Origin of the sequence: Micromonospora sp. NPDC049240, assembly GCF_040647835.1 — a bacterium.
Taxonomy (GTDB): domain Bacteria; phylum Actinomycetota; class Actinomycetes; order Mycobacteriales; family Micromonosporaceae; genus Micromonospora.
The window spans coordinates 169,784-225,889 of the sequence record NZ_JBEZCX010000007.1 but is presented as its reverse complement, the minus strand read 5'-3'; the positions used below and the strand labels follow the sequence as shown (position 1 = coordinate 225,889).

53 protein-coding genes and 1 tRNA gene (1 of these 54 running past the window's edge) are annotated in these 56,106 nt (G+C 73.0%); 19 read left to right on the top strand and 35 right to left on the bottom strand.

What is annotated here, in order from left to right:
• Positions 1-311 precede the first annotated feature (311 nt).
• A complete protein-coding gene (locus AB0B02_RS12930; protein WP_357299959.1) occupies positions 312-500 on the top strand; it encodes a DNA-binding protein in 189 nt (62 codons plus the stop codon).
• 8 nt (positions 501-508) lie between these two features.
• On the opposite strand, the gene AB0B02_RS12925 is transcribed toward AB0B02_RS12930, so the two are convergent.
• The 3 genes from AB0B02_RS12925 to AB0B02_RS12915 all read right to left on the bottom strand — a co-directional run bounded on the left by AB0B02_RS12925 (position 509) and on the right by AB0B02_RS12915 (position 3,029).
• Entirely contained in the window at positions 509-724 is a 216-nt protein-coding gene (locus tag AB0B02_RS12925) for a hypothetical protein (RefSeq protein WP_357299956.1), read from the bottom strand.
• 237 nt (positions 725-961) lie between these two features.
• Positions 962-1,249, bottom strand: coding sequence for a hypothetical protein (locus AB0B02_RS12920; RefSeq protein WP_357299953.1), 288 nt, complete (start codon positions 1,247-1,249; stop codon positions 962-964).
• A 4-nt stretch (positions 1,250-1,253) separates the two neighbouring features.
• A complete protein-coding gene (locus AB0B02_RS12915; RefSeq protein ID WP_281934562.1) occupies positions 1,254-3,029 on the bottom strand; it encodes an NAD-binding protein in 1,776 nt (591 codons plus the stop codon).
• 88 nt (positions 3,030-3,117) lie between these two features.
• Between AB0B02_RS12915 and AB0B02_RS12910 the strand changes: the two genes are divergently transcribed.
• From AB0B02_RS12910 to AB0B02_RS12895, 4 genes are all read left to right on the top strand, one after another.
• Positions 3,118-3,600 (top strand): MSMEG_6728 family protein, encoded by a 483-nt coding sequence (locus tag AB0B02_RS12910; RefSeq protein WP_357299949.1) that lies wholly within the window; start codon positions 3,118-3,120, stop codon positions 3,598-3,600.
• 187 nt (positions 3,601-3,787) lie between these two features.
• Positions 3,788-5,320, top strand: a complete 1,533-nt coding sequence (locus tag AB0B02_RS12905; RefSeq protein ID WP_357300195.1) for an FAD-dependent oxidoreductase — start codon at positions 3,788-3,790, stop codon at positions 5,318-5,320.
• 40 nt (positions 5,321-5,360) lie between these two features.
• Positions 5,361-6,479, top strand: a complete 1,119-nt coding sequence (locus AB0B02_RS12900) for a hypothetical protein (RefSeq protein WP_357299946.1) — start codon at positions 5,361-5,363, stop codon at positions 6,477-6,479.
• A 211-nt stretch (positions 6,480-6,690) separates the two neighbouring features.
• Positions 6,691-7,131, top strand: a complete 441-nt coding sequence (locus tag AB0B02_RS12895; protein WP_281934552.1) for an HNH endonuclease — start codon at positions 6,691-6,693, stop codon at positions 7,129-7,131.
• A gap of 94 nt (positions 7,132-7,225) precedes the next feature.
• Here AB0B02_RS12895 and AB0B02_RS12890 read toward each other — a convergent pair whose 3' ends face one another.
• The 4 genes from AB0B02_RS12890 to AB0B02_RS12875 form a co-directional block, all read right to left on the bottom strand.
• The gene (locus AB0B02_RS12890; RefSeq protein WP_281934551.1) at positions 7,226-7,453 is read right to left on the bottom strand and encodes a TetR/AcrR family transcriptional regulator C-terminal domain-containing protein; all 228 of its coding nucleotides are present in this window, start codon (positions 7,451-7,453) and stop codon (positions 7,226-7,228) included.
• A 29-nt stretch (positions 7,454-7,482) separates the two neighbouring features.
• Positions 7,483-7,689: a helix-turn-helix domain-containing protein gene (locus AB0B02_RS12885; protein WP_281934549.1), complete on the bottom strand. Its 207-nt coding sequence runs from the start codon at positions 7,687-7,689 to the stop codon at positions 7,483-7,485.
• A 588-nt stretch (positions 7,690-8,277) separates the two neighbouring features.
• Complete coding sequence (locus AB0B02_RS12880) at positions 8,278-9,045, bottom strand: enoyl-CoA hydratase/isomerase family protein (RefSeq protein ID WP_357299944.1); 768 nt, start codon at positions 9,043-9,045, stop codon at positions 8,278-8,280.
• 76 nt (positions 9,046-9,121) lie between these two features.
• Positions 9,122-11,515, bottom strand: a complete 2,394-nt coding sequence (locus AB0B02_RS12875) for a M4 family metallopeptidase (RefSeq protein WP_281934545.1) — start codon at positions 11,513-11,515, stop codon at positions 9,122-9,124.
• 169 nt (positions 11,516-11,684) lie between these two features.
• Between AB0B02_RS12875 and AB0B02_RS12870 the strand changes: the two genes are divergently transcribed.
• Positions 11,685-12,140, top strand: a complete 456-nt coding sequence (locus tag AB0B02_RS12870) for a hypothetical protein (protein ID WP_357299941.1) — start codon at positions 11,685-11,687, stop codon at positions 12,138-12,140.
• Positions 12,141-12,149: 9 nt separating this feature from the next.
• Here the strand turns inward: AB0B02_RS12870 and AB0B02_RS12865 are convergent, their stop codons facing one another.
• Positions 12,150-13,034, bottom strand: a complete 885-nt coding sequence (locus tag AB0B02_RS12865; protein ID WP_281934541.1) for a LysR family transcriptional regulator — start codon at positions 13,032-13,034, stop codon at positions 12,150-12,152.
• A gap of 72 nt (positions 13,035-13,106) precedes the next feature.
• Here AB0B02_RS12865 and AB0B02_RS12860 point away from each other — a divergent pair, with 72 nt between their 5' ends.
• Positions 13,107-13,763 (top strand): type 1 glutamine amidotransferase domain-containing protein, encoded by a 657-nt coding sequence (locus AB0B02_RS12860; RefSeq protein WP_281934539.1) that lies wholly within the window; start codon positions 13,107-13,109, stop codon positions 13,761-13,763.
• Positions 13,764-13,896: 133 nt separating this feature from the next.
• On the opposite strand, the gene AB0B02_RS12855 is transcribed toward AB0B02_RS12860, so the two are convergent.
• The 3 genes from AB0B02_RS12855 to AB0B02_RS12845 form a co-directional block, all read right to left on the bottom strand.
• Positions 13,897-14,511: a histidine phosphatase family protein gene (locus AB0B02_RS12855; RefSeq protein WP_357299936.1), complete on the bottom strand. Its 615-nt coding sequence runs from the start codon at positions 14,509-14,511 to the stop codon at positions 13,897-13,899.
• Positions 14,512-14,578: 67 nt separating this feature from the next.
• Positions 14,579-15,013 (bottom strand): VOC family protein, encoded by a 435-nt coding sequence (locus AB0B02_RS12850; protein ID WP_281934536.1) that lies wholly within the window; start codon positions 15,011-15,013, stop codon positions 14,579-14,581.
• Between the two features lie 10 nt (positions 15,014-15,023).
• Positions 15,024-15,479, bottom strand: a complete 456-nt coding sequence (locus AB0B02_RS12845; RefSeq protein WP_281934535.1) for an AraC family transcriptional regulator — start codon at positions 15,477-15,479, stop codon at positions 15,024-15,026.
• 197 nt (positions 15,480-15,676) lie between these two features.
• On the opposite strand from AB0B02_RS12845, the gene AB0B02_RS12840 reads away from it, so the two are divergent.
• The gene (locus tag AB0B02_RS12840) at positions 15,677-16,357 is read left to right on the top strand and encodes a DUF4386 domain-containing protein (protein WP_357299933.1); all 681 of its coding nucleotides are present in this window, start codon (positions 15,677-15,679) and stop codon (positions 16,355-16,357) included.
• A 41-nt stretch (positions 16,358-16,398) separates the two neighbouring features.
• Here the strand turns inward: AB0B02_RS12840 and AB0B02_RS12835 are convergent.
• A tRNA-Thr gene (locus AB0B02_RS12835) sits at positions 16,399-16,475 on the bottom strand.
• Positions 16,476-16,839: 364 nt separating this feature from the next.
• Here AB0B02_RS12835 and ugpC point away from each other — a divergent pair.
• A complete protein-coding gene (gene ugpC, locus AB0B02_RS12830) occupies positions 16,840-17,931 on the top strand; it encodes a sn-glycerol-3-phosphate ABC transporter ATP-binding protein UgpC (RefSeq protein WP_281934499.1) in 1,092 nt (363 codons plus the stop codon).
• A gap of 61 nt (positions 17,932-17,992) precedes the next feature.
• On the opposite strand, the gene rlmB is transcribed toward ugpC, so the two are convergent.
• The gene (rlmB, locus tag AB0B02_RS12825; RefSeq protein WP_281934497.1) at positions 17,993-19,117 is read right to left on the bottom strand and encodes a 23S rRNA (guanosine(2251)-2'-O)-methyltransferase RlmB; all 1,125 of its coding nucleotides are present in this window, start codon (positions 19,115-19,117) and stop codon (positions 17,993-17,995) included.
• A complete protein-coding gene (gene cysS / locus AB0B02_RS12820; protein ID WP_357299928.1) occupies positions 19,117-20,532 on the bottom strand; it encodes a cysteine--tRNA ligase in 1,416 nt (471 codons plus the stop codon). Before cysS ends, rlmB begins: the two co-directional genes overlap by 1 nt.
• A 63-nt stretch (positions 20,533-20,595) precedes the next feature.
• On the opposite strand from cysS, the gene AB0B02_RS12815 reads away from it, so the two are divergent.
• Together AB0B02_RS12815 and AB0B02_RS12810 are read left to right on the top strand one after the other, a co-directional pair.
• Entirely contained in the window at positions 20,596-21,243 is a 648-nt protein-coding gene (locus tag AB0B02_RS12815; RefSeq protein WP_281934493.1) for a helix-turn-helix domain-containing protein, read from the top strand.
• A 309-nt stretch (positions 21,244-21,552) separates the two neighbouring features.
• Positions 21,553-22,821 (top strand): hypothetical protein, encoded by a 1,269-nt coding sequence (locus AB0B02_RS12810; protein ID WP_281934492.1) that lies wholly within the window; start codon positions 21,553-21,555, stop codon positions 22,819-22,821.
• A gap of 124 nt (positions 22,822-22,945) precedes the next feature.
• Here the strand turns inward: AB0B02_RS12810 and AB0B02_RS12805 are convergent, their stop codons facing one another.
• From AB0B02_RS12805 to AB0B02_RS12790, 4 genes are all read right to left on the bottom strand, one after another.
• Positions 22,946-26,494: a hypothetical protein gene (locus AB0B02_RS12805; RefSeq protein WP_281934490.1), complete on the bottom strand. Its 3,549-nt coding sequence runs from the start codon at positions 26,492-26,494 to the stop codon at positions 22,946-22,948.
• A gap of 251 nt (positions 26,495-26,745) precedes the next feature.
• The gene (locus tag AB0B02_RS12800) at positions 26,746-28,437 is read right to left on the bottom strand and encodes a S8 family serine peptidase (protein ID WP_281934488.1); all 1,692 of its coding nucleotides are present in this window, start codon (positions 28,435-28,437) and stop codon (positions 26,746-26,748) included.
• Positions 28,438-28,526: 89 nt separating this feature from the next.
• Positions 28,527-29,225: an HAD family hydrolase gene (locus AB0B02_RS12795; protein ID WP_357299922.1), complete on the bottom strand. Its 699-nt coding sequence runs from the start codon at positions 29,223-29,225 to the stop codon at positions 28,527-28,529.
• A complete protein-coding gene (locus AB0B02_RS12790; RefSeq protein WP_357299919.1) occupies positions 29,222-30,184 on the bottom strand; it encodes an EamA family transporter in 963 nt (320 codons plus the stop codon). Before AB0B02_RS12790 ends, AB0B02_RS12795 begins: the two co-directional genes overlap by 4 nt.
• Positions 30,185-30,257: 73 nt before the next feature.
• Here AB0B02_RS12790 and AB0B02_RS12785 point away from each other — a divergent pair, with 73 nt between their 5' ends.
• Entirely contained in the window at positions 30,258-30,803 is a 546-nt protein-coding gene (locus tag AB0B02_RS12785; protein ID WP_281934482.1) for a CGNR zinc finger domain-containing protein, read from the top strand.
• On the opposite strand, the gene AB0B02_RS12780 is transcribed toward AB0B02_RS12785, so the two are convergent.
• Positions 30,770-31,366, bottom strand: coding sequence for a GNAT family N-acetyltransferase (locus AB0B02_RS12780; RefSeq protein WP_357299917.1), 597 nt, complete (start codon positions 31,364-31,366; stop codon positions 30,770-30,772). The two genes, AB0B02_RS12785 and AB0B02_RS12780, sit on opposite strands and share 34 nt — an antisense overlap.
• 154 nt (positions 31,367-31,520) lie before the next feature.
• Positions 31,521-31,751 (bottom strand): winged helix-turn-helix domain-containing protein, encoded by a 231-nt coding sequence (locus AB0B02_RS12775; RefSeq protein ID WP_357299913.1) that lies wholly within the window; start codon positions 31,749-31,751, stop codon positions 31,521-31,523.
• A 282-nt stretch (positions 31,752-32,033) separates the two neighbouring features.
• Here AB0B02_RS12775 and AB0B02_RS12770 point away from each other — a divergent pair, with 282 nt between their 5' ends.
• Positions 32,034-32,294 carry a hypothetical protein gene (locus AB0B02_RS12770; RefSeq protein ID WP_357299911.1) on the top strand — a complete coding sequence of 87 codons (261 nt, stop codon included), beginning with the start codon at positions 32,034-32,036 and terminating at the stop codon, positions 32,292-32,294.
• A 2-nt stretch (positions 32,295-32,296) separates the two neighbouring features.
• On the opposite strand, the gene AB0B02_RS12765 is transcribed toward AB0B02_RS12770, so the two are convergent.
• The 5 genes from AB0B02_RS12765 to AB0B02_RS12745 all read right to left on the bottom strand — a co-directional run bounded on the left by AB0B02_RS12765 (position 32,297) and on the right by AB0B02_RS12745 (position 40,743).
• Positions 32,297-33,706 (bottom strand): class II fumarate hydratase, encoded by a 1,410-nt coding sequence (locus AB0B02_RS12765; protein ID WP_199199940.1) that lies wholly within the window; start codon positions 33,704-33,706, stop codon positions 32,297-32,299.
• Positions 33,707-33,750: 44 nt separating this feature from the next.
• Positions 33,751-36,732 carry a BTAD domain-containing putative transcriptional regulator gene (locus tag AB0B02_RS12760; RefSeq protein WP_357299906.1) on the bottom strand — a complete coding sequence of 994 codons (2,982 nt, stop codon included), beginning with the start codon at positions 36,730-36,732 and terminating at the stop codon, positions 33,751-33,753.
• 224 nt (positions 36,733-36,956) lie between these two features.
• Complete coding sequence (locus AB0B02_RS12755) at positions 36,957-38,624, bottom strand: fumarate hydratase (RefSeq protein WP_281934474.1); 1,668 nt, start codon at positions 38,622-38,624, stop codon at positions 36,957-36,959.
• A 77-nt stretch (positions 38,625-38,701) separates the two neighbouring features.
• Positions 38,702-40,099, bottom strand: a complete 1,398-nt coding sequence (locus AB0B02_RS12750) for a PQQ-binding-like beta-propeller repeat protein (protein ID WP_281934675.1) — start codon at positions 40,097-40,099, stop codon at positions 38,702-38,704.
• A 137-nt stretch (positions 40,100-40,236) separates the two neighbouring features.
• Positions 40,237-40,743, bottom strand: a complete 507-nt coding sequence (locus AB0B02_RS12745; protein WP_181570690.1) for an Lrp/AsnC ligand binding domain-containing protein — start codon at positions 40,741-40,743, stop codon at positions 40,237-40,239.
• 138 nt (positions 40,744-40,881) lie between these two features.
• Between AB0B02_RS12745 and hppD the strand changes: the two genes are divergently transcribed.
• The 4 genes from hppD to hisC all read left to right on the top strand — a co-directional run bounded on the left by hppD (position 40,882) and on the right by hisC (position 45,064).
• The gene (hppD, locus tag AB0B02_RS12740; protein WP_107161699.1) at positions 40,882-42,087 is read left to right on the top strand and encodes a 4-hydroxyphenylpyruvate dioxygenase; all 1,206 of its coding nucleotides are present in this window, start codon (positions 40,882-40,884) and stop codon (positions 42,085-42,087) included.
• A 10-nt stretch (positions 42,088-42,097) separates the two neighbouring features.
• On the top strand, positions 42,098-42,811 hold the full coding sequence (locus tag AB0B02_RS12735; RefSeq protein ID WP_357299900.1) for an RDD family protein: 714 nt from the start codon (positions 42,098-42,100) through the stop codon (positions 42,809-42,811).
• 88 nt (positions 42,812-42,899) lie between these two features.
• Complete coding sequence (locus AB0B02_RS12730) at positions 42,900-43,964, top strand: RDD family protein (RefSeq protein WP_357299895.1); 1,065 nt, start codon at positions 42,900-42,902, stop codon at positions 43,962-43,964.
• Positions 43,961-45,064 (top strand): histidinol-phosphate transaminase, encoded by a 1,104-nt coding sequence (hisC, locus tag AB0B02_RS12725; RefSeq protein WP_357299891.1) that lies wholly within the window; start codon positions 43,961-43,963, stop codon positions 45,062-45,064. The genes AB0B02_RS12730 and hisC overlap by 4 nt, the downstream gene beginning before the upstream one ends.
• 73 nt (positions 45,065-45,137) lie before the next feature.
• On the opposite strand, the gene AB0B02_RS12720 is transcribed toward hisC, so the two are convergent.
• From AB0B02_RS12720 to AB0B02_RS12700, 5 genes are all read right to left on the bottom strand, one after another.
• Positions 45,138-46,382: a PQQ-binding-like beta-propeller repeat protein gene (locus AB0B02_RS12720; RefSeq protein WP_357299888.1), complete on the bottom strand. Its 1,245-nt coding sequence runs from the start codon at positions 46,380-46,382 to the stop codon at positions 45,138-45,140.
• A 135-nt stretch (positions 46,383-46,517) separates the two neighbouring features.
• The gene (locus tag AB0B02_RS12715) at positions 46,518-47,000 is read right to left on the bottom strand and encodes an SRPBCC family protein (protein ID WP_281934465.1); all 483 of its coding nucleotides are present in this window, start codon (positions 46,998-47,000) and stop codon (positions 46,518-46,520) included.
• A 110-nt stretch (positions 47,001-47,110) separates the two neighbouring features.
• Positions 47,111-47,320 (bottom strand): DUF397 domain-containing protein, encoded by a 210-nt coding sequence (locus tag AB0B02_RS12710; protein ID WP_281934463.1) that lies wholly within the window; start codon positions 47,318-47,320, stop codon positions 47,111-47,113.
• 145 nt (positions 47,321-47,465) lie between these two features.
• The gene (fahA, locus tag AB0B02_RS12705) at positions 47,466-48,665 is read right to left on the bottom strand and encodes a fumarylacetoacetase (RefSeq protein WP_357299883.1); all 1,200 of its coding nucleotides are present in this window, start codon (positions 48,663-48,665) and stop codon (positions 47,466-47,468) included.
• Positions 48,662-49,528 carry a hypothetical protein gene (locus AB0B02_RS12700; RefSeq protein ID WP_357299880.1) on the bottom strand — a complete coding sequence of 289 codons (867 nt, stop codon included), beginning with the start codon at positions 49,526-49,528 and terminating at the stop codon, positions 48,662-48,664. The genes fahA and AB0B02_RS12700 overlap by 4 nt, the downstream gene beginning before the upstream one ends.
• A gap of 93 nt (positions 49,529-49,621) precedes the next feature.
• Here AB0B02_RS12700 and AB0B02_RS12695 point away from each other — a divergent pair, with 93 nt between their 5' ends.
• Positions 49,622-50,788 (top strand): homogentisate 1,2-dioxygenase, encoded by a 1,167-nt coding sequence (locus tag AB0B02_RS12695; RefSeq protein ID WP_357299877.1) that lies wholly within the window; start codon positions 49,622-49,624, stop codon positions 50,786-50,788.
• Between the two features lie 52 nt (positions 50,789-50,840).
• Here the strand turns inward: AB0B02_RS12695 and AB0B02_RS12690 are convergent, their stop codons facing one another.
• The 3 genes from AB0B02_RS12690 to AB0B02_RS12680 are packed head-to-tail and all read right to left on the bottom strand — an operon-like array spanning position 50,841 to position 54,291.
• Positions 50,841-51,881, bottom strand: coding sequence for an NAD(P)-dependent alcohol dehydrogenase (locus AB0B02_RS12690; RefSeq protein WP_281934457.1), 1,041 nt, complete (start codon positions 51,879-51,881; stop codon positions 50,841-50,843).
• A 9-nt stretch (positions 51,882-51,890) separates the two neighbouring features.
• Entirely contained in the window at positions 51,891-52,889 is a 999-nt protein-coding gene (locus AB0B02_RS12685) for a tetratricopeptide repeat protein (protein WP_357299873.1), read from the bottom strand.
• A 49-nt stretch (positions 52,890-52,938) separates the two neighbouring features.
• On the bottom strand, positions 52,939-54,291 hold the full coding sequence (locus AB0B02_RS12680; RefSeq protein WP_357299871.1) for a BTAD domain-containing putative transcriptional regulator: 1,353 nt from the start codon (positions 54,289-54,291) through the stop codon (positions 52,939-52,941).
• A 187-nt stretch (positions 54,292-54,478) separates the two neighbouring features.
• On the opposite strand from AB0B02_RS12680, the gene AB0B02_RS12675 reads away from it, so the two are divergent.
• Entirely contained in the window at positions 54,479-55,000 is a 522-nt protein-coding gene (locus tag AB0B02_RS12675) for a hypothetical protein (RefSeq protein WP_357299867.1), read from the top strand.
• Between the two features lie 36 nt (positions 55,001-55,036).
• Here the strand turns inward: AB0B02_RS12675 and ispF are convergent, their stop codons facing one another.
• Positions 55,037-55,519, bottom strand: a complete 483-nt coding sequence (gene ispF / locus AB0B02_RS12670; protein ID WP_357299864.1) for a 2-C-methyl-D-erythritol 2,4-cyclodiphosphate synthase — start codon at positions 55,517-55,519, stop codon at positions 55,037-55,039.
• A 97-nt stretch (positions 55,520-55,616) separates the two neighbouring features.
• Positions 55,617-56,106, bottom strand: partial view of a 2-C-methyl-D-erythritol 4-phosphate cytidylyltransferase gene (gene ispD / locus AB0B02_RS12665; RefSeq protein ID WP_357300192.1) — the 3' portion only. It continues 206 nt past the right edge of the window; 490 of the gene's 696 nt are visible here — the last part of the coding sequence; the start codon falls outside the window, past its right edge; its stop codon occupies positions 55,617-55,619.

Below are 56,106 nucleotides of genomic sequence, written 5' to 3'. Positions count from 1 at the left end.
AGGGGCGCTGCGGGCTGTGAAGGGTCACCAGTACCAGCCCTCATCGCCCGGTCTGGGCTCGGCCGGTGGCGGCATCCGGCGACGGTCCGGGCACGCGCGCCAGCGCAGCCCGCAGATGCAGCGCAACGACCAGCGCCGACGATGGTGGATGAGATCGAGAAGTGGCGGCTTCCTCACGGATCGTGAACGCATATCTCAGCGTGACGCGGTTCCGGTCGTGCATCAAGTACTTCCGTCAGGTACTACTGACGGGCTTGACGCGAGACTGGTACCCGTGTGCCTAGCGTCGAGTTGTGGCAAAGCTTCGACTGATGGGTACGCATGAGATTCGCGTACGCCTGGGCGGCATCAGTCGCCAACGCGTCTACGAGCTGACCCTGCGGCGCACCTTTCCCGAAGCCGTCGCCGACCTGGCGCAGGGCAAGGTATGGCTCGCTGACGACGTCGAGCGCTGGATCGCGGTGCACCGCCCCGACCTCGCCGAGGAGAGCGAGGGCTAGAAACCTCCTCAGCCGAGATGCGGCGAGGCCGGGCCGAAGTCTCCGCTGGGTGCCCGGCCGACGTGATCGAGCAGGACGGGATCAGCGTGGACCTCGGCGGTGTTCCGCCATTGGGTGAGCAGGACCGCGATGTGCGTCAGATCCTCCAACGAGGTGCCATCCTGCGCCACAGTGATCAGCTCGGCGAGCAACTGGTCCACGTCCTCGTCGGGCAGGACGGCCACCCACGGCAGGGTCTCGCCCAAGGCCCGGCGTACGGCCGTCTGCCGCTCGGTGAGAACGATGCCAGTGTCCGGTCCCGATCCAGATGACATGTCGACGCCTCCTGCCACCTCATCGGGCCGTCCACCCGGCTGTTGTTGGTCCTGCCCAGCCGTTCAGACTAAGCCGTTGCCTTCCGTAGTTCGCTTAGCCACTCGATGCCGAGCCGGCGACCGTCGGGAAACTGGTCGTCGCGATCCCTAGTAGGTCCAGAAAGTGACCACGTGGTCGCCACGGACGAAGACCTCGGGCGATTCCAGCGCGGCCACCGGGCTCCCAACCTCGCCCAGCCTCCGAGCAACATCCACTTCGAGCTGGGCGCACTGGTGCATGGCCGGTGCCACCCGGGCGAGCACGTCGCAGGGCCGCAGACGCAGGGTGAGCGTGTTCGCGTTCTGCAGGACGGCGGTGTCGTCAACGGTCAGACCGAGCCATGAAGCGCTCGACACGGCTGCCTGTGTCGCCCGCTGAATCTCATCTGCCCGCATCGGTTCAGTCTTCCGGCTGGCGCGGGACCGGCGCCCCGCCCGGTGGCACGGGCGTCGTCTCGCGCAGCAGGGCGGTCAGCCCGGCCCGCCGGGCCACCACCGTCAACCGGTCGCCGGCGTGCACCACCACGCGCGGATCGACCGACCAGTCGCCCTTCTGCCCGGCCCGGGTGTGCGCCAGCAGGCGCACCTCGCCGGGGCGGGCCACCGCGCCGAGCGGACGCCCGTCCAGCGGCGAGCCGGCCACCACCGGCACCTCGGTGACCAGCAACGCGTGCCGGTCGACCGGGATGGTGGCGATCACCGCGCGGTCCAGCAGGGCCGCCGCGAACGACGGGGCGGCCAGGTAGGAGACGCTGCGCGAGATGCCGATGCCGAACGCCTGCTGGATCCGCTCGGCGAAGTCGCCGTCGAACAGCCGCAGTACCACCCGCAGGTCGGGGTCGAGGGAACGGGCGATCAGCGCGGCGCGCAGGTTCGCCCCGTCGTCGGTGGAGAGCACCACCAGCGCCTGGCTGGTGTCGACCGAGGCGGAGCGGAGCGTCTCCTCCCGGCCGGCGTCACCGACGATCACCGGTACCCCCAGCCGGTGCGCCAGCGCCGCGCCGCGCGCGTCCGGGTTCTTGTCGATGGCCACCACCTCGACGCCGAAGTCGTGCAACTGGGCCATCACCCGGGTGCCGATGTTGCCCAGCCCGACCACCACCACGTGCCCGGAGCGGTCCGGCTGGATCCGGCCGGTGTGCAGGGCCAGCCGGGCGTTGACGATGCCGTCGACCACGGCGGCCGTGATCAGCGGGATCAGCGCCAGCCCGGCCAGGTTCAGCACCACCTGCATGACCTGGGCGGCGACCGGCTTGTTGACGTCCGGGTCCTGGCCGCTGAGCGTGGTGACCAGGGTGAGGTAGAGCGCCTCGCCCCAGGTGACCGCCGCCGCGCGGGCGTTCAGCCAGCCCAGCACCGCGATCACCCCGAGCAGCACCAGCACCGCGATGCCGATCTTGCGGGTGGCGAAACTGCGGATCGCGCGGAGCAGCACCTCCACCGGCTGCCGGCGTCGCCGGGCCCGAACCAGTCGGCGGGCGGCCAGCTCGGTGCCGGGCGGCCGGCCGGTCGCCTCGGCCAGCACCACGTCGGCCGTGGCCTCGTCGGCGGGCAGCACCCGGACCAGCTCCGGGTCGGTCGTGACGGCCAGGCCGCAGACCACGTCCTGCGGGCGTACGTCGGCGCGGCGGGCCACGTAGAGCGTACGGCCTGCGTGCCGGAAGTGGGTCGGAGCCAGCTCGCCCAACGCGGCGGCGACGAAGGCGGGCGCGGCCATCGACGCGTCGGAGAGCACCGCCGAGCCGGGGAAGAGCTGCCGCAGCCCGTCCGCCAGGTTGGTGTTGAACATCCGCGCCACCAGGCGCAGCCGGGGCTCGACCTCCTGGGCGCAGAGCGCGGCGTGCATGTTGCCCACGTCGTCCTGGTGCAGCAGGGCCAGGCCGTCCGCGTCGGCCAGCCCGGCCCGGCGGAACGTGGCCTCGTCGAGCCGGTCGGCCCGGATGACGCGTACCCCGGGCACGTCCCGCCCGTCCGGGCCGTCGGAGCGGCGGCGCTCCGGCACCACGAGCGTGACCCGCACCTGGCCGGCGGTCGGGCCGGCGCCGAGCAGCGCCCGGACCACCCAGTAGGCCAGCGGGTCGGAGCCGCAGACCACGAAGTGGGGGCGCTCGTCGCCGTTCGAGCGGAGCCGCCACCCGGTCGCGCGGCGCGCACGGTCGCGCAGGGGGTCGGCCATGCCCGGATCGTAGTCAGCCGCTCGCGAGGCGCACAGCCCCCTGCGATCTTGAAGGCATGGTGCCGCCGGGTCCGGGTAGAGCACCGCCATGCAGACGTTCCTGCCGTATCCGGACTTTCTGGCCAGCGCCCGGGCCCTGGACCAGAAGCGGCTGGGCAAGCAGCGCGTGGAGGCCATCCAGGTGCTGCGCGGGCTGACCCGCCCGGACTACGGCTGGCGCAACCACCCGGCGGTGAAGATGTGGGCCGGGTACGAGGAGGCGCTGACCCGCTACGGGCTGGACATGTGCGCGGTGTGGTGCGAGCCCGGCCGGGCGGACACCTGCGCCGCCACACTCGCCACCGACCTCGCCACCGCCTGCGGCATCACCACGATCCGGACCCAGGACGCGCTTGCCGCCACCGGCGACCTGCCGCCCTGGCTGGGCCGCGACGACCTGCACCGCAGCCATCGTTCGTCGCTGCTGCGCAAGGACCCCGCCCACTACGCGCCGCTCTTCCCCGCCGACACCCCGCTCGACCTGGACTACGTCTGGCCCCCCTCGGACCGCCCCCGTCACTGCCTGCCGTGAAAGGCCGGGCCCCCTGTTAACGCCTCCGGTAGAGGAACGCGCCCCGCTTAACGCGAGCGCGCGAGCATCCCAGCGCGCGAGCGCCCGCCGCGTTAGGAGGGGGCCCGGCACATCCGTATGCGTTAACAGGGGGCCCCTCCTTCGGCTCGGGCAAGATGGGGGAGCACTGTTGAGCGGAGGGTGGGGCGTGGGGCTGTCGCAGAAGGTTGGTCGGCTCATCGGCGTACGTGAGCACGTGGTGGACCCGGGCGGTGGTGGCGCGCCGCGCGTGCCGCGCCCGGCGTCGGCGCTGGTGGTGGGTGGTGGCATCGCCGGGATGTCGGCGGCGGTGGTGCTGGCCGAGCGGGGCGTGTCGGTGACCGTGCTGGAGGCCGCGCCGCACCTCGGCGGCCGGCTCGGCGCCTGGCCGGAGGCGCTGGCGGACGGCCCGCAGCAGAACGAGCACGGGTTCCACGCGTTCTTCCGGCAGTACTGGAACTGGCGATCGATCCTGCGCCGCGTCGACCCGACGCTGGGTTTCCTCAAGCCGATCCCCGGCTATCCGATCCTGTCCGCGCAGTGGCCGACCGAGGAGTTCGGCAAGTTGCCGCCGGCCCCGCCGGCCAACCTGCTGGCGCTGCTGCTGCGCAGCCCGAGCCTGCGCCTGACGGACCTGCGGGCGATGGACCGGGACGCCGCGTTGCCGCTGCTCACCTACGACCCGGTGCGCACCTACACGGAGTTCGACGAGCGGACCGCGGACGAGCTGCTCACCTCGCTGCGGCTGCCGGACCGCGCCCGCGCCATGCTGTTCGAGGTCTTCTCACACTCGTTCTTCAACCACGAGGCGGAGATGTCGGCCGCCGAGATGATCGCCCAGTTCCACTTCTACCTGCTCGGCAACCCGGAAGGGCTGGCCTTCGACTGCCCGGACGAGGACTACGCGACGGCGATCTGGGAGCCGCTGACCCGGTACGTGGAGAAGCACGGCGGTCGGGTGCTGACCGGCACGCCGGCGGCCCGGCTGGACCGTACGCCGGAGGGTTGGCGGGTGACCGGCGCCGACGGCGAGGGCTGGGAGGCCGGGCATGTCGTGCTCGCCGTCGACCCGCCGGCGCTGGCCGCGCTGGTCGACGCCTCGCCCGGCCTGGTCGCGACCGCGCCCGAGCTGGTGGCGCGGATGCCCGCGTTCGGCCGGCCCGGCCCGCCGTACGCGGTGGCGCGCTACTGGATGGACGGGGACGTCCGCCGGGACCGGGCGGTGTTCAGCGGCGTCTCCCGCCAGCCCACGCTGGACTCGGTGACGCTGTACCACCGGCTGGAGGCCGAGCCGCGCCGCTGGGCGGAGCGCACCGGCGGTTCGGTGGTGGAGCTGCACGCGTACGCCTGCGAGCCGGACGTGCCCGCCGACGAGTTGGCCGCCCGCATGCTGCGGGAGCTGACCGCGCTCTGGCCGGAGGTGGCCGACCTGCGGGTGCGTGAGCTGCGTGCCCGGGTCGAGGCGCAGGCCCCGGCGTTCACCCCGGGCAGCCATGCCGGCCGGCCGGGGGTACGCACCGACGCCGAGGGTCTCTATCTGGCCGGGGACGGGATCCGGACCGAGTTCCCGAGCGCGTTGATGGAGCGGTCGGCGGCCACCGGGATCATCGCGGCGAACCACATCCTGCGGGCGGAGGGCGCGGCGGCCGAGCCGGTCCGGTCGATCCGTCCGCGCGGCCTGCTGGCCGGCCGGCCACGATGATCCGCCGATAAACGGTCAAACAACGCATTATGGTCGAGCGGTGAGCACCGCGACGCGGACGGAGGAGCGGCGGGACGAACGTTCGGTCGTGGTCACCGCGCTGCGGCTCGGCTGGTCCATGGCGGACGCCTACCACCACGCGCAGACCGCCGACCTGACCGGCGACGGGGACCGGCCGGCGACCGCCCCCGCGAAGCTGTCCAACCTGACCGAGATGTCGGGGCGGCACCGGCTCGGCATGTACCTGGACGGCGTGGACGTGGCGCTGGCCCGGATCGCCGCGCTGACCCCGGCCGGCCGGGTGCTGCCGGCGACCGCCGCCGCCCGGCGGGCCGCCGGGGTGGACCGCGAGCCGCTGCTGTTCGCGCTCGACGAGCTGAACGTCGACGTGCTGCGCTGGACGATGGCCACCGACCACCGGGTCGGGGTGGCGTACCGGCTCGGCCGTTCGCTCGCCGACACGGTCCGGCGCGGTGACGGCACCGAGCTGGTCCGGCGGTTCGGCGGGCGGCAGATCCAGCTCAGCCGGTGGCTGGACGAGCTGGCCAGCGTGCTGCCGCCGTACTCGGCGGCGGTGGTGCGCCGCTCGCTGGCCGCCTGGACCACCGCCGTCGGTCGCGCGTCGGTCGGCGACCCGACCGAGGCCGGGCTCGCCGAGCTGGCCCGCGAGCTGCGCGACCAGGGCGACCTGTGGCGGGACGTGCTGACCGGCGGCCTGCATCCGCGGGACCTACTGGACGAGGAGAACTGGGCGGTGGTGGCCCGGAACCTGATCATCCGGGACCGGAAGCTGGTGGTGCAGGCGGCCCGGGGCATCTTCTGGCCGGTGCTGGCGCCGCTGTTGGTGGTGCTGCTGGCGGTGGTCGGCGTCAGCGCCGCGGCGGCGGTCGGCTCCCCCACCACCCGGGCGGCGGTGGCGCTCGTCGGCCTCGGGGCCGGGCTCACCGCGATCTGGCGGTCGATCTCCACCCCGACGCTGTCGGTGGCCGCCGAGGTGAACCGGCCGCTGCTGGAGAGCGAGCTGGTGGCGCAGATGAGCGCCCGGATCGACCGCCCGCTCACCGCCGCCCGCCGGGCCGGACGTGCCGGCCGGCAGCGGCCACCCTCCGACGGGAGATCGAAATACGTTGCCCGGGTCTCCGGCGTGGACCTACCGTGAACGCGCAAGGTCAACCACCGCTCCGGGAGCCGTCCATGTCGCTGCGATCCGCCACCACGAAGACGTCGTGGCTGCTCGGCGACGGCTGCCCAGGGTCCGGACGGCCCGACTGACGCGCACGTCGCGCGCCCACGTCGTCGCCGCCCGGTCCCCGTGGACCGGGCGGCTTTTTCGTCGCCGCACCACCGACCGATCGTGAAGGGAGAGCCCGGTGGACGCCGTCCTCGTCATCAACGCCGACCTCGGCCCGCTGCACCGGGTCACCGTCCAGCACGCGATCCGGATGCTCTGCCGCCGGGTCGCGGAGATCCACGAGTCCGAGCCGGACCGGCTCATCGGCGTCTTCCCGATGCCGCGGGTGGTCCGCCTCGTCCGGTACGTGGTGACGCGCTGGCGGTTCAGCGCCGGCCCGGCCTGGTCCCGGGCCGGGGTGCTGGCCCGCGACGGCCGGCGGTGCGCCTACTGCGACCGCCCGGCCAGCACGGTCGACCACATCGTGCCCCGCTCGCGCGGCGGCCGTAACACCTGGGGGAACACCACCGCCGCCTGCTACGCGTGCAACCAGCGCAAAGGTGACCGGACCCCGGCCGAGGCGGGCATGCCGCTGCGGCGGGAGCCGGCGACGCCGAGCTGGGTCGCGCTGGCGCGGTGACGGACGGCCGGCGGGCACAGGGGGCGGCGCCGGGGGTACGCCTCCGGCGCGGCGCCCGCCGGCCCCACCGTCACCGGTCCCCGGGACTCGACCGTCACCGGTCGAGGTGGCGGGCGAGTCCGCCGAGCAGGAGGTCGAGTCCGCCGTCGAACTCGTCGTCCGGGCCGACCGCACCGGCCGCGCGCGCGGTCTCGGCCAGCAGGGGGAAGTCCTCCCGGGGCAGCGCCGCGATGACCGCCGTACCGGGGTCGGCCAGTGCGCCGAGGTGCTCCATCTGGATCGCGCCGACCACGTAGCCGAGCAGGGCGCGGAACGCGACCACCCGGCGGGTGCCGACGAGACCGGCCCGGGTTAAGAAGGGCCTACCGGCGGACGCGTGTCGACCCGGTCGAGAACCCGCTCGACGACCAACGACTCCAGTTCGTCGCGGTCGGCGACGTAGCGGTAGAGGCCCATCGTGCTGGTGCCAAGCTGCGCACCGACCGCCCGCATGGTGAGGCCGGCGAGGCCGTCCCGGTCGAGCACCGCGAGCGCCGCGTCGGCGAGCTGCTCGCACACGTCGGCGCGAGCCGATCCGCGCGCTGATCCGCAGGTCCCGGCGGCGTCCCGGTCGGGAGGGGTGGTGGTCCAGGCCTTGGTCGCTTATCGGCTCTGACCAGTGTCGCTCCGCGTAAGGACGCCTTGCGCCGCCGAGTTCACCTCGCGCCGCCTTTGCTCTGCAGCCACGGAAGCACCATGCACGTACCGTGACAACGACAGGTCGATCGCCGCCGCGCCGCGTGGATCGAAAACCCTGTTCAGCGCCATGATGCGCCGGTGGTTGCAGAGCAAAGGGGGCGGAGGACCACGCCCGCCCTCCGTGCTCACCGGCACGCTGAGTGACGATCGCGCGAAGTCACGCACAGTAACAAGTGGATGCGGGCGGCGAGGGGCTACGACGGCGGTGCCGGTCAGAGCGGACGGACCCGCAAAAACGCCTCGCCCGGCGTGCGTCGCGGGGGATCTGCCAGCAGACGATGCCAGACATCGCCGCCATGATGCCGATCAGGACCAGCCCGATCGGAGCGAGACCGAGCAGCGCCTGACCGATGGTCAACGTCAGCGGGAACCGGCCAACGGGACGGGCAAGCGCCGGCCACAAGACGGTCAGCGAGGGGCCGGCGGCGTCCAGCCGAAGCGCGGCGGTCGGCGGTCGTTGGCCGCCGCCACCCCCTCGCGGGCCTCGCCGCTGTCCCGCACCTGCGCGTGCCACCAGGCGATCCGGTCGGCGTCGGCGCGCCCGTCGATGATCTCCTTGGCGGCCGTCACGGTGAGCCGGGAACGCCCGGCGATCGTGGCGGTCAGCGCCGCCACCCGGTCGGCGAGCGCGGCGGCCGGCAGCACCTCGTCGACCAGGCCGATCCGCAGCGCCCGCTCGGCGTCGACGAGGTCGCCGGTGAACAGCAGGTGCTTGGCGGCGGACGGCCCGACCAGGCCGGCCAGCCGGCGGGTGGTCGGCGCGGGATAGACCAGGCCGAGCCGCGCCGGCGGTACGCCGAAGCGGGCGTCCGCCGTGGCCAGCCGCAGGTCGCAGGCGACGGCGAGCTGGCAGCCGCCGCCGACGCAGGCGCCCTCGATGGCGGCGACGGTGGGGCGGCCGAACGCGGCGAGCCGTTCCTCGGCGGCCACCGCGATGCTGTGGTCGCCGGCGGCCAGCAGTTCGTCGAGGTCGCCGAGGTCGGCGCCGGCGCAGAACGTGCCGGCCGCGCCGGTGAGCACCAGCACCCGGACCGCCGGGTCCGCCTCCAGGCCGTCGAGCAGCACCGGGAGCTGCCGCCACATGGCCGGGGTCATGGCGTTGCGCCGGGCCGGGTTCCGGATCACCACGGTCGCCACCGGGCCGTCCACCGTGACGGTCAACTCCGCGTCGGACATGGTGCGACCGTAACGGGCGGGGCCCGGCGACCACCCGCGTGGGGTGGCCGCCGGGCCCCGGGGTCGGGCGGTCAGGTCAGGAGACGTCGACCGCGGTGTCGTCGATGACGAACGACGTCTGGAGAGACGCGTCCTCGGTGCCGGTGAACTTCAGCGTCACGGTCTGCCCGGCGTACGCGGCCAGGGAGAACGACTTCTGGCTGTAGCCGGTGGCCTTGTTCAGGTTCGAGTAGGTCGCCAGCGTCGCCAGCACGGTGCCGGACGAGTTGAGCACCTGCACGTTCAGCTTGTCGTACTGCACGCTGGTGGTGGACTCGGCCGAGTCGATGTGCAGCCAGAAGCTGAAGTTGTAGGTCGAGCAGCCGCTCGGCAGCGCCACCGACTGCGCGATGTTCTCGTTGCTGCTGTAGCCGTAGCCGTTCAGCCAGGCGAACCGGGTGCCGCCGTGCGCCGACTGGCCGCTGAAGGCGCCGATCGCGCCGGTGGTGCCGGTCCACGGGCTGGTGCCGGTCTCGAAGCCCGCGTTGCCGAGCTTCTGGCCGGCGCCGGTGCAGCCGCCGCCGGTGCCGGTGACGGTCAGCGAGTACGTGGCGGACTTCGCGCCCGACGTGGCGCTGCCGGTGACCGTCACCGAGTAGGTGCCGGTCGGCGTGCTCGCGCTGGTGGCGATGGTGAGCGTGGACGAGCCGCCCGAGGTCACCGAGGCGGGGCTGAACGACGCGGTGGCGCCGGTCGGCAGGCCGGACGCGGAGAACGTCACGGTCTGCGCGGTCCCGCTGGTGGTGGCGGTGGCGACGGTGGCGGTGGCGGAACCGCCCTGGGTGACCGAGCCGGCGGTCGGGGAGAGCGACACGGAGAAGTCGTTCCCGGTGGAGCTGCACGGCGCGTCGCTGCCGGCCACGTTCACCGCGGTCCACGCCGCCTGGACGGCCTTGTACTCGGTGGAGCAGTTGCCGTACAGGTCGGTCGCCGCCCGCAGGCTGTACGCGCGGGCCGTGTTCGACGGGGTGGTGGTGTTCACGTACGAGGTGTTCGAGGTGAAGTACACGTCGAGCGCCCGGTACCAGATCTTCTCCGCCTTGGCGCGACCGATGCCGGTCACCGCCGGGGCCGAGCCGCAGACCGGCGAGGTGCCGTACGCGGTGGCGCCGGTGCCCTCGGCCAGGTTGAAGTAGAAGTGGTTGCCGACGCCGGAGGAGTAGTGCACGTCCTTGTTCTTCGTGCTGGTGGACCAGCACGAGTCGGACGAGCCGTCCAGCGACGGGTTGTACATGTAGCGCAGCGGCGTGCCGTTGCCGTTGATGTTGATCTTCTCGCCGACCTGGTAGTCACCCGGGTCGCTGGGCGCGGCGGCGTAGAACTCCATCATGTTGCCGAAGATGTCGCTGGTGGCCTCGTTGAGGCCGCCGGACTCACCGGAGTAGACCAGGCCGGACAGCGCCTCGGTGACGCCGTGGCTCATCTCGTGGCCGGCCACGTCCAGCGAGACCAGCGGACGGGAGTTGCTCGACCCGTCGCCGTAGGTCATCTGGGACCCGTCCCAGAACGCGTTGACGTAGTTGTTGCCGTAGTGCACCCGGCTCGGCACACCCTGGCCGTTGCCGAAGATGCCGTTGCGGCCGTGCACGTTCAGGAAGTAGTCGAACGTCTTCGCGGCGCCGAAGTGGGCGTCCACGGCGGCCGACTGCCGGTTGGAGTTGGCGCCGTTGCCCCACGCGTTGTCGGCGTCGGTGAACGTGGTGCAGGTGGAGGTGCCGTTGTTCATGTCGCAGGTACGGCCGTTGCCGTGCGACGGGTCGATCATCGAGTAGGTGCTGCCGGAGAGCGTGGTGTCGATGCTGACCGAACCGGTGTAGATGCCCTGGCCGCTGCCGACCACCGACTCGATCTCGTCGTACGAGCCGATCACCTTGCCGGTGGTGGCGTCCGTGATGACGTGCAGCTTCGACGGCGTCTGCTTGTCCGCCTTCCAGCCGGAGGCGACCGTCTCCCAGGCCAGCCGGCCCTTGCCGCTGCTGGCGTCCACGAACAGCTCGGGCGCGCCGACCGAGGTGAGGCTGCCGGAGAACGCCTTGCGCGCGCTGGCCTTGGCGGCGTCCGCGCCGACCTTGGCGCTGGTGCCGAGCGTCAGCGGGGCGGACAGGCCGACCGAGGTGCCGCTCATGGTGCCGTTCGGGGCGGTGTGCACGACGAAGTCGCCGCCGTAGACCCGCAGGCCCTGGTAGGTCCGGGTGTAGCGGGTGTGTGCCGCCCCGGAGGGGTCGACCTTGGTGCGGACGGCCTGGTACGCCTCCCCGCCGGCACCCTGCACGGCGCCGGGGTTGGCGCGGAGCAGGCTGTCGGCGCGCGCCGCGGCGGCACGCTCGGGGCTGGGGGCGCTGGGCGCTGCCGCTTGCGCCGTGCTGGTGACGCAGGCCAGCACGCCGCTGGTGAGCAGCGCTGCGCTGACGGCGGCGACGGTTCTTTTCACATGCCCTCCTGGAAGGAAGTTGTGACGGGGGTAGTCACTGGTGTAGATATAGCTGAGACATCGACAGACGTGAAAGAGGGCGACGGTTTCCCGCCTCAGACACTGACCGAACGGATGAGGGGGGCGCGGTGGTCCGGAACCGGGTGGCCCCGTCGTGCGTCCGATCGGTATGAGAGCAGCCCCCGCCGCGGCGATCGCCCTCGCCGCCGTCCTCACCCCGCTCGCCGGCTGCGCCCGCGCCGACACGCCGGCCCCGACCGGACCGGCCGTCACCGGACTGCCCGGCGTCGAGGTGGTGCTGGTGCGTTCCGGCGGCATCGCCGGGCTGACCGACACCATCACCGTGCGGCCGGACGGCCGCTGGACGAAGACCGACCGGGCCGGCGCCGCCCGCGACGGCCGGCTCACCGACGCCGACCTCGACCGGCTGCGGCAGCTCACCGTCGACCCCCGGCTGACCGCCGAGGCCGCCGTCACCGTGCCGGCGACCATGTGCGCCGACGCGTTCAGCTACCGGCTCACCATCGGCCCGACCACCAGCTCCTACGTGGACTGCCCGCCGCAGGCGACCCCGCCGGCCGCCACCGCCGAGGTGGTCGGCCTGCTCACCCGCGCCACCGGCTGACCGGCCCGCTCACCAGCCGGGCGCCGCCGCGAGCAGCGCCCGCCGCACGGCCTGCGTCTCGCGCCGGCCGGCCGCCGCCGGCCGGGCCGCGAGGAAAATCGTGTTGAGCGGGGGCACCGGCGGCGTGAGCAGCGCGCGCACCGCACCCGAGGCCAGCTCACCCCGGCAGAGGTACGCCGGCAGCACGCTCGCCCCGGCGCCCGCCACCACGGCCGACCGGACCGCCCGCAGGTCGGCCACGACCAGGCTGGGCGTACGGGTGAGCCGGGTGTCGAAGACGGTGCGCCAGTAGCGGCGCAGGATCGGCGCCTCCTCGCCGTAGGCGACCAGCGGCATGTCGCGCAGCGCCGCCGGGGTCACCGGGCCGGCCAGCCGCTCCGCCCAGACCGGTGCCGCCACCAGCACGAACTCCTCGTCGTAGAGCGGCTCGACGACCAGGCCGCGCCGGCGTGGCCGCACGCTCGTCACCGCCAGGTCGAGCCGGCCGGCGACCAGGTCGTCCAGCAGCCGCTCCGGCATCCCGGCGACCACCCGCAGCTCCAGGCCGTCGGCCACCAGGCCGGCAAGTGCCGGCAGCACCCGCTCGCCGAGCAGCTCGGCCGGCCCACCGAGGAAGACCGTCCGGGCGTACGCCGCGTCCGGCTCCTCGGCCAGCACGGCGGCGAGCCGGTCCAGTGGCTCGGCCACCCGGCGGGCCAACTCGTCCCCGGCGGCGGTCGGGGTGACGCCCCGGGGCAGCCGCTCGAACAGCGGTCGCCCGACCGCCTCCTCCAGCGCCCGGAGCTGCGCGGTCACCGTGGGCTGCGCCACACCGAGCAGTTCGGCCGCGCCGGTGACCGACCCGGCCCGGTGCACGGCGAGGAAGCTGCGGAGCAGGTCCAGCGACGCCTTCACATCAGCAAACCTATCGCCGACGTGACTCTCGCCTATTGGTCAGCTATGGCTCGGCGCGTCAGCATGGTGGACATGACTCGTGCACTCATCGCGCTGACCAGCCATTCCGACCTCGGCACCACGGGCCGCAAGACCGGCTACTACGTGGGCGAGGCCGCCGAACCGTGGGAGGTCTTCCGGGCCGCCGGGTACGACGTCGACCTGGTGTCGGTGGCCGGCGGCGAGCCGCCGACCGACGGCCGGGACAGCGACGACAAGACCCAGAACGACTTCCTCGCCACCGCCGGCGTGACGGACACCCCGAAGGCGGCGGACGTCGACCCGTCCGGTTACGACGTGATCGTCTTCGCCGGCGGCCACGGCACGATGTGGGACTTCCCCGACGACCCGGACCTGGCCCGGATCGCCCGCTCCGTCTACGAGGGCGGCGGCGTGGTCGCCGCCGTCTGTCACGGTCCCTCCGCGCTGGTGAACCTCACCCTCTCCGACGGCTCGCGGCTGGTCGCCGGCAAGCGGGTGGCCGGCTTCACCAACGACGAGGAGGCCGCCGTCGGCCTCACCGACGAGGTGCCGTTCCTGCTCGCCGACAAGCTCGCCGAGGCCGGCGCGCAGCACGTGCCGGCACCGAACTTCACCGAGCACGTTGTGGTCGACGGTCGCCTGGTCACCGGCCAGAACCCGCAGTCCGCCCGCGCCCTGGCCGAGGCCGTGGTGAAGCTGCGCGGCTGAGCGACGGCCCGGTGCCGGCTGCCCGTGCCCGGCGCGGTGCCGATGTGCGGGTGGCGGCGCGCAGGTGCCACTCCGGCTCCCCGCCGGCCGGGCCGGCCCGCCGGGACGCCGGCTGCCCGGCGCGGTGCGCGCGTCAGAAGCGGTAGTCGTCCGGCAGGCCCGTGGCGCGCAGCTCGGGCGGCAGGTGGGCGGCGTCGTTCAGGGCGACCACCGTCGGCGGGCCGGCCGAGCTGTAGCGGATCACGGTCAACGCGCAGTTGGCGTGGTTGAGCCCGATCCACCGGCGTTCCGGCGCCTCCAGGGCGTGCCGCACCAGCCAGGCGACCAGGAAGTTGTGGGTCACCACCAGCTCACGGACGTCGCCGGAGGCGGGGGCGGTGGCGAACCGGGCCACCGCCTCCGCCGTCACGCGCGGCCCGTCCCGCCGGTCCCGCTCGGAGAACTGGGTGAGGAACGCCACGTGCCGCTCCGGCAGGCCGGCCGGGTCGGTGTCGTGTGGCATGTGGTCACCCGCCCGGTCGTCCACCGTGACCGGGACGCCCGGCAGCTCCGCCGCCACCAGCGCGGCCGTCTCCGCGGCCCGGGCCAGCGGCCCGTGGTGCACGGCGTCGATCCGGGCGCCGCGCAGCCGCTCGCCGAGCAGCGTCGCCTGGCGCCGACCCCGCGCGGAGAGGCCGATCTCCGGAGCCTCCGTCCCGGCATCCGCCTGCTCACCGTGCCGGGCCAAGAACAACAGTCGGCTCGACATCGGTCGTCCTCCAAGATCGGAAGAGTCCGACCCTAGTCGGCCGCTCCCCGATCCCGCAGCCCCGTGGTCAGCCGTTCGCCCACTGCTCCCGCGGGTGCATCTGGCCGATCCGGATCCGGTTGCCGAACGGGTCGCGGATGCCGAAGTCGATCCCGTACGGCCGGTCGGTCGGCTCGTCGGTGACCTCCACGCCCTTGGCCACCAGGTCCGCGTACGTCTGGTGCGCGTCGTCGGTGGTGAGGAACAGGAAACCGCCGGTGGCGCCCTTGGTGAGCAACTCCCGGACCTGCTCGGCGGTCTTCGGGTCCAGCGCCGGCGGGCCGGGCTTCTCCAGCAGGATCTCCCGGTCGGGGTCGCCCGGCACGTTGACCGTGAGCCACCGCATGAAGCCGAGATCCTGGTCGGTGTTCACCTCCATGCCCAGCTTGCCGACATAGAAGTCGAGGGCCTCGTCCTGGTCGAGCACGTAGATCTGGGAGCGGGAGATCGAAGTCATCGTCATGACGAGGACGCTAGAGCAGGCCCCCGGCCTGCTGCTTATCCAAAACTGCACGTTTCCCGTCGGGACCTGCGGCGGAGCTCGGGCGCATCCACGCCCGGGTGAAGCAGCTCGGCACGTCGGCCGGGGCGGCCTTGCGACGCCGGTAGGCCGAGGGGGACTCGCCGACGATGTCGTGGAACGTCCGGCTGAACGTGCCGAGGCTGCCGAACCCGACCAGGTGGCAGATCTCGGTGACCGGCTCGGCGGTGCGTACCAGCAGGTACATGGCCCGCTCGATCCGGCGGCGTTGCAGGTAGCGGTGCGGCGTCTCGCCGAACGTGGCCCGGAACGTGCGGATGAAGTGCGCCTCGGAGACGTACGCGATCCGGGCCAACGCGGGAATGTCCAGCGGCTGCGCGTACGCCCGGTCCATCGCGTCCCGGGCGCGCAGCATCGCCCGGTTCGACTCCTCCACCGCCCGACTCATCCCACCTCCCGCTGTGCAAGGAAGGGCACCCTGTTAACGCATTCTGCATAGGAAGGGGCCCCCGTTAACACCACTCATCGTTCCATCCGACGACGCGGCGAGGACTGCCCGAGCGGCCGATCCGCCGACGCGCCGATCCGCAGCAGGGTGGAAGCGTGACATCCATCGATTGACCGATCGCGCCGGAAGGAGCCGCCGTGGACGCACTGCGGAAGACCTCGCTCGTCGCGGGCGGATGCTACGTGCTCACCTTCGCCTCGATCCCGACCCTCACCCTGTACGCCCCGGTGCGCGAGTCGGACTACCTCGTGGGCACCACGTCGGAGACCCCGGTCGTGGTCGGCGGCGTCCTCGAGGTGATCGTCGCGCTCGCCTGCATCGGCACGGCCGTCGCGCTGTTCCCCGTGCTCCGGCGACAGGGCGAGGCGCGGGCGTTGGGTTTCGTCGCGGCCCGGGTCCTCGAAGCCGGCGGCATCTTCGTCGGCGTCGCCAGCCTGCTGACGATCGTGGCCCTGCGCCGGGCCGGCGCCGGAGCGGACGCGCTGGTCACCGGCCAGGCGCTTGTCGCTCTCTACGACTCGATGTTCCTGCTCAGCCAGAGCCTCATCCCGGCCGTGAACGCGCTGTTGCTGGGGTCCCTGCTGTACCAGTCCCGCCTCGTCCCCCGCGTTCTGCCGCTGCTCGGGCTCGCCGGGGCGCCCCTGCTCGTCGCCGCCGACATCGGCGTGCTCTTCGACCTCTGGGACCGGCTGTCCCCGGTGACCGCGGTCGCGGCCCTCCCGATCGCGGTGTGGGAGTTCTCGCTGGGCGTCTACCTGATCGTCAGGGGCTTCCGGCCCACGCCGATCACCACCGGCGCCCGGGACGCCACCGGCTGACCGTCGCGCGAGGGCTGTCGGCCGGGAACGCCTTGTGGAATTGGAGCCCCCGGCCGGGATCGAACCGGCGACATCTCGCTTACAAGGCGAGTGCTCTGGCCAGCTGAGCTACAGGGGCGCGTGTGACGGGCTCAGCATAGCGACTGGGCTCGGGAAATCCCGCCTGGCAGGGCTCCCGAGCACGGAAAACGTCAGTTACCTCACCGGGTCGCCCGGCCGATCGTCCGCTGATAGCGCTCACAGCGGGGAGATTGATGCCTCTCAGTGCCCGACTGACCGAAATGTGTATGCCGTCCGTCCCACCCGCTGCGTCTCGTCTTGGCACGAACGCGAAAGCCGTTTACGGTGCAGTGACACGGACGACACTCCGGCCGGCCTCGGCTGCCCGGGCGACGCTCCCGTTGGCCGGCACCCTGGGTGCCGGTCGCTCCTTCACTCGGATCGTCCGGCACGTTCCTGCCGGTGAAAGGAAGCGCTTCATCATGGCTACGGTCACCTACGCGAAGGCGTCCCGGATCTATCCGGGCACCGAGCGCCCCGCCGTCAACCAGCTCGACCTCCAGATCGGTGACGGGGAGTTCCTCGTCCTGGTTGGCCCGTCCGGCTGCGGAAAGTCCACCAGCCTGCGGATGCTCGCCGGCCTGGAGGACGTCGACGACGGCGCCATCTACATCGACGACCGGGACGTCACCCACCTCCCGCCGAAGGCCCGCGACATCGCGATGGTCTTCCAGAACTACGCGCTCTACCCGCACATGACGGTGTACGAGAACATGGCGTTCGCGCTCAAGCTGCGCAAGACCTCGAAGTCGGAGATCGACCGGCGGGTCAAGGAGGCGGCCGGGCTGCTCCAGCTTGAGGAGTTCCTCAGCCGCAAGCCGAAGGCGCTCTCCGGCGGTCAGCGCCAGCGGGTCGCCATGGGCCGCGCGATCGTCCGCGAGCCGCAGGTCTTCCTCATGGACGAGCCGCTGTCGAACCTCGACGCCAAGCTGCGCGTGCAGACCCGTACCCAGATCGCCTCGCTCCAGGCGAAGCTCGGCGTCACCACCGTCTACGTCACCCACGACCAGGTCGAGGCCATGACCATGGGTCACCGGGTGGCGGTCATGCTGGACGGCGTGCTCCAGCAGGTGGACACGCCGCGGGCGCTCTACGACACCCCGGCCAACGTCTTCGTCGCCGGCTTCATGGGCTCCCCGGCCATGAACATCAAGACGGTGAAGCTGACCGACCAGGGCGGCGTGTTCGCCGAGATGATCATGCCGCTGACCCGCGAGCAGATCGAGGCGGCCCGCGGCGAGGGCGGCGACGGCAAGGTCACCGTCGGCTTCCGCCCGGAGGACTGCGACCTGGTGAGCCCGTCCGAGGGCGGCATGCCGGTCGTGGTCGAGCTGGTCGAGGACCTGGGCTCCGACGCCAACATCTACGGCCACGCCGCGCTGGAGGGCCACAACGAGCGGTTCGTGGTCCGCACCGACCGGCGCAGCATGCCGAACATGGGCGACACCGTGTTCGTCAAGCCGCGCCCCGGCCGCAGCCACGCCTTCCACGCCACCACCGGCCAGCGGATCTGACGTACGCGAAGCAGAAGGGGCGGCCCGCCACGGCGGACCGCCCCTTCTTCGTGCTTGCGGGTCAGCCCTCGACCGCGCGGCGGCGGGCGACCTCGGCGAGCGTGACCGCGGCGGCGACGCTCGCGTTGAGCGACTCCACCTCGGAGATCATCGGAATGCTGACGGTCAGGTCGCAGGTCTCGCCGACCAGGCGGGACAGCCCGCGCCCCTCCGAGCCGACCACCACGACCAGCGGGCCGACCGCGGCCTCCAGGTCGTACAGGTCGGTCTGCCCGTCGGCGTCCAGGCCGACCACGATGAAGCCGGCCTCCTTGCACGCCTTCAGCGACCGGGTCAGGTTGGTGACCTGGGCGACCGGAACGCGCGCGGCCGCGCCGGCGCTGGTCCGCCAGGCGGTCGCGGTGATCCCGGCGGCCCGCCGCTCGGGCACGAAGACACCCTGCGCGCCGAACGCGGCGGCCGACCGGATCACCGCGCCGAGGTTACGCGGGTCGGTGACCCCGTCCAGCGCGACCAGCAGCGGGGCGGCCTGCTCCAGCGCGGCGGTGACCAGGTCGTCGAACGGCTCGTAGGCGAACGGCGGCACCTGGAGGCCGACGCCCTGGTGCAGCACCCCCCCGGTCATCCGGTCCAGCTCGGCGCGGCTCACGTCGAGGATCGCGATGCCCCGGTCGGCGGCGGTGCGGACGATCTCCTTGACCCGGTCGTCCATGTCGATGCCCTGCGCGGTGTAGAGCGCGGTCGCCGGCACCTGGGCGCGCAGCGACTCCAGCACCGGGTTCCGGCCGACGAGCAGCTCGGGGCTGTCCTTCGCCGGGTTCGACTTGCGCCCCGGGGAGACCCGGGGCCCGCCGGACCGGCCGGCCGGCTTGCCGCCGCCGCGGCCCTTGGCGGTGGGTACGCCCCGACCGCCGCCCCTGCCCCAGGTGGTGTCCTTGCTGCCGGGCTGACCGATCTTGGGCGCGCGGCCCTCTTCGGCCGCGGCGCGGCGCTCTTTGTCCTGCTTCCAGGCGGTGCGCTGGGGCAGCTTCTCGGTGCCCGAGTAGGCCTTGTGCCAGGGACGCTCGTCGGCCGGCAGGGTGCGCCCCCGGCCGGCGAGGGAGTCCTTGTTCTTGCCACCGGTGCCCTTGGGGGCGCCCGCCTTCGGCGTCAGTCGCCGGCCACGGCGCTGCGAGTTGCCGGCCATCAGTCCTGCTCTCCAATAGTCCAACGCGGGCCCTGGGGGGTGTCCTCGACGACCACGCCGGCCTGCTTGAGCTGGTCACGGACCGCGTCGGCGGCGGCCCAGTCCTTGCGGCCACGGGCCTGCGCGCGCTGCTCCAGGGCCAACGCGATGAGTGAGTCCACCACGCCGCGCAGGTCGTCCGTGCGGTCGCCACCGGTCCAGGCCGGATCCAGGGGGTCGACGCCGAGGATATCCAGCATCGCCCGCGCGGCGGCCAGCGTCGTGCGGACGGTCACATCGTCGCCGCCGCTCAGCGCGGTGTTGCCGTCCCGGACGACCTCGTGCAGCACGGCGAGCGCCGCCGAGGTGTTGAGGTCGTCGTCCATCGCCGCCACGAACCCGGCGGGCAGCTCACCGGGTCGGCCCACGCCGACCCGCTCGACCGCCCGCTGCACGAAGCCCTCGATCCTCCGGTACGCGACCGCGGCCTCGCGCAGCGCGTCCTCGGAGTAGTCGATGCGGGACCGGTAGTGCGCGGCGGCGTAGTAGTAGCGCAGCTCCACCGGGCGCACCCCGAGCGAGGCCACGTAGTCGAGGTCGAGCGTGTTGCCGAGCGACTTGCCCATCTTGGTGCCGCCGATGCCGAGCAGGCCGTGGTGCACCCAGTAGCGGGCGAACGGCAGGTCGGCGGCCTGCGACTGGGCGATCTCGTTCTCGTGGTGCGGGAACGTCAGGTCGAGCCCGCCGCCGTGGATGTCGAACTCGGCGCCCAGGTAACGCCAGCACATCGCCGAGCACTCGATGTGCCAGCCGGGCCGGCCGCGGCCCCACGGCGACGGCCAGGCGGCCTCGGTCGGCTCGCCCGGCTTGACGCCCTTCCAGAGCGCGAAGTCACGCGGGTCGCGCTTGCCCCGGTCGGGGGCGTCGCCGGCCGGCTGCATGTCGGCCGGGGACTGCCCGGACAGTGCGCCGTACGCCGGCCAGGACGCCACGTCGAAGTAGACGTCGCCGGAGCCGTCGGTGGCCGGGTAGGCGTGCCCGGTCTCGATGAGTCGGGCGATCAGCTCGTGCATCTCCGGAATGTGACCGGTGGCCCGCGGCTCGTAGGTCGGCGGGAGCACGTTCAACGCCCGGTAGGAGGCGGTGAGGATCTGCTCGTTGGCGTACGCGATCGACCAGAACGGCCGGCCCTGCTCGATGGCCTTGGCCAGCACCTTGTCGTCGATGTCGGTCAGGTTGCGGATGAACGTGACCTCGAACCCGTTGCCCAGCAGCCAGCGACGCAGCACGTCGTAGTTGACGCCGGAACGAAGGTGGCCGATGTGCGGGGGCGCCTGGAGCGTGAGACCACACAGGTAGACCCCCACCTTGCCGGCTTCCCGCGGGACGAAGTCCCGCACCGATCGGGTGGCGGTGTCATACAGGCGTAGCGTCACCTCCCAAGGGTAGCCCTCCACACATTTCCGGGTTGGCCCGAGCCGGGTCGTACGCTGCGTGCTGTGGACACGGCGGCACGCCCGGGAGAGACCGCGCAGACCCTGGACCGGGGTCTGCGCCTGCTGCACCTCGTCGCGGACGCGCCGGGCGGGCTGACCGTCACCGAGGCCGCGCACCGGCTCGGCATCGGCCGGGCGGCCGTCTACCGGCTGGTCGGCGCGCTGACCGGGCACGGCATGCTGCGGCGCGACGGCGAGGGCCGGCTGCGGCTCGGCGTGGGCGTGCTGCACCTGGCCCGCCGCGCGCAGCCGCTGCTCGCCGAGGGCGCACTGCCGGCGCTGCGCCGGCTCGCCGAGCGGACCGGTGCGACCGCCCACCTGACCGTGGTGGAGGGCGGCGAGGGGGTCGCGCTGGCCGTGGTCGAGCCGAGCTGGACCGCGTTCCACGTGGCGTACCGGACCGGTTCCCGGCACCCGTTGGGGCTGGGCGCGGCCGGCCGGGCCGTGCTGGCCGGGCGGGCCGGCGAGTCCGGCCCGGTGAGCACCAGCGGCGAACTCCAGTCCGGGGCGTACGGGGTGGCGGCGCCGGTGCTGGGCGTGCCGGGTCTGGAGGGCAGCGTCGGCGTGGTCTCGCTGACCCCGCTCGACGTGACCGAGGTCGGCGCCCAGGTGACCGCCGCCGCCGAGGCGGTCGCCGCCGCGCTCTCCTGACCGCGCCCGCCCCGCCGGGCGGCCGGGCCTGCGGGGTGGGCTGGCCGGCTGGCGCAAGTTCGGGGAAGTGGCGGCATCCGCCCGGGTCGGATATGCCCACCTCGGCGAGATGACGGCGCCACCCGCCGCGGATACGCCCATCTCGCCGGAACGGCGTCGCTCCGCGCTGCGGCGCGGTTCGGGAACGGGTGCAGCTCCCTAGCACATCGCGGGTGTCGGTGGGGGCTGTCCACAGGCGTGGTACGGACTCGGCCGTGGTGGTTGTCCACAGGGGTGTCGACAGCCGCCTCGGAGCCCCACGCTTGCCGTATGCCACCTCACCCTCATCGCCCGCCGCAGTTGGCCTGGCAGGTCTTTCGTGGCTCGGACGCGGTCCGGCGCGGCCTTCTCTCGCGCCACCACCTCCGGGGCGCGTCCTGGCTCCGACTCCGGCATGACGTCTACGCCGACGCTCGCCTCGACCGCGACCACGAGCTGGCCTGCCGCGCCGTGTTGCTCCGCATGCCGCCCGGCACGTTGATCGCCGGCCCGTCGGCGGCCTACCTGCACGGGGTCGAGCACGCCGCCGACTTCACCGACGACGTGCACGTCCTGCTACCGGCCACGGTCCGAGCCGACTCCCAACCCGGCGTCCGGGTGCACCACGCCCCGGTGTCCAGCACCCGCAGCGGCCTGCTGGTCCCCGCCGGCACCGCCACGGCACCGACGAGCACCGCCGCGCCGACCGGCTTCGGCCCGGTGCCGGCACGCGCCGCCATGTCGACCGGCACGACCACTCGGCGCGGCGCGGGCAGACGACTCCCGGCCGTCCGGCCAGCCGACGCGGTGGACCCGGGCCGGCCACCGGTTCGGCACCGCCCGCCGCGTCCGGCCGGTCCGACGACTCCCCCCGGATCGCCGGCCGGACCGACCGGTCCCCCGGAACTGATGAGACCACCCGCCCCGGCCGGGTCACCGAACCTGAGAACGCCCAACCTGGCCGGACCGCCGGACCCGAGAACACCCGCCCCGGCCGGGCCACCGGACCCGAGGCCGCCCGGTCCGGCCGGGCCGCCGCCCCGCACCGTACCCGTCGCCTGTGCCTGGGAGACGGCGGTCTGGGCCGATCCCGTGCGTGCCGTCGGCATCATCGACGGGCTGCTGCGCATCCGTGCGGTCAGCCCGGCCGGGCTCGCCACCGAGGCGGCGCGGAACGCCGGCCGTCCGGGCGGCCGGCGGGCGTCCTGGGTGTTCGGCCTGACCGACGGATGCGCCCAGTCACCGCCCGAGTCACATCTGCGGGTGCGGCTCGTGCTCGCCGGTCTGCCGCGCCCGGCGGCACAGCACCCGGTACGCGTGCCGGCCGGCCCTGTCCTGCATCCCGGCCTGGCGTGGCCGGAGTTCCGCGTGGCGGTCGAGTACGACGGTCGGTGGCACGCGGATCCCGATCGGATGCACCTCGACCGGTGTCGGCTCAACCAGTTCGTGGGGGCTGGCTGGCTGGTGCTGCACGTGACCGGTCGACGCCTGCGCCAGGAGTTCCCCGCCCTGGTCCGCGAGATCCGCGCCGCGCTGGTGGCCCGCGGCTGGCGTCCGTGACCTCTCCACTCCGGCGCACCGGTCCGAACACGCGCACCCCGTCGCGCCACCTCGCCGGTGTCGCCTCACCACTCGGACAGGCGGCGACGCCCGGAAGATCCGGACGCCGCCGCACCGGTTCCGGTCAGGCCGGCGTGGTCACGGCGATGGTGCCGCTGAACGCCGAGCTGCCGAACGAGTTCACCGCCTGGATCCGGTAGTAGTAGGTGGTGGACCGGGCCCGCCCGGTGTCGCTGTAGCTCCGGGCGCTGCCGCCCAGCGTGAAGGTGGCCAGGTTGGCGGTGAACGCCACGTTGGTCGCCCGTTGGAGCACGAAGCTGGTGACCACGCTGGCGGCGCTCTCCTGCCAGGTGAGGTTCACCGTCGCGGTGCCGCCGCTGGCGGCGACGGCGGTGCCGGCGAGGTTCGTCGGGGCGGCCGGTGGGCCGCTGACGGCGATCGTGGCGGTGTTCGACCACGGCGAGCCGACGCCGAGATAGACGGTGCGCACCCGGTAGTAGTAGGTGGTGCCGCCCACGACCGTGCTGTCGGTGTAGCTGGTCGCGTTCGCGGCCAGGGTGACAGTGGTCAGCCCGCTGGTGAAGGCGGCGTTGGTGGCGCGCTGGAGTTCGACCGAGGTGGAGTACGACCGGTTGACCCAGCTCAGGTTGACCCGCACCGGGCTGTTGCCGGGTTGGGTGGCCGTCAGGTTCGTCGGGGCGGTCAGGCTGATCACCCCGGAGGCGCTGTTCGACCAGGCGGAATAGCTGGCGCTGTTCTCCCGCCGGGCCCGGTAGTAGTAGGTGACACCGGGCACCGCGGTGGTGTCGGAGTATGTGGTGGCCCCGGCCGCCAGGGTGACGGTGGTCAGCCCGGCCGTGAAGGAGGAGTTGGTCGAGCGCTGCACGACGACCTGGGTGGCGAGCGGCAGTCCGGTGGGGTTGGTCCAGTTCAGCACGATCGCGGGCGGGACGGTGGCCGAGCCGGCGTTGACGGTCGCGGTCAGGTTGGTGGGCGGGGCCGGGGACACTCGGATCACCACCGGCCGCATCATGTCGAAGTCCTCGTGGTCGACCATGTGGCAGTGCCAGACGTACTCCCAGCCGAAGTTGTAGGGCTGGTTGGTGACCACGGCCGGGTCGCCGGTCTGCGGGTCGATCTGGGTGAAGCCGTTGGTGGTGCCCGGGACCTGGGTCGGGTCGAGCAGCCGGATGCTGTCGCCGACCTTGAAGGGCAGGTTGACCGGCAGTGAGGGCCGCATGGCGACGATGCAGTCCTCCAACGGGTTCATCCGCACGGTGTCCTTCCACCCGACCTCGTTGGCGTCCGGCGGCTTGTACGCGCCGTCCCAGCCGACCCGGTTGACCAGTTGCACGTTGAAGTAGTGGAAGTGGACGAAGTGGGTGTCCACCCCGTTGTGCGTGATCTTCCAGATCTGGGTGCCGTCACCGGCCGAGCCGACCGGGGTGGCCAGGTTCGACATGTAGAGGATCTCGGTCGGCGGGTCGATGTAGGCGAGCGGGATCGTGGTCTGGATGAGCGCGCTGGTCTTGGGCAGTTCGACGCCGAAGGTGGGCATCATCCGGCCGTACACCGGGTCGAACTCCTCGACGATCGCCTTGGGCTGGAGGTCGAGGGTGACCGGGGTGTTGCCGCCCAGCGGGACGTAGGTGATGGTGGTGTCCTGGATCGCCACGTAGTGGTTGGTGGAGGTGGTCCCGAACGCGGTGTTGTAGGCCTCCTCCGGCACGATCGGCTTCGGCTGGCTCTGCCCGTACGCCTGGGGCAGTCGCGTCCGGAGCCGGGCGAGGTCGAACGGCGCGGCCGGGGTGCCCACGACGTGGATCTGCATGAGCGTGCGGGTGTTCGGGCCGTACCCGGGTTGGGTGGTGGGCGCCCCGCCGCTGTCGGTCTGGTCCGGGTCGCCGGTGTAGTAGTCGTAGCGGGTGTCGTAGGCCGGCATGGGCGCCGGGGCGTCGTTGTAGAGGATGAGCGTCGACCCGGGCGCGACGGTGGAGAAGTCGACGATCACGTCGGCGCGTTCGGCGGGCCCGAGCAGCAGCGAGTGGTCGGAGACGTTGAGCACGGTGATCGAGCGGCGGTCGTACTCGTAGTTGATGGGTTGGGGCGGGATGATCGCGACCTCCGGCAGGAGCCCGCCCTCGTTGCCGATCTGGATCCAGTCCGGGCCGACCGCGCTCGGGGCGGGCACGCCGCCCTCCCGGCCGTCGGTGGGCCAGGTGGGTGGGAAGTCCGGGTTCGGGCACGCCTCGACCATGGGCACCTCGCCGGCGGCGCCGTCGTTCAACGTGCCGTCCGGCTTCCACATCGTGCCGTTCGAGGCGGCGTGGTAGAGCTGGAGGTTGAGCGCCCGGTCGTTGCAGGCGTTGAGGATGCGGAACCGGTACGCCTTGGGCTCGACCTGGAACGTCGGGTAGGCGCAGCCGTTCACGATCGGGGTGTCCATGAACGCCTCGGGCGTGATGGTGGGCAGCGGCGTGCCGGGCTGCACCGGCGGCTCCCAGGGCCGGGTGACCGGGTCGAAGTACGGATTGGGCACCGGGCCCTGCTCGATGCCGGTGAACGGCGGCCAGAACCACGGTCCGTAGTCCCAGCGGCCCATGGGGTTGGCGCCGGCGGCGTTGTACGGGTTCTGGTTGGGCATGTAGACGTGTGGCATCCACAGGTTGCCCTGCCCACCCCAGTTGACGGTGTCCCACGTCGGGTCCTGCCGGGCGAGCTGGGCCGGGGGCGGCACGAACGTCTTGTCCTGGAAGATGAGCGGGATGTCGCTGGCCGGGATGACCCCGTCGGTCACCATCTGCTGCTCCACCGGGTCCCGGAGGATCAGGATCGCGATCTGCCCGCTGTACGGGGTGAGATGGGTGATGCCCTCGGTGTGGTCGTGATACCACATCATCCGGGCACTCTGCTGCATCGGGAAGTAGAGCGTGACCGCGCCCGGTCCGGGGTCGGGCATGTCCGGCACGTTGGCGTAGCTGGCACCGCGCGGATAGGACGTGACCTCGCCGGCCGGGGTGAGCCACTGGAGCGGGGTGCCGTCACTGATCCACGGCGTCTCCGCACCGTGCAGGTGCACGACGGCCCGGTTCTGTGTGTAGAGCTCGGTGGTGTTCAGCGGGCCGGTGCCGGCGCCGGTGAGGGTGGTGTCGACCGGCAGGAAGAGTTTGCCGGCCGCGCCGGTGGGCAGCAGGTTGAGAAACTTGATCCGCACCGGCCGGTCGCGTCGGGCGTAGATGAGCGGCCCGCAGTAGTAGGGGCGGACCGGCGGCGCGATGGTGTTGTGTCCGCTGGCGTCGGTGCCGTTGTTGACCTGTCGATATCCGCGCAGGCGGGCGGGGGGCGAGATGTCCCGGTTGAACATCTTCCCGTAGTCCTGGACGCAGATCTCGTAGTAGTCGCTTCCGGGGTAGGTGATGGTGTCTGGCACCGCGACCGGGATGTAGTGGTTGAGGTCGTTGGCGTTGGCCGGGCCCACGCCGGGCAGCGAGTCGACGAACTTGCGGACACCGGTGCCCGGTTGCACCACTCCCCCGACGACGGTCGGGAGCGCGGTGTTGGCGTAGTTGGGTGTGAATCCGAAGTAGTCGGGCGGGTCGCCGGGGCCGAGCGCCGGCTCCTCGACCGCGTTCTGCTTCGGGATGGCCGCCTTGCGGATGGTCTCCTCGGACATGGTTCTCCTCCTCGCCGAGGGCCGCCGCGGCACACAGCCCGTCGACCCAATTATCACTCTCAGTGACAATTGAAGTCGAGGAGTTCGGTCAACGGAAGGGACCTTCGACCTCCGCACGGGGGCTGAGCTGCACAAATGCCATTTCGCACCAACCGGACAGCGCTCGACGGGAAGACCACTGTGCGCAATCGTCGACACGGAGAAGCCCGGGCGACGTGCGTCGCCCGGGCTTCTCGGAACCGCGAATGTCGTTACGGCCGCGCGTTGGGCTTCAGCGGCGTCTTCACCGCGGCGTAGGCGTCGACGATGCCGTAGCCGTAGAAGCCGTTGAAGTTCAACGAACCCGCGCAGTACGCGTTGTACGTCTCGTCCCGGCCCTCGTTGGTGTAGGTCTGGAGCCGCGGCTCCGGGCAGGCGTGCTCGGCCGCCGTCCGGTAGAGGTGCTGCTCGACCTGGTCCGGCGCCATGCCGTAGCCGTTGCGGCCCTGCTGCTTGCCGTACCGGCTGACGATCAGCGCGGCCACGCCGGAGACGTGCGGGGACGCCATCGACGTGCCCTGGAGGTAGGTGTAGTAGCCGCACTCACCCTTGGCCGTGCACTGCTTGAACACCGAGTCCTCGAAGCCGGCCACGATGTTGCCGTTCTCGTCGACCGACCCCTCCTCCTGGAGCACCTTCTTCGGGTACGTGGAGAGGATCATGTTGGCGTCGGTGCGGTAGGTGTCGGTGCCGAAGCCGTCCCGGAACCAACCACCCGGAGCCGCCACCGAGATCTGCTCGGTGCCGTAGTTCGAGTAGTCGGCCTTCTTGCCGGACGGGCCGACCGCCGAGACGCCGATCACGTGCGGGCCCTCGACCGGCAGGTCCCAGCAGCTCGCGTTGTCGATCGGCCGCGGGTACGGCGGGGTGTCACCGTAGTCCGGGCTGCTCTCGTCGGTCCGCGGGGCGCCCAGGTCCTCGTTGTTGTTGCCGAGCGAGCCGACCAGCGTGACGCCCTTGTGGTGGGCGAAATTCAGCGCCCGTTTCATGGCCTCGATGATGGTCCGCTGCTCGGCCTGCTGCTCCGGGTTGTCGGCCGGATTGGCGGTGCAGTTGTAGAGCCACGGGTCGACGTAGAAGGACATGTTGACCACGTCGAGCCCGGAACGGCCGGCGTGCACCAGCGCGTTGACCACCGGGTTGAGGAAGAAGTAGCCGCTGTCCTGGCCGCCCTTCAGCTCGACCAGGGAGACCTTCGGGGCCACGCCGGAGAGGCCGAAGCCGTTGGCGGCGGCGCCGATCGTGCCGGCCACGTGGGTGCCGTGACCGCCGTCGTCGGTGCCGACCGGGTCGAGGCAGCTCGCCACCTCGCACGGGCCGTCGACGTCGGGGATGTCCGGCGCGAAGTTGCGGGACAGCGCCCAGTTGAAGTTCGGGGCCAGGTCGGGCTGGCTGGCGTCGACGCCGGTGTCCAGGACGCCGACGGTGACCCGGCGGTCGCCCGGCTCGATCTTGCGAGCCTGGTCGGCCCGGATCATGTCCAGGCCCCAGAGCTTGTCGTCCAGCGGGTCCATCTTCCTGGCGTTGCCCTTGGCGACCTTGCCCTTGGTCGCGGCGGCGGCCACCAGGTGCTCCTGCTCGACCCGGTCGAGCTTGGGCTTGCGGCCGATCGCCTTCTCCTCGGCGGCGCCGAGGAGCGCGCCGGCTGCGGTGGCGCGGCTGGCGAAGTCCGCCCGGTCGCTGCGCACCTGGAACAGGCCGACGTCGTCGGTGCGGGAGACGACAGTGCCGCCGGCCGCCTTGATCGCGGCGATCGCGGCGTCGGTGGAGACGCCGCTCTCCGCCAGCACGGTGAAGGTCCGGGTGCTGGACGGCGCGGCCGTCGCCGGAACACCCAGACCGGTCACCGTGAGTGCCAGCGAGGCCGCGACCGCGACCGCACCGGCGGTGAAGCGCTTGCTCACCACATCAGATCCTCTCGTTGAGGGACGTGGCAGTCATCCCACATCACGGGAGCGGGTTTCGCCAGGTGTGCGCCCGGAATAAGCCACAATCAGGCATTCGCGCTCGTCAACGCGGCGAGCACTTCGGGCAGCTCGGCCAGCGTGGACACCTCGGCGTCGGGTTCGAGGCCGACCGGCCGGGGCAGCCCGGCCCGGTTGAGCCAGACGGCCCGCAGGCCGGCGCGTTGGGCGGCGACCACGTCGTGTTCCGGCGAGTCGCCGACGTGGACGATCCGGGCGGCGGGCAGCCCGGCGGCGGCCACCACGGCGGCGAAGAACGCCGGTGCCGGCTTCTTCGGCAGGCCACCCTCGTGCGCGTACAGGGCGAAGGCGAACCGGCCGTCGAGGCCGCAGCGTTCCGCGCGGCTGTTGCCGTTGGTGGCGAAGCCCAGCAGGTGGTGCGGGCGCAGCGCGGCCAGCGCCGGCAGCACGTCCGGGAACGGCCGGCTCAGGGCGTACCGGCGGGCGAAGAAGAGCGCCGCGAACTCGTCCAGGTGGGCGCCGAGCCCGGCCCGGGCCAGCGACCGGGCCAGCGCGGCGCGGCGGATCTCCCCGACCGGGGCCGCGCTGAGCGCGCCGAAGACCGCACCCCAGTCCCCCTCCAGGTCCGCGAGCGACACCTCGGCCGCCGCCGGGGTCCACCGCCGCATCTCCTCGAGTACGGCCACCAGCGCGCCGGTGACGGCCGGGCGCAGGTCGACCAGGGTCTCGTCGGCGTCGAAGACGACGGCGGTCCGGGGTGCGGTCACCGCTCACCGACCAGCGCCGACCCGACCGGGGCCGGTGACGCCTCCCCGGGGCCGGCCCGCAGCTCGTCCACCCGGACCAGCGCGACGCCGCCGACGATGAGCGCGCCGCCGACCAGTTGGATCGCGCTCGGCAGCTCGTTCAGCACCAACCAGGCGATCAGCACCGCGAACATCACCTCGGTCAACCCGACGAAGGAGGAGAGCCGGGCGCCGAGCAGCCGCGCCCCGGCAACCCCGGCCAGGTACGCGACCACGGCGGCGATCAGCGACAGCCCGACGATCGGCACCAGCCAGCTCACCCGATGCCCGGCGAAGCTGACGTCGGCGGTGCCGGCGGCCAGCGGGAGCACCCCGACCGCGCCGAGCAGGAGCAGGATCGCGGCGCCGACGGCCATGCCGCCGCTGGCCATCACCACCGAGGGCAGGTCGGCGTCGACGCGGCCGGCGATGACGTAGTAGCCGGCCAGCCCCACGCCGGCGCCGAGCCCCCAGAGCACGCCGACCGGGTCGAGCCGACCGGCACCGGTGAGGTCGAGGACGAACACCAGCCCGGCCAGCGCGGTGAGCGAACCGGCCACGGTCAGCACCCGGGGTCGCTGGCCGTGGACCAGCCACATCCAGCCGACCACCAGCACGATGCCGAGGTATTCCAGCAGCAGCGCCACGCCGACCGGGAGGTACCGGACCGCGTTGAAGAAGCACGCCTGGGCCAGGGCCACCCCGAGCAGCCCGAACAGCACCACGGTGAGCGCGTTGCGGCGCAGCACCGGCCAGCGACCGCGCAGCACCAGCAGGGCGGGCACGGCCAGCACCAGCGCGGCGATGCCGACCCGGGCGATCACCACGGCGACCGCCGACCACTCCCCGGTGATCAGCGGCCGGGCGAACGTGCCCGAGGTGGCGAACGTGAGCGCGGAGAGCAGGGCCAGGCCGAGCCCGGTGCCGGACCGTTCGCGCATCGACATTCCCCCGGTCATGAGTGAAGAAGCGTTACGCTGATGACGTTAGGGGTGCCGTCCGACAGGAGTCAAGTTGCTTTTCGCTCATGACACCGAGTGCGGGCTGGTGGCCGCCGCCGCACTGGTGAACACCACCGGACCTGGTCGGGAGGACCTGCCGGACGTCACCGCGCTCGACGCGTTCTTCACCGCGTACGGGTGGAGCGGCCGGCACGAGCACACGGAGGCGGAACTGCGGCAGGTCCGCACGCTGCGGCCCCGGCTGCGCCGGATCTGGTACGCCGACACCGACGAGGTGGTGGAGATCGTCAACGGGCTGCTCCGCGAGTCGCACGCCCTGCCGCAGCTCATCCGACACGACGACGAGCCGTACCATCTGCACGCCGTGCCCCGCGACGCGCCGCTGGCCACCCGGATGGCGGTCGAGGCCGCGATGGCCGTGGCCGACCTGGTCCGCTCCGGCGAGCTGACCCGGCTGCGCCGCTGCGACCACCCCGACTGCGACAACGTGCTCGTCGACCTGTCGAAGAACCGGTCCCGCCGGTTCTGCGACGCCGGCTGCGGCAACCGGGCCGCGGTCAGCGCCTACCGGGCCCGCAGGGCGGCGTCCCACTCCTGACGGATCGCGGGCCAGTCCGCCCGGAGCAGCTCGTACTCCACCTCGCCGTGCTCCGTACCCGGGATCGGGTCGTCGAAGACCAGGTGGAACGTGCGGGTGTAGCGCAACCCGGCGCGGGTCATCACCGCGCGGGACCTGTCGTTCACCGCCATCGTCTGCGCCCACACCCGCCGCACGGCGACCGTGTCGAACGCGTGCCGCACCAGCGCCCGCGCGCCCTCGGTGGCCAGCCCGTGCCCCCACACCGCGCGCCGCAGCCGGTAGCCCAGCTCCGCCTCACCGCCGTCGTCGGACGGATCGAGCGCCAGCCAGCCGAGGAACTCCCCGGTGAACCGGTCGAGCGTGGCCCACCGACCCAGCCCGGGATGCCGGTCGTACTGCGCGAGCAGCCGGGGCAGCACCTCGTCGCGGATCGTCGCGGCCGGCGTGGGCACACCGTTGGTGAGGAACCGCATGACCTCCGGGTCGGCGTCCAGCGCGACCAGTCGGTCCACGTCGGCCATGGTGAACCGGCGCAGCGTCAGCCGAGCGGTCTCCCGCAACACCCCGTCGTCGTCAGGCACGGTCGGATCATCCCGCCGACCCGTCGTCCGGGCGAGGCAATTACCGCCGCGGTGGCGAGCCAGGAAAACCCGCGTTGCGGCGGGGTTGCGGTAGATCTTGGAAGAATTGCGCCCCTCCGAGGGCCGTTTCGTACCAAGATCTGCGGTCACCGCGTCAGCTCGGCAGCGCCTCCGCGACCCACAGGCCACGACCCTGCAAGCCCACGACGAGGCCCCGGTCCTGGAGGATGATGATCGCCCGCTGCACGGTGGTGACGCTCACGCTGTAGAGGTCGGCGAGTTCCTTGTAGGTCGGCAACCGCTCACCCGGCGGGTACTCGCCACTTCTGATCCGGGTGGTCAGGTCTTCGGCCACCTCTCGGTAGCCACCGCTCGGTATGGGCATGGGAGGTTCCTTCGTTCGGCACCTTCCATCGGATCATGAGCAAAACCCGCCTTCAAGACCAACATTGCCTTAGGTACTAAAGGTCTCCAACATGGCGGCTGTGGCGAGGTCCCCTTCGTTCGGCAAACGACGAACCGAGCCATGAAGCCGTCCGGGAAATCGGCACGAGATCTTCCGAGCACGGCGTCGCGGTGGGACCGTCCCGCTCCCCCGGCCGGGCGGTCCCACCCCCGCCGGGGCGGCAGCGACAGCACCGACGACTCAGCTCGAAAGGGACCGCACATGCCACGACCCCGGCCCCACCTACCGCTGCGCCCGCTCTGGCTCTGCCGGACGTGCGGCACGCCCTGGCCGTGCGCCGACGCACGCCTCATCCTGCTCGACGAGTACGCGGGCGACCCGGTCGGGCTCAGCATCTATCTCTGCGGCGTGCTCCACGAGGCGACCGCCGACCTGCACCGGCTGCACCCGGCCGAACGGCTCGACCCGGCCGTCCTGTTCGGCCGCTTCCTCGGTTGGGCGCGACGACGGGCCATGCCCTGACCTCAGGGGTGCGTCATCCGGAGCAGGTCCAGCGCCTCGTCCAACTGGGTCTCGGTGAGCTTGCCCGAGTCGACGTGCCCGCGCGAGATCACCACCTCGCGGATGGACACCTGCTTGGCCAGCGCCTCCTTGGCGATCGAGGCGGCCTCGTCGTACCCGAGATGGCGGTTGAGCGGGGTGACGATCGACGGCGAGCCCTCCGCGTACGCCAGACAGACCTCGGCGTCCGCGACCAGGCCGGCCACCAGCCGCTCGGCGAAAAGCCGGCTGGACGCGGCGATCAGCTTGATCGACTCCAGCAGGTTGCGGCCCATGACCGGGAGCATCACGTTCAGCTCGAAGTCGCCCTGCGAGCCGGCGAAGGCCACCGCCGCGTCGTTGCCGATGACCTGCGCGCAGACCTGCCGCATCGCCTCGGCCACCACCGGGTTGACCTTGCCCGGCATGATCGACGAGCCGGGCTGGAGGTCGGGGATGCGCAGCTCACGCAGGCCCGCGCGGGGACCGGAACCCATCCAGCGTACGTCGTTGGCGATCTTGTAGAGGCCGACCGCGACGGTGCGGAGCTGCCCGGACGTCTCCACCAGCGCGTCCCGCGCGCCCTGCGCCTCGAAGTGGTTGCGTGCCTCGGACAGCGGCAGGCCGGTCGAGTCCCGCAGCCGCCCGATCACCTTGCCCGCGAACCCGAGCGGGGTGTTGATGCCGGTGCCCACCGCGGTGCCGCCGAGCGGCAGCTCGCCCAGCCGGGGCAGCGCCGACTCCAGCCGCTCGACGCCGTAGCGGACCTGGGCGGCGTACCCGCCGAACTCCTGCCCGAGCGTGACCGGCGTGGCGTCCATCAGGTGCGTCCGGCCCGCCTTGACCACGGTCTCGAACTCGGCCGCCTTCGCCTCCAACGCCATGGCGAGCTGCGTCAGGGACGGAAGCAGATCCTCCACCACGAACTGGGTGGCGGCCAGGTGGATCGAGGTCGGGAACACGTCGTTGCTGGACTGCGACGCGTTCACGTGGTCGTTCGGGTGCACGTCGCGGCCCAGCTCGCGGCTCGCCAGCGACGCGATCACCTCGTTGGTGTTCATGTTGGACGACGTGCCGGAACCGGTCTGGAACACGTCCACCGGGAACTGGTCGTCGTAGCCCCCGGCGGCGACGTGTGCGGCGGCCGTGGCGATCGCCTCGGCCACGTCCGCGTCGATCACCCCCAACTCACCGTTGACCTGGGCGGCCGCCCCCTTGATCTGGGCCAGCGCCTTGATCTGGGCCGGTTCGAGCCCGCGCCCCGAGATCGGGAAGTTCTGCACCGCGCGCTGGGTCTGCGCCCGCCACAGCGCCTCGGCGGGCACCTCCACCTCGCCCATCGAGTCACGTTCGATCCGGTAACCGGTCGCCTCTGGAGTCGTCACGCGTACCATCCTGCCGCGCCGCCGGCCGGTACGCAGGGAAAGCGACGCGGGCCTCAGCCCAGCTCGGCCACCAGCTCCTCGGTCGCCCGCCGGCCCGGGGACTCGATCTGACGGAACAACACCAGCGCCCGGCCGGCGTAGCGGCGGGCCTGTCCGGCATCCGTGTCGCGCAGGCACCGGGCCATGCCGTCCAGCGCACGGGCCTGCTCGTAGCGGGCCCCGAGCCGGGTCGCGTCGGCGAGCACCCGGCGGTGCAGGTCGAGCGCGCTGGCCACGTCACCCTGGTCGAGCAGCGCCTGGGCGAGCAGGTTGCGCGAGGCGCACTGACCGATCCGGTCACCGGAATCGGTCACCACCACCAGCGCCTCCCGGTGCAGGTCGGCCGCCCGCTCGGGCCGGCCGACCCGCCGCTGGAGGGCGCCCATCTCGTTGAGCACCTCCGCCTCGCCGTACCGGCCGACGTACTTCTTCTTGAGGCGCAGGGCGACCCGCAGCAGCCGTTGGGCCGGCTCCAGGTGACCCATCCGGTGCCGGATCATGCCGGTGTGCGCGACCGCGTTCGCCAACTGCCGGAAGTCCCCGTTCTGCCGCGCCAACACCAGGTGGGACCGGCTGAGGCGCAGCGCCTCGGCGTGGCGGCCGGCCGACAGCAGCGCGTAGGCCACGTTGTTGATCAGGTTGGCCAGCTCCGCCGTGTGGTCGGCACCGCGGATCATCTGCATCGCGGTGTCGAGGCACTCCATCCCCTGCTGGTGATCCCCGTTCGCCGAGTAGGACACCCCGAGGTTCCACAGCGACACCCGCATCTCGTCGCGGAGCCCGAGCCGCCGGCGGATCTCCAGGGCCCGCCGCATCAACCGGATGGCCTCGGGAAACCGGGCCTGCCGGTAGTAGACCGAGGACAGGTAGTTGTAGATGGTGCCCACCGCGGCCTCGTCCCCGAGCGCCTCGGCCGCGCGCAGGCCGACGGTGTGCGTCTCCAGCAGGTCGTCCAGGTGTCCACTGTCGAAGTTGGCCCGCCAGCAGGCCCGGGCGAGCTGCCAGCAGTGCCGCCGGAAGCCCTCCGCCTCGGCGAGCTGGACCAACGCGGTCAACAGCGCCGCGTGCTCGTCGAACCAGGCCCGGCCCTGCGGCAGCGTGGCGTCGACCAGATCGGGCCGGCGCGGCGGGTTGGCGGGCAGGGACCGCAGGCTGCCCGCCGACTCGATCGTCCGGGCGATCGCCGAGGCCACGTCGAGATGATGGTCCAGCAGCCGTTCCAGGGCCGCCCGGCGCTCCCCGGCCCGACCCGGCTCGGCGAGCAGCGTCCGGGCGTACTCGCGGATCAGGTCGTGCAGCCGGTAACGGCCCGGGTCGGCCTCCTCCACCAGGTGCGCGTCCACCAGCTCGTCGAGCAGATCCTGCGCCTCCGCCAGCGGGATGTCGGCCAACGCGGCGGCCACCCGGTTGTCGAACCCGCCACCCGGCGGCAGACCGAGCAGCCGCAGCATCCGCTGCGCCGTGGGCGACACCTGGGCGTACGAGAGCGCGAACGCCTGCCCGACGGAACGCTCCCCGGCGGCCAGCTCGGCCAGCGGGTCCCGGCTGGTGGCCAGCCGTTCGGCCAGATCCGCGACCCGCCAGCGGGGCCGGTGCGCCAGCCGGGCCGCCGCCAGCCGCAGCGCCAGCGGCAGGTGCCCGCAGCGCCGCGCCACCTCGGCAGCCGCCTCCGGTTCGGCGGCGACCCGGTCCCGGCCGACGATCCGGCCGAGCAGCTCCACCGCCTCCTCCGGGTCGAGCACGGGCAGGGACGACGGGCGCCCCTCGTCCAACCCGACCAGTCGGCGGCGGCTCGTGATGAGGACGAGGCAGTCCGGGCCGTTCGGCAACAGCGGCGTGACCTGCGCGCTGTCGGCCGCGTTGTCGAGCACCACGAGCGCGCGGCGGCCGGCCAACTCGGTACGCCACAGCGTCAACCGGTCGGCCAGATCCAGCGGCATCCGCTCCGGCGGCACCCCGAGCTGGCGCAGCAGGACCGCCACCGCCGCCGCCGGGGTCAACGGCATGCGCTCGCTGTGCCCGTGCAGGTCGACGAAGAGATGCGCGTCCGGGTAGCGGTCGCCGAGGGCGGCGGCCAGGTGCACCGCCAGCGTGGTCTTGCCGCTGCCGGCCATGCCGTCGATGAGCTGGACCCGGACCCGGTCCTCCTCGATCTCCTTCACCAGCCGGACCACGGTCTGCTGACGGCCGGTGAAGTCACTTATCGCCCGCGGCAGCGAACGGACCGGCACGGTGGACCGGTGCTCCGCGACCCCCAGGGCCAGGTCGCCGGCGAGTACCCGCTGGTGCAGGTCCTGCAACTCCGGACCGGGCTCGATGCCCAGCTCCTCGGCGTAAAGACGGCGGCCATCACGGTAGACGGCGAGCGCGTCGGCCTGCCGGCCCACCGCGGCGAGGGCCCGCATGAGCTGGCCGCGCAGCCGCTCCCGCAGCGGGTTCCGCTCGACGCTCTCGACCAACTCGTCGACCAGGTCGGTCGCCGGCCGCAGGCGCAGCTCGATCTCGACACGCTCCTCCAACGCCGCCAGTCGCTGCTCGTCGAGGGCCAGCGCCCGCCGGCGTACGCTCCGGCTGGGAACGCCGCTGAGCGCCGGCCCCCGCCAGAGGGCCAACGCGGCCCGGTAGTGGCGTCGCGCCTCCTCGGACCGGCCCGCGGCGACCGCGGCCCGCGCGGCGTCGACCGTCCGGCCGAAGATGTCGGCGTCGAGGTCGTCCGGTGCGACCCGGATGCCGTAGCCGGCCGGATCGGTGACGATGACGTCCGGCGGCAACCCCAGCACCGTGAGGCGCTGTCGCAGTCGCGACACGCAGATCTGCAGTTGGGCCCGGGCGGTGGCCGGCGGCCGGTCCTCCCAGACGGCGTCGATCAGCTCGTCGAACGGCACCACACGACCGGCGCGCAGCAGCAGGAGGGCGAGCACGGTCCGGTCCCGACCTGCGGTGACGGTGGCTTCGCCACCGCCTACCCGCAGTGGTCCCAGGATCCCGAACCGCATGCGCCGCCCCCGTACGCCTTTGTGCACTTACAGCAGCGTAACCCGGTGGTAACCGCATGACGCGTCGAGGCGATAGTGATCTGATAGCGGATCGACAGCGCCGCCGGACAGACTCGTCGCGGTTGTCGGTGACGACATCCGACGGGGGCGGTGCGCCCGTCCGGTCGTGAGGTCGGGCGAGCGCACCGATGTCGGAAGGTGGAACCGGGCCGCGCGGAGCGGCGTCAGCGACGGCCGACGGTGAGCACCGGCTTGGTGACCTCGGCGAAGAAGTCGTTGCCCTTGTCGTCGACCACGATGAAGGCCGGGAAGTCCTCCACCTCGATCCGCCAGACCGCCTCCATGCCCAGCTCCGGGTATTCGAGCACCTCGACGTGCTTGATGCAGTCCTGGGCCAGTCGGGCCGCCGGGCCGCCGATCGAGCCGAGGTAGAACCCGCCGTGGGTGTGGCAGGAGCGGGTGACCTGGGCGGACCGGTTGCCCTTGGCCAGCATCACCATCGAGCCGCCGGCCGCCTGGAACTTCTCCACGTAGGCGTCCATTCGCCCGGCGGTGGTGGGGCCGAACGAGCCGGAGGCGTAGCCCTCGGGGGTCTTGGCCGGGCCGGCGTAGTAGACCGCGTGGTCGCGCAGATATTGCGGCATCGGCTCGCCCGCGTCCAGCCGCTCGGCGATCTTGGCGTGCGCGATGTCCCGCGCGACGACCAGCGGGCCGGTCAGGGACAGGCGCGTCTTCACCGGGTACTTCGACAGCTCGGCGCGGATCTCGTCCATCGGCCGGTTCAGGTCGACGCGGACGACGGTCTCGGTGTCAAGCGTCTCGTCGGTGACGTCGGGAAGGTAGCGGGCCGGGTCGGTTTCGAGGCGCTCCAGCCACACGCCCGACGGGGTGATCTTGGCAACCGCCTGCCGGTCGGCGGAGCAGGAGACCGCGATGGCGACCGGGCAGGACGCGCCGTGCCGGGGCAGCCGGACCACCCGCACGTCGTGGCAGAAGTAGCGCCCACCGAACTGCGCGCCGATGCCGAAGTTGCGGGTCAGCTCCAGCACCTCCGCCTCCAGCTCCAGGTCGCGGAAACCGTGCGCGCTCATCGAGCCCTGGGTCGGCAGCGCGTCCAGGTACTTCGCGGAGGCGTACTTGGCGGTCTTCAACGCGTACTCCGCGGAGGTGCCGCCGATGACGACGGCCAGGTGGTAGGGCGGGCAGGCGGCGGTGCCGATCAGCCGCAGCTTCTCCTCCAGGAACTGCATCATCCGCGTCGGATTCAACAGCGCCTTGGTCTCCTGGTAGAGGTAGGACTTGTTGGCCGAGCCCCCGCCCTTGGCCATGAACAGGAACTTGTACGCGTCCGGGTGGCCGTCCGGGTCCTCGGCGTACAGGTCCACCTGGGCCGGCAGGTTGCTGCCGGTGTTCCGCTCGTCCCACATGGTCAGCGGCGCGAGCTGCGAGTAACGCAGGTTCAGCTTCGTGTACGCCTGGTAGACGCCGCGCGAGATCGCCTCCGCGTCGGTGCCGTCGGTGAGCACGTGCCGGCCGCGCTTGCCCATCACGATCGCGGTGCCGGTGTCCTGGCACATCGGCAGCACGCCACCGGCCGCGATGTTGGCGTTGCGCAGCAGGTCGAGCGCGACGAACCGGTCGTTCGGCGAGGCCGCCGGGTCGTCGATGATCGACCGGAGCTGGGCCAGGTGGGCCGGGCGCAGGAAGTGGGCGATGTCGTGCATGGCCTCGGCGGTCAACGCGGTCAGCGCGGCCGGCTCCACGGTGAGGAAGCGGCGACCACCCGGGCCGTTGACGACGTCCACGCCCTCGTCGGTGACCAGGCGATATTCCGTCTGGTCGGGACCGGTCGGCAGGAGGGGCGCGTACGCGAAGGCGGCGGCACTGCTCATGACCGAAAAGCCTAGGGCAGAGCAGTCGATCGGTGACACCCGCCGGTGGGGTCCTGGGACGCCGATCTCACCCGGCGTCACTTCCCGTCGGCGCAGAGTTCCTTCTTCGGCCCGCAGTCGCCCCGGCCGCCCGGGGGACGCCAGGTGTCGCCCGGGTCGGGCGCCGGCACGGCACCCTGGTCGGCCGGCGGCGCACCGGCGCCACCGGTGCCCCAGCGGACGTACCCGATCTCCCGCCCCTCCCCGACGATCATGCCGTTCGGGCCGACCGCCAGCGCGTTCGCCGACGTGCGCAGCTCGGCCAGCACCCGACCGCCGCGTGGCTCGACAGCGACCAGCCGGGACGGTTTCTCCTCCGTGATCACCACCGCGTACGGGGTCAGGGCCGCGCCGCTCTTCTGACCGGCCGGCCGGGTCCACCGGGTCCGGTCGGCGGACAGCTCGCGGCCGAGCAGCGAGTCCTTGTCGGCGCTGCGCACCACCGCGTACCGGTCGTCGACGGCGAGCAGCTTCTCGCCCTCCGCGCCCACCTGGAGCAGCCGGCCGTCGTAGCCGTCGAGCACCGCCTCCCGGCCGTCCGGGGCCACCCCGATGAGCACGTTGCGGGCACCCTGCGGGTCCTCCCGCTGCACGCAGCCGGCGGCGTCCGCGGTACGCAGGTTGATCCCGGCCCGCCGCCACACCTGCTGGCCGGTGGCCGGGTCGACGGCGGTGACGACGAAGTAGCAGCTCCCGTCGCGGGAGGTGGCCGCGACCCGGAGCAGCCGGCCGCCGACCACCGCGAGCCGCTCCTCCCGACCGGGCTGGACGTTCTGGAGCACCCGGCCGGTGGCGGTGTCCACCACGTGCACCCGGCCGTCGACCGGGAAGCCGAGCAGCGGCGGGACCGACTCCGGTCCGGCCACCCCGCCGTCGATACGGGTCGCGCCCAGCCGGCGGGTGCCGAGCAGCTCCGGATTGTCGGCGAGCACTCCGCTGTGCACGCCGGGCAGGAACGCGCTCCACAGCGGAGCGGTCCCGCGCGGGTCCCAGGCCCGCAGCGTGCAGTCGGTGGCCTGCACGCAGTACGCGTCGAGCAGCAGGTTGCGGTACGTCCAGACGGCGATCGCGCGCTCGTCGCGTCGGCGGGTCACGCCGGTGGTCGGGTCGAGGACCTCGTACCCCTTGTCGAGCAGCTTGCCCACGGCGACGACCGACTCCCGGCCGCTGCCGGCCACCGCCGACCAGTCGGCCTTGCGCTCCCAGAGCTGGCTGCCGTCGGCGAGCTTGCGGGCCTCGATCCGGGTGCGCTGCTCGACGATCACGGTGTCACCCGCGATGGTGACGCTGCGCGGGGTGCCACCGACGCGTTGCTGCCAGACCACGTCCGGCTCGGAGATCGGCTTGCTCCGGTCGACCCAGTCCCAGAGGCGGGGGAAGGGGTTCCAGACGCCGGTGGCGGCGAGCACGACCACGGTGATGAGCCCGAGCAGCAACCAGCCGCGTATGCCTAGGCCCTTCACACCGGACACGGTAGCGACGATCACCGTTCCCCGGGCTCCGTGCGGGGCGTGTCGCGCCGCTTCTTGCCCGGCCCGAGGTGTTAGAGGGGGCCCCGTCTCTACCGGAGGCGTTAAGCGGGGGCCCTTCCTTCGCCTCTGGCGGCGGAGCGCACGAGGGGCAGCGTGCGGTAGGGGATCTGCTCGGCCAACGCGATGATGGTGGAGGCGCGCCGGATGCCCTCCGAGGCGACGATCTGGTCGATGACCCGCTGGAGGTCGGTGTTCGACCGGGCCACGATGCGGCAGAGCAGGTCGCTGGAGCCGGTGATGGTGTGCGCCTCCAGCACCTCCGGGATGGCGGCCAGGTGCGCGGTGACCTGGTCGTGGCCGTGCCGCTGGCTGATCTCCAGGGTGACGAAGCTGGTCACCCCGAAACCGATCGCGGCCGGGGAGATCTCCGGCCCGAAGCCGCCCACCACGCCACGGCCGACCAGCTTGTCGAGCCGGGCCTGCACGGTGCCCCGGGCCACGCCGAGCCGCCGGGAGCATTCCAGCACCCCGATCCGAGGTTCCTCGGCGAGCAGTTCGATCAAGCGCGCGTCCAACTCGTCGAGCTGTACATCCTGACCAGTGTTCACGGTGGTTGACGATACCGAATGCGCAACCTGACCAGGAAAACCACTAACTATTGCCCAACCGGAGGCGGTCCGGAGATGCTCGCCGGAAGCACATCCACGGCGGCCCACGAGGCCGGCCGGTACGCGAGGGAGGCCACCATGACCCAGGCGATCGACCGACCCCAGTTGACCGAGGAGGTCGACGCCGACGTGCTCGTCGGCGCCGTCAACCACGACATCAGCCGGGACCCGTTCCCGGTCAAGGGCCTCGACCACCTGCACTTCCTGGTCGGCAACGCCAAGCAGGCGGCGCACTACTACTCCACCGCCTACGGCATGACCTGCGTGGCGTACCGGGGCCCGGAGCAGGGCTACCGGGACCACGCCCAGTACGTGTTGACCAGCGGCTCGGCCCGGTTCGTGCTGACCGGCGTGGTGCGTCCGGGCGCCGACGGCGAGGCGCACGTGGCGAAGCACAGCGACGGCATCTCCGACATCGCGCTGGAGGTGCCGGACGTGGACGCCGCGTACGCGCACGCCACCGCGCAGGGCGCGACCGGCCTGCTGGAGCCGCACGACGTCAGCGACGAGCACGGCACCGTCCGGATGGCGGCCATCGGCGCGTACGGCGACACCCGGCACACGCTCGTCGACCGGTCCCGTTACACCGGGCCGTTCCTGCCCGGCTTCGTGGCCCGCGCCCCGATCGTGGACCGCCAGCCGATGATCGACGCCGGCCTCCAGCCGAAGCGCTTCTTCCAGGCCGTCGACCACGTGGTCGGCAACGTGGAGCTGGGCCGGATGGACGAGTGGGTCGAGTTCTACAAGCGGGTCATGGGCTTCAGCAACATGGCCGAGTTCATCGGCGACGACATCGCCACCGACTACTCCGCGCTGATGAGCAAGGTGGTGGCCAGCGGCACCCGCAAGGTGAAGTTCCCGCTCAACGAGCCGGCGGTGGCCCGCAAGAAGTCGCAGATCGACGAGTACCTGGAGTTCTACCAGGGCCCCGGCGCCCAGCACGTCGCGGTGGCCACCAACGACATCCTGGCCAGCGTGGACGCCATGCGGGCGGCCGGCGTCGAGTTCCTGGACACCCCGGACTCCTACTACCAGGACCCGGAGCTGCGCGCCCGCATCGGCAACGTACGGGTGCCGATCGAGGAGCTCCAGTCCCGCAAGATCCTGGTGGACCGGGACGAGGACGGCTACCTGCTCCAGATCTTCACCAAGCCGGTGCAGGACCGCCCCACCGTCTTCTTCGAGTTGATCGAGCGCCACGGCTCCCTCGGCTTCGGCAAGGGCAACTTCAAGGCCCTGTTCGAGGCGATCGAGCGGGAGCAGGAGAAGCGCGGCAATCTGTGACACTGTCCGCGTGACCCAGCCTCCCCCGAACACGACGCCGCCGCCCGCCGGGCCCCCGCCCGTGGGCGGCGGCTTCGCGCCGCCCAGCGGCCCGGCGGTGCCCGCACAGCCCGTCCCGCAGACGTACCCGCCGCTCCCCGGCTACCCGCCACCCCCACCCGGGTACGCCCCGCATGCCGTGCCCCGGCCACCGGCCCTGGCTCCGAACGGCCAGCCGCTGGCCGGGTTCGGCGAGCGGCTGGTGGCCTGGCTGATCGACACGGCGGTCGCCACGGCGGTGGCGATGGTGCTCTTCGCGCCCGTGTTCATCTGGCTCGTCCTCCGCATGATCGACCGGATGCCGGCGCCCGGCCCGGACGGCACCGTGGCCGAGCCCGACCCGTTGGTGATCTTCGGCGACTTCCTCCTGCCGGTGCTCCTGGCCGAGCTGGGGCTGTTCCTCCTGCTGCTGGTCTTCTACTGGCTCTACCACGTGGAGTACGCCCGCCGGACCGGGCAGACGCTCGGCAAGAAGGTGATGAACCTGCGGATCATTCCGGCGCGACCCGACGCCACGCTGACCCGGGGCATGCTCGGCAAGCGCTACCTGGTCGAGTTCGTCGCCGCCTCGCTGGTGCCGTTCCTCAACTACCTCGACGGCCTCTGGCAGCTCTGGGACAAGCCCTGGCAGCAGTGCCTGCACGACAAGGCCGCCGGCACGGTCGTCGTTAAGGTGGCACCGTGAGCGTGAGGAGCGAGCCGGGCCTGCGAGCCCCGCAGTCGCGAACTGAGGGGAGCCCTGTGAGCGTGAACGAGTGCAGCGAGGCATGTCCGTGAGTCTGGAACCTGGCTGGTACGTCGACCCCGCCGAACCGGAGACCCGCCGCTGGTGGGACGGGGAGGGCTGGATCGGTGCGCCGATCCCGGTCGACGTCACCCCGCCCGACGGTCCACCGCCCGCCGAGCCCGAACCGGCCGCCACGACGCCGGCCGCCGGCTCCGCCCCCGACCGGCCGACCTCCGGCGCGCCGGGTGGCCCCACCGGTCAGCCGGCCGGGTCGGTCCCGTCGGGTCAACCCGGCCCCGGGTGGGGACAGCCCGGGCAGCCGGGCCAGGCGGGCCCGTGGCCCGGACAGCCGGGTCAACCCGGCCAGGCCGGACCGTGGCCCGGACAGCCGGGGCAGCCGGGACAGCCGGGACAGCCGGGGCAGCCGGGACCGTGGCCCGGACAGGCCGGGCAGCAGGGGCCGCCGCCGGGGTGGCCGTACCCGCAGTGGCCGGGCCGGCCGCCGGTGCCGCGTCCGCACGGGCTGCCGCTCGCCTCGTACGGTGCCCGGCTGGTCGCCCGCCTCATCGACCTGGGCGTGGTGTTCCTGCTCAACGTGGTGGTCAACGGCTGGTTCGTCTACCGCTACTTCGAGGCGATCGAGCCCTACCTGCGGGAGACGATGCGTCGGGCGTTGAACGGCGACACCTCCACCGAGGGGCTGCCCCAGATCGACGACCAGGCCGGCGGGTTGCAGGTCGCCATCCTGCTGATCGCCACCGCGCTCTGGTTCGCGTACGAGGTGCCGTCGATGGCGGCGCGCGGGCAGACGTTCGGCAAGCGGGTGGCCCGCGTACGCGCGGTGTCGGTCGACGCGGACCAGCCGCTCGGCTTCGGCCGGGCCACCCGGCGGTGGAGCACGATGGGCCTGCCCACGCTGCTCTGGTACTGCTGCGGGCTGGGCCTGCTGCTCCAGTTCGTCGACGCCGTCTCGCCCCTGTTCGACCAGCCGCTGCGGCAGGCGCTGCACGACAAGCGGGCGCAGACCGTGGTGGTCCAACTCCCCCGCAACCGGCCCGACCCCCGTACCGCCCCGCGCGACCGCGCCGACCCCCCGGGAGACACCCCATGACCGAGACCGGACGTCACCAGCCTCCGCTGCGGCTCACCCGCGTCGACCTGGACGCGCTGCCCAACTACGTGCCCGGCCGCAGCCCCGCCGACCTGGCCCGGGAGCTGGGCCTGCCCGAGGCGATCAAGCTGGCCAGCAACGAGGTGCCGTACGGCCCGCTGCCCGGCGTGGTGGAGGCGGTCACCGAGGCGGTCGCCGGTTCGCACCGCTACCCGGACATGGGCGTGGTCGCGCTGCGTCAGGCGCTCGCCGAGCGCTACGGCGTGGACGCCGACCGGATCGCCACCGGCTGCGGTTCGGTGGCGCTGGCCGAGCACCTGGTCCGGGCCACCTGTCTGCCCGGTGACGAGCTGCTCTACTCGTGGCGCTCGTTCGAGGCGTACCCGATCATCGCGGCGACCAGCGGCGCGACCAGCGTGCGGGTGCCGAACGACGCCGGCCACGGGCACGACCTCGCGGCGATGGCGGCGGCGGTGACCGACCGGACCCGGATGATCCTGGTCTGCAACCCGAACAACCCCACCGGTACGGCGGTGCGCAAGGCCGAGCTGGACCGCTTCCTCGACACGGTGCCGGACGACGTGCTCGTGGTGATCGACGAGGCGTACCGGGAGTTCGTCACCGACGCCGAGGTGCCGGACGGCCTGAGCTACCTGGACCGGCCGAACGTCGCCGTGCTGCGCACGCTGTCCAAGGCGTGGGGCCTGGCCGGCCTGCGGATCGGCTGGCTGGTGGCCGCGCCGGCCGTGGCCGCCGCCGTCCGCAAGGTGGTCACCCCGTTCTCCACCAGCATGGCCGCCCAGGCCGGCGCGCTGGCCGCGCTCGCCCAGGCCGACGAGGTGCAGCGGCGCTGCGCGCTGGTGGTGGCCGAGCGGGACCGGGTCACCGAGGCGCTGCGCAAGTTCGTGCCGGACGTCCCGGACAGCCAGGCCAACTTCGTCTGGCTGCCGCTGGGCGACCGGGCGATCGAGTTCGGCAAGGCGTGCGAGGCGCGCGGCGTGATCGTGCGGCCGTTCCCCGGCGACGGCGTACGGGTCACCATCGGCACCCCGGCCGAGAACGACGCGTTCCTGGCCGCCGCCGAGGCCGCCCTCGCCTGACGTGCAAGGCGGGGCCCCTGCTTAACGCCTGGCGTCGAGAAGGGGCCCCTTCTCACCGGCCGGCGCCGGCCGTTCAGGTGGAAGCGAGCAGCACCGGCTCGGCCATCAGGAACCAGCCCTGGTCGTCGTCGGTCTCGGTGGCGTGCTCCCGCACCCGTTCCACCGCCACGTAGCCGTCCACCGCGTACGCCCGGCCCGGCCGCCACCCGATCCCGTCCCGCCCGACGTCCAGCACGAACTCCGACCGGGAGGCGCCGGTGAGCGGGTCCAGCGTGACCAGTTCCCGCCGGTCGGTCAGCAGATGCACCCGGCCCGGCTCCTGGGCGAGCACCCGGGCCGGGTGGACGTCGGCCCGGCGCCACAGCTCCTCGCCGGTGCGGGGGGACCGCCCGACCACCACGCCGCCGGACGTGTCCACCACCCGCTCGCCGTCCAGCACCGAGCCGGGGGCGTCCAGGCCCGGCGCGGCCACCGGCTGGCCGGGATCCGTCACCAGCCAGCCCCGGCTGTGCTCGCCGCCCGGCCCGGCGGTACGCAGACCACGACAGCCGGAGTGCCCGTCGCGGCAGCCGACCGGCGTGACCACGAGTTGGCCCGGCGCGTCCGGTGGCTGCCAGCGGGTCCGTACCGCGCCGGTCGCCGCGTCCCGCAGCTCGACCGCGGCCGGTCCCGCGCAGGTGTCCACCCCGACCAGGTCGCCGCTCGCGGTGCTGCCCACGTCGGTCCGGCAGCCCCGGCCGACGTCGGCACGCCAGAGCCGGCGGCCGTCGGCCAGCGCGTATCCGCCGACCGCGCCCGGACCGGCGGCGAGTAGCACGTCGAGGCCGTCGGCGGTGCGGGCGACGTGCAGGCCGGCCGGGCCCCAGACCGTGGCCGCGAACGTGCGGCGGGGCTCCGGCACCGACCCCGGCACCGGGCCGTCGGCCCGCCAGGCCACCCGCCCGGTACGCGCGTCCAGCGCCACCAGCTTCCCGTCGGACCAGCGGCTGACCACCGTGGTGCCCTCGGCGAGCACCCCGACCAGCGTCGCCGGCCACCGGCGGTAGGACCAGAACGGGGTCACCCGGTGCCGGCCGGTGACCGGCTGGTCCGCGTACACCTGGCGGGTGCCGGCGTAGACGCGGAGCCGGCCGTCCACGACCAGCGGCGCCACCGGCAGCCGCCCGATCACCCCGACGGTCGGGGCGGGCGCCTCCGGGTACGGGTCCCGGGCCACGGTCTCGACCTCGGCCGGAGCCAGCACCCGGGCGACCACGGCGACCGACGCCGCGACGGCCAGCACCGCCACCACGGCCCGCCGCCTGCCGGCCTTCGCCATCCGCCACCTCCGCCCCGGCACCCTACCGGCCGGGGCCGGGCCGTGATCCGGTCGCCCGGCCGACGGCCGGGCGGCACGGCGACCGGTGGCCCGGGAGGCCCGCTCACCCGCTACGGCGGCGAGCGGTCGGGCGGCTCAGGCCGCCTCGGTGGAGCGGGTGGGACCGGCGGCCAGCGCCAGGTCGGCCAGGTCGCGCCGGAGCGCGCTGTCCACCGCCCGGGCGGCCAGGCCGCCGAGGATCAGCGCCAGCACCCGGCCGTACGGCCGGTTCGGCACCGCCTCCTGCTCGACGGTGACCTCGGTGCAGCCGCGCCGCCGACGCTCGACGGTGCGCAACGTGAAGGTGATCCGGTAGTCGACGCCGGACCCGGGTGAGCCGAGCACCAGGCGGCGCGGGGCGACGGCCTCGACCACCTCGAACTCCTCCGGCTCGGCCCCGCCGTCCGGGCGGAGGCGGGTCTCCCGCCAGGTGGTGCCCGGCCCGAACGCACCGGCGGTGAGCACCTCGACCGCGCCGACCGCGGAGAGCCAGTCGGCGCGCGCCGGGAGGTCGGTGAGCAGGCGCCAGAGGTCGGCGTCCTGCGCCTCGATGAAGGCGGAAACGGTCACCGTCGACATGGCACCTCCCGTGTCGTCCACGGTACGGCCCGTCACCGATGTGGGGGAGCCCCACCGTGACATTTCCGCCGCCGGTGCCCCACGGCGGGACACCGGGCCACCGTGGTCGGTCAGTCGCGGAAGGCGTCGCGTCGCAACGCCGTGACGAACGCGCTCCACCCCGGCGGGCTCACCGCGAGCGCCGGACCGGTCGGGTCCTTGGAGTCGCGTACGCCCACCACGCCGTGCGCGGCCACCACGTTCGTGGCCACCTCGACGCAGAGGCCCTGATCGTTGGAACGGCTGCTGGTACGCCACACGGCACCGATCAACTCGGTCATGCTCGGTCCTTCCTCTGCTTCCTCCTGGGTGCGCCCCGGGCCGGCACCGCCCCGGCGCACCCGATCCGCGTCGATCAACGCGCGAGGAAACGGCCCCGGTCGCACAGTGGGTGCGACCAGGGCCGTGGGCTCGGAAAGCCGGATCTCAGCGGGCCGGGAGGACCGTCCCGGTGACCTCGCCGAGCGCGATCGTGGTGCCGTCCGGTCCCGGCGCGGTGGCGGTGATCGTCACCGTGTCGCCGTCCTCCAGGAACGTCCGCTGGCTGCCGTCGGCGAACTTCACCGGCTCGGACCCGCCCCAGGTGAGTTCCAGGAACGAGCCGACCTGGCCGCGTTCCGGCCCGGACACGGTGCCGGAGGCGTAGAGGTCGCCGGTGCGCAGCGACGCCCCGTTGACGGTGAGGTGCGCGAGCTGCTGGGCCGGTGTCCAGTACATGGTGGCGAACGGCGGCTCGGCCACCCGCTCGCCGTTCCACTCCACCGACAGCGTCAGGTCCAGCCCGAGGTGCGGGATGTCCCGGAGGTACTCCTGCACCGGCGGGTCCTGGTCGGGGGCGGGCACGAACGCGTCGGCGAGCGCGTCCAGCGGCGTGACCCAGCCGGCGACCGAGGTGGCGAACGACTTGCCCAGGAACGGGCCGAGGGGTTGGTACTCCCAGGCCTGGATGTCCCGGGCCGACCAGTCGTTGACCAGCACCACGCCGAAGACGTGGTCGGCGAAGTCGGCCACCGGCACCGGATCGCCGAGCCGACTCGGCACGCCGACCACGAAGCCGACCTCGGCCTCGATGTCGAGGCGTACGGAGGCGCCGGTGGTGGGGCCCTGGGCGCTGGCCCGCTGCCCGGTGGGGCGGACCACGGGCGTGCCGGAGACGACCACCGTGCCGGCCCGGCCGTGGTAGCCGATCGGCACGTGCTTCCAGTTCGGCAGCAGCGGCGGCTGGCCGGGCCGGAAGATCTGGCCGACGTTCGAGGCGTGGTGCTCCGAGGAGTAGAAGTCGACGTAGTCCGCCACCTCGAACGGCAGCACCAGCTCGATCTCACCCACCGGCACCAGCAGCGGCTCCACCGCCGGCCGGTGCGCCGGATCGGTGAGCAGCTCGGTGACGCGCTCCCGGACGGCGGTCCACTGCGGCCGGCCGAGCGCCAGGAACGCGTTCAACTGCTGCCGGCCCAGCGCGCCGCCGGCCAGCACCAGACCGGCGGCCTCCGCGCCGGCCAGGTCCAGCACGAGGTCGCCGATGCGGACACCGACGCGCGGCTCGCGGTCGCCGTGCCGGAACACGCCGTACGGCAGGTTCGTCACCCCGTACGGCGAGCCCGCCGCCCCCTCAACCCACGTCATGAGTCGTAGCCTCCGTTCACCAGCCCCAGCCGGATCAGATCGGTAAGTGGTTCGGAGATGCTGCACGACCCGTACCCGACCCAGAGCGGGCGTTGCGCCTCGCGCCGGCCCCGGGCCGCCTCGACCACGCGCACCACGTCGGTGACGGCCAGCAGCTCGGCCACGCCGTCCACGTCGGCGCCGTCGACCGCGGCCAGCGTGGCGGCCAGCACGTTGACGAAACCGTGGTGGGTGAAGCCGGTCTCCGGGTCGCGGTGCCGGATCGCGTGGTGCAGCCCGGCGGTGAGCTTGAACGGCAGGTCGCGGTCCCGGCAGGCGCAGATGACGGCGGCCAGCTCGACCGGGGTCGGGAACAGCTCGGCGGCCAACCCGCCGGTGCGGAACTTGGCCGCCACCGACAGTCCGCCGGCCCGCGCGTCGGCGAGCGCGTCCAGCGCCCCCATCAGCCCGAAGGTCAGCGGGATCTCCGCGTAGACGGCGGTGTCGTCGAGCCGCCCGGCGAGCGCGACCAGCTCGGCGAGGCCGGGCTGCGGGTCCTCGCCCCGCTTGGCGACCGGCGCCTCGACCTGCCGGGCGGTGACGCCGTCCGGCGTCAGGGCGGCGAGCGCGGCGGGCAGCCGGTCGAGGCCGGTGTCGCCGATCAGCCCGATGACGAAGCCCTCGGCCGGGTCCACCCGGCCGTGCAGCGCGCCGTCCTCGATCTCCGAGGCGGGCAGCAGCAGCGGGCCGACCAGGCCGGCGTACCAGGCGTCCCGGTGCTGGCGGTGCGCGGTCACCGCGTCGGGCAGCGCGGCGTTGCCGGGCGGAAAGACCGCGGCGTCGTCGACCAGGCCGGTGAGGAGGCGAGGCACCTGCGTTGACACGAGAGAAGAATGTACGGGACGCTACGAGGAACGGACAACCGCGTCCGATTATCGGACGCCACTGGCCGCCCAACGGGACATAACGGAGGCGAGATGCCGTACTACCGCAGCGTGGGCGAGGTGCCCCGCAAGCGCCACACCCAGTTCCGGCAGCCCGACGGCACGCTCTACGCCGAGGAGCTGGTCGGTCAGGAGGGCTTCTCCTCCGACTCGTCGCTGCTCTACCACCGGCACGCGCCGACCGCGATCCTCGCCGCCGAGGAGTTCGCCCCGCCCACCGTCACCCGGGTGCCGAACCTGCCGCTCAAGCCGCGCCACCTGCGCACCCACAAGCTGGACGGCAGCGGCGCGGACCCGGTGCTCGGCCGGCGTTACCTGCTCGCCAACGACGACGTCCGGATCGCGTACGTGCTGGCCGACCGGCCGTCCCCGCTGTTCCGCGACGCCACCGGCGACCACTGCCTCTACCTGGAGTCCGGCTCGATGCGGGTGGAGTCGCCGTTCGGCGTGCTCGACGCGGTGGCCGGCGACTACGTCGTCATCCCCACCTCGACCATCCACCGCCTGGTGCCGACCGGAGACGAGCCGACCCGGCTGCTGGCCGTCGAGGCGTCCGGCCACATCGGCCCGCCCAAGCGCTACCTCTCCGTACGCGGGCAGTTCTTGGAGCACTCGCCCTACTGCGAGCGCGACGTCCGGGGACCGGACACCCCGCTGCTGGTCGACGGCGAGGAGGTGGAGGTGCTGGTCAAGCACCGGCGCGGATGGACCAGGTACGTCTACGCCCACCACCCGTTCGACGTGGTCGGCTGGGACGGGCACCTGTACCCGTGGGCGTTCTCCATCCACGACTTCGAGCCGATCACGGGGCGGATCCACCAGCCGCCGCCGGTGCACCAGACGTTCCAGGGCCCGAACTTCGTGATCTGCTCGTTCGTGCCGCGCAAGGTCGACTACCATCCGGCCGCCATCCCGGTGCCCTACAACCACCACAACGTCGACTCCGACGAGATGCTGTTCTACACCGGCGGCAACTACGAGGCCCGGCGCGGCTCCGGCATAGAGCAGGGCTCGATCTCGCTGCACCCGTCCGGCTTCACCCACGGTCCGCAGCCGGGTGCCGCCGAGCGGTCGATCGGGGCGGACTTCTTCGACGAGCTGGCGGTCATGGTGGACACGTTCCGCCCGCTGGACCTCTGCGACGCGGGCACCGCCTGCGAGGACGACGGCTACGCCTGGACCTGGGCGCGCAAGCCCTGACGTACGCGACGAGGGGCCACCCGGAGGCGGCCCCTCGTCACACGTCGGAGCGTCAGAACGTGGACGCGTCGATGACGAAGCGGTAGCGCACGTCGGATGCGAGCACCCGCTCGTACGCCTCGTTGATCTTCTCGGCCGGAATCACCTCGATCTCGGCGCCCAGCCCGTGCTCGGCGCAGAAGTCGAGCATCTCCTGGGTCTCCGCGATGCCACCGATGCTCGACCCGGCGAACGACCGCCGGCCCGGGATCAGCGAGAACGCGTGCACCGACAGCGGCTCCTCCGGGGCGCCGACGTTGACCAGCGTCCCGTCCACCGCGAGCAGCCGCAGGAACGCGTTCATGTCGATGGTCGCGCTCACCGTGTTGATGATCAGGTCGAACGAGCCGGCCAGTTCCGTGAACGTGTCCTCGTCGGAGGTCGCGAAGTAGTGGTCGGCGCCGAGCCGCAGCCCGTCCTCCCGCTTCTTCAGCGACTGGGACAGCACCGTCACCTCGGCGCCCATCGCGTGGGCCAGCTTCACGGCCATGTGGCCGAGACCACCCATGCCGATCACGGCCACCTTCCGGCCCGGCCCGGCGTTCCAGTGCCGCAGCGGCGAGTACGTGGTGATGCCGGCGCAGAGCAGCGGCGCGGCGGCGTCCAGCTCGATGCCGTCCGGAATGCGCAGCACGAAGTCCTCGGTGACCACGATGGCCTGCGAGTAGCCGCCCTGGGTCGGCTTGCCGTCCCGGCCCACGCCGGCGTACGTGCCGGTGCTGCCCTTCAGGCAGTACTGCTCCAGACCCTTGCGGCAGCTGTCGCACTCCCGGCAGGAGTCGACCAGGCAGCCGACGCCGACCCGGTCGCCGACGGCGAACTTCGTCACCGCGGAGCCGACCTCCCGCACCACGCCGGCGATCTCGTGGCCGACCACGATCGGGTAGCGGGTCGGGCCCCACTCGCTGCGCGCGGTGTGGATGTCGGAGTGGCAGATACCGGCGAACTTGATGTCGATGAGGACGTCGTCCGGGCCGAGGTCACGCCGCTCGATGGTGGTCGGCGTGAGCGGGTCGGTCGCGGACGTCGCCGCGTAGGCGTTGACAGTCAGCATTCGACTTTCCTACCCCCGGTTGAGCAGGGCGAATCCGGCGACCACCGAGGCCGTGACGGCGCCCACCAGCGGCCACGGGCCGCCGACCAACGCGTAGACCACCAGCAGCACCGGCGCGGCAGCCCCCGCGTAGACGGCCGGCGCCAGCCCCCGGGACATCGCGTCCCGCGCGCCGGGGAGCCGGGTCACCGGCCGCCAGGCCAGCAGCCCCACCCCGACCGCCGCCAGCACTGCGAGCAGCCGGGACGCGACCGGCGCGGTCGGTCCGAGCGCGGCGACCAGCACGGTCGCGGCCAGCGACCAGCCGGCGGCGGACAGCACGAGCCGGCGTACGCCCCCGTCGACGGCGCGCACCGGATCGGGGCCGGGCGGGGAGATGTCGGCCGCCTCGGTCAGGTGCTCCAGTGTCTCCGCGTACCGCCGTCGCTCCAGCCGGGCCACGCCCGGGTCGCGCCCCGCGCCGGCCAGCTCCGGGTCCAGCCGCAACGCCTCCCGGTAGGCCCGCTCGGCCAGGTCGAACAGCTCCAGCCGAACCGCGACCAGGCCGAGCACGAGGTGCGCCTCCGGCTCGTCCGGCGTCAGCTCGACACCCCGCCAGGCCGCGTCCAGCGCCGGCTGCCCGTTGCGCGAGGCGGACAGGATGGCGGCGGCGCTGCGCTGCGCGTACGCGTCGGTCGGGCCCAGCGCCAGGAGTTCGTCCGCGGTGCCCGCGGCGGCCTTCCAACGTTCCAGGTCGAGCAGCGCGAACCCGCGTGCGACAAGCGCCGGCGCGTTCCCCGGCGCGGCGGCGACCGCCGCCTCGGCCACCGTCAGCGCCTCGGCGGGACGACCGGCGGCGAGCTGCATCCGGGCCAGCATGGTCAGCGCGGCGAGGTGCGCGGGCTCCGCCGCGATCAGCGCGGTCAGCTCGCCGATCCCCTCGTCGTAGCGGCCCAGCTCGGCGAGGAGGTGGGCGCGTTGCAGGTAGCCGTCGGCGGCGGACTGGTCGGGGGCGGCGTCACTCGGCATCCCGGCGAGCCTAGCCGCCCCGGCTGGTCAGCTGCCCGTCAGCGCGCGGTCAGATGCTGCGGCAGGACGCGCCCGCCCCGCCCCCGCAGGTCCCGAGACTGCACCACCTGCGCAGGCCGCTGTCGTCCAGGAACAACCACCCGCAGCGTTCGTCCGGGCAGGCCCGAACCGTGAGCCGGCCCGGATCGGCGAGCAGTTGCGCGGCGCTGAACGCGGCGGCGTGCACGGGCAGCCGCAGCCCGGCGGCGAGGTCGATCCACCAGCGACCGCGCCCGTCCGCCGTCCGCCGGAACACCGCCGTCCGGGCAGCCGCTCCGGCGGCGCGGGCGACCGCGTCGAAGGCCCGACGGTCCGCCGGATCGACCAGGCTGGCGTAGAGCGCGGTCCGCAGCGTACGGGCCTCGGCGAGCACCGCCTCCGCGGTGCCGGGGTCACGTCGGGCGAGGTGCAGCAGCCGGTTCACCGACACCTCGTCGGTCAGCCCGACGTGGCCCGCCCAGACGGCGAGCGTCCGGTAGCCGCGCAGCCACTCCGCGCCAGGCAGGGGAGAGTCTCGACCCCACCCCGCGTACGTGTTGCAGAAGTCGAGCGCGGGGTGGCCGCCGACGCTCCACGGCAGGCTCTCGTCGCGGACCCGGACCTCGTACACCGGCCGCCCGGACCGCTCCAGCCGGTCGTCACCGGCGAGCACCCGGCGGTACACCTCCCGCAGCCGGGGCCCCGGCTCGACGCCGACGTCCACCGCGAGCCGCTCCCGCGTGGTGCGGTAGAGCCGCAGCGCGTCGGCCCGTCGGGCCCCCCGGTACAGCGCGGTCATCAGGACGGCCACGAGCTGTTCCCGGGTGGGGTGCCGGGCCACCAGCGGCAGTAGATCCGCGATCGCCGGCCCGTGCCGCCCCAACGCGAGCTGCGCCTCGGCGCGCAGCTCCACCGCGACCAGGCGAAGCTCCTCGACGGTTCCGTGCAGCCGGTCGCGCAGCTCGCCGTCCGCCACGTCGGCGAGCAGCGGCCCCCGCCAGAGGGCCAGCCCCCGGTCGAGCAGCCGCACCCGCGCGTCCGGCTCGGCGGTGACGCCGGCCACCCGGACCAGGTCGCCGAACTCGTCGACGTCGACCCGATGCCCGACCCGGTCGACGACGTAGCCCCCGCCCCGGGTGCCGATCCGCACCCCGTACGGGTGCAACGCGGCCCGCAACCGCCCGACGTACGTCTGCACCGCGCCCCGGGCCGCGGCCGGTGGCCGGCCGTTCCACAGCAGGTCGGCGAGCCGGTCGGTCGACACCACCCGGCCTGTGTCGAGCAGCAGCAGCCCGAGCAGGCAGCGCTCCTGACGCCGGACGCCCAGCTCGACGGTCCGGCCGTCGTGGCGGGCCTCGAACGGCCCGAGCAGGCGGAACTCCATACCGAACAGGACGGGGGGACCGGGGCCTGCGGTTGTCACCCGGCGGTGAGCGCGTGGTGGGCAGCCCGGTCGCCGGGCGGGGACGGCCGAACGATCGACCCGACTGCCGGGGCGAAAGCGGTGAGCCGGTGGTGAGCCGGCGGCACGATCCTGGTCCGGCCCCGGTCAGCAACAGGATGGAGTGACCATGCGAGTCGGGATGAGCGCCGCGGTGACGGCGGTCGTGGCGGCGGTCGTGGCGAGCCTTCCCGGTCCGGCATCCGCCGCCGACCGTTCTCCGGGCGCCTGGGTGCCCGCGCCGCAGGAGGCGTTCGAGTTGCCCGCCGGCGCCCGGTGCACGTTCGCGGTTCGGGTGGAGCCGATCGTCGACGAGGTGCGGAAGCTGACGCTGGAGACCTACCCGGACGGCTCACCGAAGCGGGAACTGTTCACCGGCGCCCTGCTCGACCGGGTGACCAACCTGGAGACCGGTGCCACCTCCACGGCCGACGCGAGCGGCACCTCGCTCGTGGTCCACGCCACGGACGGGTCGATGACCTGGTACGTCACGGGCCCGGTATTGCTCGGCTTCCGGGAGAACGCCGGCACGCTGCCGAAGGGGCTGTGGATCGTCGACGGCCAGTTCCGGGTGGCGTTCACGCCCACCTTCGACAAGACCATCACGATGCTCCACGGCACGACCCACAACGTCTGCACCGACGTGGACTGAACGCCGGCCCGGCGACCGGCGTCCCCGGTCGCCGGGTCAGGCCGTCGGCGCCTGGTACACCAGCGCCACCGCGATGCCGGCCAGTCCTTCGCCGCGCCCGGTGAAGCCCAGGCCGTCGGTGGTCGCCGCGGACACGGTGACCGGTGCGCCGACCGCCTCGGAGAGCACCCGCTGCGCCTCGTCCCGCCGCGACCCGATCCGGGGCCGGTTGCCGACCACCTGCACCGACACGTTGCCGATCACGAAACCGGCCGCCCGCACCCGGCGCGCGCTCTCGGTCAACAGCGCCACCCCGGAGGCACCGGCCCACTCCGGCTGGTCGACGCCGTAGTTGGCGCCCAGGTCGCCGAGGCCGGCGGCGGAGAGCAACGCGTTGCAGGCGGCGTGCGCCACCACGTCGGCGTCCGAGTGGCCGGCCAGGCCGTCCTGCCCCGGCCAGTGCAGGCCCGCGACCCAGCAGGGCCGACCGGCCGCGAACGCGTGCACGTCGGTGCCGACGGCCACCCGAGGAACGATCATGACGCCGAGCGTACGCGTACGCCGTGATCAAGGAGTTCGGGTCACCGTCGGGCCGGACGGCGACGCAAACCCCTTGGTCAACTCCGGAGGTCGCCGGTCAGGCGCCGGTGGCCAGGAGGTGTTCGGCCAGGGTCAGGTCGAACGGGCGGGTGATCTTCAGGGCCAGCTCGGAGCCGGGCACGCAGAACACCGTGACGCCCTGCTTCTCCACCAGGCCGGCGTCGTCGGTGAGTGGATCACCTGCCGCCCGGTGCGCGGCGGTCAGCACCGGCCGGCGGAAGCCCTGCGGCGTCTGCACCGCGCGCAGGACGGCCCGGTCGACGGTGCCGAGCACCCGCTCGACGGCGTCGACCTCCTTGATCGTGTCGACCACCGGCAGCACCGGGATCACCGCGTCGTGCCCGCCACGGACCGCCGCGGCCACCGACTCGACCAGCTCGGGCGGGGTGAGCGCCCGGGCCGCGTCATGGACCAGGACGATCTCCGGCCCGGCCGGCACGGCGGCGAGCGCCGCCGCGACGGAAGCCTGGCGTTCGGCGCCGCCCGGCACCACGGTCACCGGCGCCACCGGGGCCAGCAGCGCCCGC

Coding starts and splice junctions, on each gene's coding strand:
- AB0B02_RS12920 (WP_357299953.1), bottom strand. CDS start 1,249: ATGCGGGCAGATGAGATTCAGCGGGCGACACAGGCAGCCGTGTCGAGC.
- AB0B02_RS12860 (WP_281934539.1), top strand. CDS start 13,107: ATGACTCGTGCACTCATCGCGCTGACCAGCCATTCCGACCTCGGCACC.
- AB0B02_RS12850 (WP_281934536.1), bottom strand. CDS start 15,013: ATGACGATGACTTCGATCTCCCGCTCCCAGATCTACGTGCTCGACCAG.
- AB0B02_RS12690 (WP_281934457.1), bottom strand. CDS start 51,881: ATGCTGACTGTCAACGCCTACGCGGCGACGTCCGCGACCGACCCGCTC.
- AB0B02_RS12770 (WP_357299911.1), top strand. CDS start 32,034: ATGCCACGACCCCGGCCCCACCTACCGCTGCGCCCGCTCTGGCTCTGC.
- AB0B02_RS12910 (WP_357299949.1), top strand. CDS start 3,118: ATGCAGACGTTCCTGCCGTATCCGGACTTTCTGGCCAGCGCCCGGGCC.
- ugpC (WP_281934499.1), top strand. CDS start 16,840: ATGGCTACGGTCACCTACGCGAAGGCGTCCCGGATCTATCCGGGCACC.
- AB0B02_RS12775 (WP_357299913.1), bottom strand. CDS start 31,751: ATGCCCATACCGAGCGGTGGCTACCGAGAGGTGGCCGAAGACCTGACC.
- AB0B02_RS12790 (WP_357299919.1), bottom strand. CDS start 30,184: ATGCGCGAACGGTCCGGCACCGGGCTCGGCCTGGCCCTGCTCTCCGCG.
- rlmB (WP_281934497.1), bottom strand. CDS start 19,117: ATGGCCGGCAACTCGCAGCGCCGTGGCCGGCGACTGACGCCGAAGGCG.
- ispF (WP_357299864.1), bottom strand. CDS start 55,519: ATGATCGTTCCTCGGGTGGCCGTCGGCACCGACGTGCACGCGTTCGCG.
- AB0B02_RS12880 (WP_357299944.1), bottom strand. CDS start 9,045: ATGTCCGACGCGGAGTTGACCGTCACGGTGGACGGCCCGGTGGCGACC.
- AB0B02_RS12675 (WP_357299867.1), top strand. CDS start 54,479: ATGCGAGTCGGGATGAGCGCCGCGGTGACGGCGGTCGTGGCGGCGGTC.
- AB0B02_RS12685 (WP_357299873.1), bottom strand. CDS start 52,889: ATGCCGAGTGACGCCGCCCCCGACCAGTCCGCCGCCGACGGCTACCTG.
- AB0B02_RS12915 (WP_281934562.1), bottom strand. CDS start 3,029: ATGGCCGACCCCCTGCGCGACCGTGCGCGCCGCGCGACCGGGTGGCGG.
- AB0B02_RS12760 (WP_357299906.1), bottom strand. CDS start 36,732: ATGCGGTTCGGGATCCTGGGACCACTGCGGGTAGGCGGTGGCGAAGCC.
- AB0B02_RS12810 (WP_281934492.1), top strand. CDS start 21,553: ATGCCACCTCACCCTCATCGCCCGCCGCAGTTGGCCTGGCAGGTCTTT.
- AB0B02_RS12710 (WP_281934463.1), bottom strand. CDS start 47,320: ATGACCGAGTTGATCGGTGCCGTGTGGCGTACCAGCAGCCGTTCCAAC.
- AB0B02_RS12930 (WP_357299959.1), top strand. CDS start 312: ATGGGTACGCATGAGATTCGCGTACGCCTGGGCGGCATCAGTCGCCAA.
- fahA (WP_357299883.1), bottom strand. CDS start 48,665: ATGACGTGGGTTGAGGGGGCGGCGGGCTCGCCGTACGGGGTGACGAAC.
- AB0B02_RS12870 (WP_357299941.1), top strand. CDS start 11,685: ATGAGAGCAGCCCCCGCCGCGGCGATCGCCCTCGCCGCCGTCCTCACC.
- AB0B02_RS12765 (WP_199199940.1), bottom strand. CDS start 33,706: ATGGTACGCGTGACGACTCCAGAGGCGACCGGTTACCGGATCGAACGT.
- AB0B02_RS12680 (WP_357299871.1), bottom strand. CDS start 54,291: ATGGAGTTCCGCCTGCTCGGGCCGTTCGAGGCCCGCCACGACGGCCGG.
- hisC (WP_357299891.1), top strand. CDS start 43,961: ATGACCGAGACCGGACGTCACCAGCCTCCGCTGCGGCTCACCCGCGTC.
- AB0B02_RS12805 (WP_281934490.1), bottom strand. CDS start 26,494: ATGTCCGAGGAGACCATCCGCAAGGCGGCCATCCCGAAGCAGAACGCG.
- AB0B02_RS12855 (WP_357299936.1), bottom strand. CDS start 14,511: ATGTCGAGCCGACTGTTGTTCTTGGCCCGGCACGGTGAGCAGGCGGAT.
- AB0B02_RS12845 (WP_281934535.1), bottom strand. CDS start 15,479: ATGAGTCGGGCGGTGGAGGAGTCGAACCGGGCGATGCTGCGCGCCCGG.
- AB0B02_RS12715 (WP_281934465.1), bottom strand. CDS start 47,000: ATGTCGACGGTGACCGTTTCCGCCTTCATCGAGGCGCAGGACGCCGAC.
- hppD (WP_107161699.1), top strand. CDS start 40,882: ATGACCCAGGCGATCGACCGACCCCAGTTGACCGAGGAGGTCGACGCC.
- AB0B02_RS12695 (WP_357299877.1), top strand. CDS start 49,622: ATGCCGTACTACCGCAGCGTGGGCGAGGTGCCCCGCAAGCGCCACACC.
- AB0B02_RS12755 (WP_281934474.1), bottom strand. CDS start 38,624: ATGAGCAGTGCCGCCGCCTTCGCGTACGCGCCCCTCCTGCCGACCGGT.
- AB0B02_RS12720 (WP_357299888.1), bottom strand. CDS start 46,382: ATGGCGAAGGCCGGCAGGCGGCGGGCCGTGGTGGCGGTGCTGGCCGTC.